This window comes from Spirillospora sp. NPDC047279 (assembly GCF_040643285.1).
In the GTDB taxonomy this organism is placed as follows: Bacteria; Actinomycetota; Actinomycetes; order Streptosporangiales; family Streptosporangiaceae; genus Spirillospora.
Genome location: NZ_JBEYUA010000020.1, coordinates 1 through 57671, shown reverse-complemented (window position 1 = coordinate 57671; position 57671 = coordinate 1). Strand labels below are relative to the sequence as shown.

Annotated in this window: 47 protein-coding genes (1 of these 47 running past the window's edge); 30 read left to right on the top strand and 17 right to left on the bottom strand. The window is 71.1% G+C overall.

Features of this window, described 5'->3' with window-relative positions; translation table 11 throughout:
- On the top strand, positions 1-340 hold the final stretch of the coding sequence (locus tag ABZ810_RS38785; protein ID WP_358411903.1) for a hypothetical protein. Its footprint begins 1010 nt before the window's first position; 340 of the gene's 1350 nt are visible here — the last part of the coding sequence; its start codon lies beyond the left edge, outside the window; the stop codon is at positions 338-340.
- A 27-nt stretch (positions 341-367) separates the two neighbouring features.
- On the opposite strand, the gene ABZ810_RS38780 is transcribed toward ABZ810_RS38785, so the two are convergent.
- The 3 genes from ABZ810_RS38780 to ABZ810_RS38770 are packed head-to-tail and all read right to left on the bottom strand — an operon-like array spanning position 368 to position 2522.
- On the bottom strand, positions 368-1351 hold the full coding sequence (locus ABZ810_RS38780) for a DUF6177 family protein (protein ID WP_358411902.1): 984 nt from the start codon (positions 1349-1351) through the stop codon (positions 368-370).
- Positions 1348-1695, bottom strand: a complete 348-nt coding sequence (locus tag ABZ810_RS38775; RefSeq protein WP_358411901.1) for a hypothetical protein — start codon at positions 1693-1695, stop codon at positions 1348-1350. Before ABZ810_RS38775 ends, ABZ810_RS38780 begins: the two co-directional genes overlap by 4 nt.
- Positions 1692-2522, bottom strand: a complete 831-nt coding sequence (locus ABZ810_RS38770) for a hypothetical protein (protein WP_358411900.1) — start codon at positions 2520-2522, stop codon at positions 1692-1694. Before ABZ810_RS38770 ends, ABZ810_RS38775 begins: the two co-directional genes overlap by 4 nt.
- 1686 nt (positions 2523-4208) lie before the next feature.
- Between ABZ810_RS38770 and ABZ810_RS38765 the strand changes: the two genes are divergently transcribed.
- The 5 genes from ABZ810_RS38765 to ABZ810_RS38745 all read left to right on the top strand — a co-directional run bounded on the left by ABZ810_RS38765 (position 4209) and on the right by ABZ810_RS38745 (position 10605).
- Positions 4209-5132, top strand: a complete 924-nt coding sequence (locus tag ABZ810_RS38765) for a GNAT family N-acetyltransferase (protein WP_358411899.1) — start codon at positions 4209-4211, stop codon at positions 5130-5132.
- Positions 5133-5411: 279 nt separating this feature from the next.
- The gene (locus tag ABZ810_RS38760) at positions 5412-6218 is read left to right on the top strand and encodes an SAM-dependent methyltransferase (protein ID WP_358411898.1); all 807 of its coding nucleotides are present in this window, start codon (positions 5412-5414) and stop codon (positions 6216-6218) included.
- 326 nt (positions 6219-6544) lie between these two features.
- On the top strand, positions 6545-8926 hold the full coding sequence (locus ABZ810_RS38755; protein WP_358411897.1) for a nitrate- and nitrite sensing domain-containing protein: 2382 nt from the start codon (positions 6545-6547) through the stop codon (positions 8924-8926).
- 34 nt (positions 8927-8960) lie between these two features.
- Positions 8961-9338: a DUF742 domain-containing protein gene (locus ABZ810_RS38750; RefSeq protein WP_358411896.1), complete on the top strand. Its 378-nt coding sequence runs from the start codon at positions 8961-8963 to the stop codon at positions 9336-9338.
- Between the two features lie 7 nt (positions 9339-9345).
- Positions 9346-10605 (top strand): ABC transporter substrate-binding protein, encoded by a 1260-nt coding sequence (locus ABZ810_RS38745; protein ID WP_358411895.1) that lies wholly within the window; start codon positions 9346-9348, stop codon positions 10603-10605.
- Positions 10606-10611: 6 nt separating this feature from the next.
- Here the strand turns inward: ABZ810_RS38745 and ABZ810_RS38740 are convergent, their stop codons facing one another.
- The 3 genes from ABZ810_RS38740 to ABZ810_RS38730 are packed head-to-tail and all read right to left on the bottom strand — an operon-like array spanning position 10612 to position 12577.
- The gene (locus ABZ810_RS38740; RefSeq protein ID WP_358411894.1) at positions 10612-10905 is read right to left on the bottom strand and encodes a hypothetical protein; all 294 of its coding nucleotides are present in this window, start codon (positions 10903-10905) and stop codon (positions 10612-10614) included.
- Positions 10902-12233 carry a caspase family protein gene (locus ABZ810_RS38735; protein WP_358411893.1) on the bottom strand — a complete coding sequence of 444 codons (1332 nt, stop codon included), beginning with the start codon at positions 12231-12233 and terminating at the stop codon, positions 10902-10904. The genes ABZ810_RS38740 and ABZ810_RS38735 overlap by 4 nt, the downstream gene beginning before the upstream one ends.
- Entirely contained in the window at positions 12194-12577 is a 384-nt protein-coding gene (locus tag ABZ810_RS38730) for a hypothetical protein (protein ID WP_358411892.1), read from the bottom strand. The genes ABZ810_RS38735 and ABZ810_RS38730 overlap by 40 nt, the downstream gene beginning before the upstream one ends.
- A 331-nt stretch (positions 12578-12908) precedes the next feature.
- Between ABZ810_RS38730 and ABZ810_RS38725 the strand changes: the two genes are divergently transcribed.
- Positions 12909-13379, top strand: coding sequence for an MmcQ/YjbR family DNA-binding protein (locus ABZ810_RS38725; protein ID WP_358411891.1), 471 nt, complete (start codon positions 12909-12911; stop codon positions 13377-13379).
- A 256-nt stretch (positions 13380-13635) separates the two neighbouring features.
- On the top strand, positions 13636-14820 hold the full coding sequence (locus ABZ810_RS38720) for a cytochrome P450 (RefSeq protein ID WP_358411890.1): 1185 nt from the start codon (positions 13636-13638) through the stop codon (positions 14818-14820).
- A 58-nt stretch (positions 14821-14878) separates the two neighbouring features.
- Here the strand turns inward: ABZ810_RS38720 and ABZ810_RS38715 are convergent, their stop codons facing one another.
- A complete protein-coding gene (locus ABZ810_RS38715) occupies positions 14879-16684 on the bottom strand; it encodes a DUF2075 domain-containing protein (protein WP_358411889.1) in 1806 nt (601 codons plus the stop codon).
- Positions 16685-16917: 233 nt separating this feature from the next.
- Here ABZ810_RS38715 and ABZ810_RS38710 point away from each other — a divergent pair, with 233 nt between their 5' ends.
- Positions 16918-18501 (top strand): ATP-binding protein, encoded by a 1584-nt coding sequence (locus ABZ810_RS38710; RefSeq protein WP_358411888.1) that lies wholly within the window; start codon positions 16918-16920, stop codon positions 18499-18501.
- A gap of 58 nt (positions 18502-18559) precedes the next feature.
- On the opposite strand, the gene ABZ810_RS38705 is transcribed toward ABZ810_RS38710, so the two are convergent.
- Together ABZ810_RS38705 and ABZ810_RS38700 are read right to left on the bottom strand one after the other, a co-directional pair.
- A complete protein-coding gene (locus ABZ810_RS38705) occupies positions 18560-18748 on the bottom strand; it encodes a DUF397 domain-containing protein (protein ID WP_358411887.1) in 189 nt (62 codons plus the stop codon).
- Entirely contained in the window at positions 18745-18990 is a 246-nt protein-coding gene (locus ABZ810_RS38700; RefSeq protein ID WP_358411985.1) for a Scr1 family TA system antitoxin-like transcriptional regulator, read from the bottom strand. Before ABZ810_RS38700 ends, ABZ810_RS38705 begins: the two co-directional genes overlap by 4 nt.
- A 561-nt stretch (positions 18991-19551) precedes the next feature.
- Here ABZ810_RS38700 and ABZ810_RS38695 point away from each other — a divergent pair.
- Genes ABZ810_RS38695 through ABZ810_RS38650 form a run of 10 tightly spaced genes read left to right on the top strand, consistent with a single transcriptional unit; the run spans position 19552 to position 32285 of the window.
- Positions 19552-20832 carry a SidA/IucD/PvdA family monooxygenase gene (locus ABZ810_RS38695; RefSeq protein WP_358411886.1) on the top strand — a complete coding sequence of 427 codons (1281 nt, stop codon included), beginning with the start codon at positions 19552-19554 and terminating at the stop codon, positions 20830-20832.
- A complete protein-coding gene (locus tag ABZ810_RS38690) occupies positions 20829-21155 on the top strand; it encodes a cupin domain-containing protein (protein ID WP_358411885.1) in 327 nt (108 codons plus the stop codon). Before ABZ810_RS38695 ends, ABZ810_RS38690 begins: the two co-directional genes overlap by 4 nt.
- On the top strand, positions 21152-22366 hold the full coding sequence (locus ABZ810_RS38685; protein WP_358411884.1) for an FAD-binding oxidoreductase: 1215 nt from the start codon (positions 21152-21154) through the stop codon (positions 22364-22366). Before ABZ810_RS38690 ends, ABZ810_RS38685 begins: the two co-directional genes overlap by 4 nt.
- Positions 22367-22400: 34 nt before the next feature.
- Entirely contained in the window at positions 22401-24410 is a 2010-nt protein-coding gene (locus tag ABZ810_RS38680; protein WP_358411883.1) for a class I tRNA ligase family protein, read from the top strand.
- Positions 24407-27820: an amino acid adenylation domain-containing protein gene (locus ABZ810_RS38675; protein WP_358411882.1), complete on the top strand. Its 3414-nt coding sequence runs from the start codon at positions 24407-24409 to the stop codon at positions 27818-27820. The genes ABZ810_RS38680 and ABZ810_RS38675 overlap by 4 nt, the downstream gene beginning before the upstream one ends.
- Entirely contained in the window at positions 27820-29337 is a 1518-nt protein-coding gene (locus ABZ810_RS38670; protein ID WP_358411881.1) for an AMP-binding protein, read from the top strand. Before ABZ810_RS38675 ends, ABZ810_RS38670 begins: the two co-directional genes overlap by 1 nt.
- On the top strand, positions 29321-29596 hold the full coding sequence (locus tag ABZ810_RS38665) for a phosphopantetheine-binding protein (RefSeq protein WP_358411880.1): 276 nt from the start codon (positions 29321-29323) through the stop codon (positions 29594-29596). Before ABZ810_RS38670 ends, ABZ810_RS38665 begins: the two co-directional genes overlap by 17 nt.
- A complete protein-coding gene (locus ABZ810_RS38660) occupies positions 29593-30222 on the top strand; it encodes a GNAT family protein (protein ID WP_358411879.1) in 630 nt (209 codons plus the stop codon). Before ABZ810_RS38665 ends, ABZ810_RS38660 begins: the two co-directional genes overlap by 4 nt.
- Complete coding sequence (locus ABZ810_RS38655) at positions 30219-31466, top strand: C45 family autoproteolytic acyltransferase/hydolase (RefSeq protein ID WP_358411878.1); 1248 nt, start codon at positions 30219-30221, stop codon at positions 31464-31466. The genes ABZ810_RS38660 and ABZ810_RS38655 overlap by 4 nt, the downstream gene beginning before the upstream one ends.
- A 15-nt stretch (positions 31467-31481) precedes the next feature.
- A complete protein-coding gene (locus ABZ810_RS38650; protein WP_358411877.1) occupies positions 31482-32285 on the top strand; it encodes a helix-turn-helix transcriptional regulator in 804 nt (267 codons plus the stop codon).
- A gap of 167 nt (positions 32286-32452) precedes the next feature.
- On the opposite strand, the gene fabG is transcribed toward ABZ810_RS38650, so the two are convergent.
- The 4 genes from fabG to ABZ810_RS38630 are packed head-to-tail and all read right to left on the bottom strand — an operon-like array spanning position 32453 to position 35626.
- Positions 32453-33190 (bottom strand): 3-oxoacyl-[acyl-carrier-protein] reductase, encoded by a 738-nt coding sequence (fabG, locus tag ABZ810_RS38645; protein WP_358411876.1) that lies wholly within the window; start codon positions 33188-33190, stop codon positions 32453-32455.
- A complete protein-coding gene (locus ABZ810_RS38640) occupies positions 33190-34161 on the bottom strand; it encodes a beta-ketoacyl synthase N-terminal-like domain-containing protein (RefSeq protein WP_358411875.1) in 972 nt (323 codons plus the stop codon). The genes fabG and ABZ810_RS38640 overlap by 1 nt, the downstream gene beginning before the upstream one ends.
- Positions 34158-35381: a beta-ketoacyl-[acyl-carrier-protein] synthase family protein gene (locus tag ABZ810_RS38635; RefSeq protein ID WP_358411874.1), complete on the bottom strand. Its 1224-nt coding sequence runs from the start codon at positions 35379-35381 to the stop codon at positions 34158-34160. The genes ABZ810_RS38640 and ABZ810_RS38635 overlap by 4 nt, the downstream gene beginning before the upstream one ends.
- Positions 35351-35626, bottom strand: coding sequence for an acyl carrier protein (locus ABZ810_RS38630; protein WP_358411873.1), 276 nt, complete (start codon positions 35624-35626; stop codon positions 35351-35353). Before ABZ810_RS38630 ends, ABZ810_RS38635 begins: the two co-directional genes overlap by 31 nt.
- Positions 35627-35791: 165 nt before the next feature.
- On the opposite strand from ABZ810_RS38630, the gene ABZ810_RS38625 reads away from it, so the two are divergent.
- The 6 genes from ABZ810_RS38625 to ABZ810_RS38600 all read left to right on the top strand — a co-directional run bounded on the left by ABZ810_RS38625 (position 35792) and on the right by ABZ810_RS38600 (position 42780).
- Positions 35792-36901, top strand: a complete 1110-nt coding sequence (locus ABZ810_RS38625; protein ID WP_358411872.1) for a DMT family transporter — start codon at positions 35792-35794, stop codon at positions 36899-36901.
- 8 nt (positions 36902-36909) lie between these two features.
- On the top strand, positions 36910-37686 hold the full coding sequence (locus ABZ810_RS38620; protein WP_358411871.1) for an alpha/beta fold hydrolase: 777 nt from the start codon (positions 36910-36912) through the stop codon (positions 37684-37686).
- A 2-nt stretch (positions 37687-37688) separates the two neighbouring features.
- Positions 37689-38654 carry a hypothetical protein gene (locus ABZ810_RS38615; protein ID WP_358411870.1) on the top strand — a complete coding sequence of 322 codons (966 nt, stop codon included), beginning with the start codon at positions 37689-37691 and terminating at the stop codon, positions 38652-38654.
- 13 nt (positions 38655-38667) lie between these two features.
- The gene (locus ABZ810_RS38610; protein ID WP_358411869.1) at positions 38668-40827 is read left to right on the top strand and encodes an iron-containing redox enzyme family protein; all 2160 of its coding nucleotides are present in this window, start codon (positions 38668-38670) and stop codon (positions 40825-40827) included.
- 1 nt (position 40828) lies between these two features.
- A complete protein-coding gene (locus tag ABZ810_RS38605; protein ID WP_358411868.1) occupies positions 40829-41968 on the top strand; it encodes an acyl-CoA dehydrogenase family protein in 1140 nt (379 codons plus the stop codon).
- A 320-nt stretch (positions 41969-42288) separates the two neighbouring features.
- On the top strand, positions 42289-42780 hold the full coding sequence (locus ABZ810_RS38600; protein ID WP_358411867.1) for a CAP family protein: 492 nt from the start codon (positions 42289-42291) through the stop codon (positions 42778-42780).
- Positions 42781-42892: 112 nt separating this feature from the next.
- Here ABZ810_RS38600 and ABZ810_RS38595 read toward each other — a convergent pair whose 3' ends face one another.
- From ABZ810_RS38595 to ABZ810_RS38580, 4 genes are all read right to left on the bottom strand, one after another.
- Positions 42893-43105 (bottom strand): VOC family protein, encoded by a 213-nt coding sequence (locus tag ABZ810_RS38595; protein ID WP_358411866.1) that lies wholly within the window; start codon positions 43103-43105, stop codon positions 42893-42895.
- A 4-nt stretch (positions 43106-43109) separates the two neighbouring features.
- Positions 43110-47486, bottom strand: a complete 4377-nt coding sequence (locus ABZ810_RS38590; RefSeq protein WP_358411865.1) for an AAA domain-containing protein — start codon at positions 47484-47486, stop codon at positions 43110-43112.
- 442 nt (positions 47487-47928) lie between these two features.
- On the bottom strand, positions 47929-48318 hold the full coding sequence (locus tag ABZ810_RS38585) for an RNA-binding S4 domain-containing protein (protein ID WP_358411864.1): 390 nt from the start codon (positions 48316-48318) through the stop codon (positions 47929-47931).
- 154 nt (positions 48319-48472) lie between these two features.
- Positions 48473-49372, bottom strand: coding sequence for a LysR family transcriptional regulator (locus ABZ810_RS38580; protein WP_358411863.1), 900 nt, complete (start codon positions 49370-49372; stop codon positions 48473-48475).
- A 106-nt stretch (positions 49373-49478) separates the two neighbouring features.
- On the opposite strand from ABZ810_RS38580, the gene ABZ810_RS38575 reads away from it, so the two are divergent.
- The 5 genes from ABZ810_RS38575 (at position 49479) to ABZ810_RS38555 (ending at position 57234) form a co-directional block, all read left to right on the top strand.
- Positions 49479-50345, top strand: a complete 867-nt coding sequence (locus ABZ810_RS38575; RefSeq protein ID WP_358411862.1) for a xanthine dehydrogenase family protein subunit M — start codon at positions 49479-49481, stop codon at positions 50343-50345.
- Positions 50342-50869 carry a (2Fe-2S)-binding protein gene (locus ABZ810_RS38570; protein WP_358411861.1) on the top strand — a complete coding sequence of 176 codons (528 nt, stop codon included), beginning with the start codon at positions 50342-50344 and terminating at the stop codon, positions 50867-50869. The genes ABZ810_RS38575 and ABZ810_RS38570 overlap by 4 nt, the downstream gene beginning before the upstream one ends.
- Positions 50866-53286, top strand: a complete 2421-nt coding sequence (locus tag ABZ810_RS38565) for an aerobic carbon-monoxide dehydrogenase large subunit (protein WP_358411860.1) — start codon at positions 50866-50868, stop codon at positions 53284-53286. Before ABZ810_RS38570 ends, ABZ810_RS38565 begins: the two co-directional genes overlap by 4 nt.
- 12 nt (positions 53287-53298) lie before the next feature.
- Positions 53299-54123: an XdhC family protein gene (locus ABZ810_RS38560; protein WP_358411858.1), complete on the top strand. Its 825-nt coding sequence runs from the start codon at positions 53299-53301 to the stop codon at positions 54121-54123.
- Between the two features lie 1824 nt (positions 54124-55947).
- Positions 55948-57234, top strand: coding sequence for a DUF222 domain-containing protein (locus ABZ810_RS38555; RefSeq protein WP_358411856.1), 1287 nt, complete (start codon positions 55948-55950; stop codon positions 57232-57234).
- Positions 57235-57671 lie beyond the last annotated feature (437 nt).

The window sequence follows — 57671 nt, the reverse complement described above, 5'->3', positions numbered from 1 at the left end:
GGACCCGAGGCTGGGGTCGCTGGCGCACAACTACCTGACGGTGGCGGAGAGGGAACAGGTGCCCGTCCCGGGTCGGGCGGCCAGTACGTGGGCGCTCGTCGACCTCGCCGCCATGAGCCTGCAGGCCGGCACGCCGCCGTTCGAGATGGTCCACACGCTCGGGTACGTCGGGCAGCCCGGCGATCAGATGGCCAGGCTCATCGGCCTCTTCGGGGACGTCGACCATCCCTGGGCCGAGCGCGTCCTGGACGCGATGATCGACCATCATCCGCAGCCCGAGGTCGTCGAGGCGGCTCGGTCGGCTCGGGCGCGTCTCGGCACGCGGGCCGCCGTGGTGTGAGCCTGGTGGCGGGGCGAGGCGGGGTGGTCAGGGGTCTGATTTGAGGTGTTCTAGGAGGCGTTGGTAGTGGTGCCAGCCATCGGGGGAACGGCCGTCGCCCAGGTTGAACCACGTCATGGGGGTGGGCGGTGAGCCGACCCGTCCGGAACGGATGCCGTCCAGGGCCGGATGGGTGCCGGTGATGGCGAGGCCGATGGGGGAGGGCGTGCCCGTCCAGCGCGGTTCGACGGTCAGGTCGGCGCGGCCGGGGCGTACCTGCGCCAGCAGCGAGGTGATCGGGTGCCGGCCGCCGAGGTCGCCGACCAGTGACGGCAGGTCCTCCAGAGGAAGGGGCTCGCCGGGGCGGTAGCCGAAGTCGATCGTCGCCTGCTCGGTGAACCCGCCGTCCTCCGTCCGGGAGAACTCCATCACGGCGATCGCCGTACGCATGCCGCCGCCGACCACCACGACCGGGGCCCCCGCGAGCGCGTCCTCGCGTACGGCCGGGTCGAGGCTCGCCGCGGCCCACGTGCGCGAGGCCGGTTCGAACGTGCCCCAGCCCGCGGGGTCCGCGGCGGTGAGGATCCGCATGAGGTCGGTGACCGGCCCGCCGGCCGACCCGTCCGCCGTGTGACGCGCCCGCAGGATCAGCGTCAGGAGGATGCCGGGCGTCTCGGCGGGCGGCAGCCTGAAGCCCGGCGCGTAGTCCTGGGCGTCGGGCGACGGCGTGAACGCCTGACCGTCCCAGTACAGCGGGCGTCCGGTGAGCCCGGCGTAGTATCCGCCGTCCGCCCGTACGACCCAGTCCGCCCGGCCGGCCGCCACCTGCTGGCACAGCGGCGCGGTCACACGGCTGCCCGACGGCGTCACGACCTGCAGTTTCCGACCGGAGGTGCCGTACTCCCGCTGCGCCTCGACCAGGCCGGGGCCGAACGCGACGATCGGGCGGTCCGTGAGCACGACGGCGGCGCGTTCGGTCAGGAGGTCCGCGCCGCCGGCCGACGCGTGCGCGGACTCGGGCGGGGCGTTCAACGGCCCGGCCCGTTCCACACCGTTCCGCCGTACCGGCCGGTCATCGCCTCGGCGAGCCGTGCCGCGACGTCCGCCGCGTCGCCGGCCCCGGCCGCCGCCTGGATCTCGACCCACCACACCGGCGAGGGGACGGCGACCCCGAGCAGCCGTTCGGCCTCGTCCGGCACCTCGACCAGCACGGGTTCCCGGATGATGACGAGCATGCGGCCGCTGCCGTCGAAGACCTGCGTCGCCCCGGCCTGCGAGCCGACCTCGAGCGGAGCGCCACCGGGGATCTCGACGTGCCGGAGCGCCGCCGCGATCTCCGGACGCTCCCTGAGCAGCGCGACGAACTCCCGGCTCACGACGTTCCCCAGCTGAGCGAGTGCGCGAACACCCGCGCCGCCACGCGCGTCGCGACCGTCCGGCTGGCCGCGCCGACCCGTTCGGCCGCGATCGTGACCCCGGCCGCCAGATGCCGGTCGTACGGCATGATCTCCACGGCGAGGCCGCCGCCGGCGAGCATCCGCCCCGCCCGTACGAGATCGGTGTCCGGGTCGGGCGTGTGGGCGGTCAGGACGATGACCGTCCGCGCCAGCAACGGCCCGAAGCCCTGCTCCACGAACCAGTGCAGCGCGGCCATCGCGCTCGCCGCGCCGTCCCCCGTCCCCGGGGCCACGAAGACCTGGGCGTGCGCCGACGCGATGATGTCCTTCTGCAGCCCGCCGACCAGCCCCGCCCCGCAGTCGATCACCGACGTCGAGAAGTAGCGGCTCACCCGCCCCGCGCCCGCCTGGAACACGTCGTAGCCGAGCTCGGCGCCGACCTCCTGGCCGACGTTGCAGGACAACACCCACAGGCCTTCGTCCGTGCGCATCAGGTAGGGGGCCGCCTCCTCCCAGGAACGAGGACGCGCGGACGCCAGGTCGCGCAACGAGCGGGACGAGGACACGCCCAGGCGCAGCGGCAACGACCCCAGCCCCGGATCCGCGTCGACCGCGAGCACCCGATCGCCGCGGTGCTGCCGGATCACGTCCGCCACCAGCGCCGCCACGCTCGACTTCCCCGCACCGCCGCGGATGCTCGACACCACGATCCGGCGGCACGACGGCACCGGCTGCCCCAGCACCGCGTCGAGCTGAGCCGAGTCGCGGACGTCCATCGCGGCCGAGGCCCCGACGACCTTCCGCATGCCGCGCCGCATACGCCGCCCGACCGGATCCCCGTGGGGGTGGCGTCGCACCAGGTCGTTGGCCAGCGCATAACCCGCAGTGTCGGTGGGTGGGGGACTCGGTGGTGGTCGAGGGGCGGAGCGCGGGGATTCGTGCGGGGGCGGCTGGGGCCACTGCTGAACGTCCGGCTGCTCGCCGTGTCCCGCTTCTGGCGGCGGCTGCTGCGGCTGGGGTGGGGCCTCGTGTCCGAAATTGGGTGGAGGCTCTTGCCCGGTCGACCAACCTCCCGCGGGTCCGATGGGCGCCTGTGGCTCGTGTACGGCCGGGGCTTGCGGCTCGTGAACAACGGGCGGCCCGTACCCGACAGGTGCCTGGGATTCGTGCCCGGTAAAAGGCGGTGCCTCGTGCGGGGCAGGGCTTTGAGCTTCGTGAACGGTGGGGGCCTGTGCCTCGTGCCCAGTGGGGCGTTGCGCCTCGTGCCCGGCAGGGCTTGGCGGCTCGTGTACGGCGGGGGCGTGCGGCTCGTACCCGGTAGGACTCTGCGGTTCGTGCACGGCAGCGGGCGGCGGTGCGTGCCCGGCGGGGCCTCGCGGCTCGTGTCCGGTCGAGGCCTGCGGTTCGTGAACGGCCGTGGTCTGCGGATCTGGAACGGCGGCGGGCGGTGGCCGTCCGTGGGCGGTGGGGGACGGTGGCCTGTGAAGGGACTCCGGTCGAGTGGGGGGCTCGTCCGCCGGTACGGACCTGGGTGCCGCGCCGCCGTTCGTCTGGACGCCCTCATCGCTCGGGACCCTGAACGCCGACTTCTGAACCGTCGCATCACCCCGCACCGGAAGACCGAATGCGGCAGTCGCCGACCTGTCACCGCGCACAACCTCGACCTGCGGCGCTTCGCTCGGAGGCGTTTCTCCCGGCGGTGCTCCGGCCGGCTGGGCTTCGTTCGTTCGCGTACCGGCAGCGGGCTGGACGGCCTGCGGGCCGAGCCGGCCGCCGCGCTGGAGTTCCGGCCTGTGCCCGGCGCCTTCGTCCCTGGCTTGCGGTGCCCCGGCCGGCTGGGCTTCACCGGGTCGCGTCCTGGCCGGACGATCTCCACCCGGTCGCGCACCGGCCGGATGGGCGTCGCCCGGCCGCGTTCCGACCTGATGGCTCTCGGGTGGCGGCGTTCGGGCTGGGTGGGCGTCGACCGGGGGCGGCGTTGTGACCTGCGATGCTCCAGGCGGCGGCTGTGTCGTGATCTGCGGAGGTGGTGCGATCTGCGGCGGTGGTGCGGCCTGCGGAGTTGCGGGCGACGGTGCGGCCGTCTTGGAGATCGGCGAGGCGGGGCTTCCGTGGAGAGGTGTGGTCGGGGGGTGTGGCGCGGGCGGGACGAGCCCGGCATCCATGACGCCGAGCTCCTGCAGCACCTCGTGCTGCCAGTCCGGATTAGCCACCGATCTCTCTCAGGCTCGCTGCGGCCAGGACAAATCACGGGAACCCTGACGAGTCTAGTCATGTCTCCCGCGACTCCTGTCATGTCTTGAAGCCCGGATGTACAACCTGCCTGCGCCGTCAGCAGGCGCCCCCGGCGCCAATCACCCGTCGGTGCCGAAGGGTGTCCGGTGCCGCACGGACAGAGGGCGACTCTGACCAAGTGTGACAATCCGATCGCGCTCGGTTCGCTGCTCGGCTAACTTCGGCCGGACAGGCAGACGGGCCGGCCCGGAGAGGCGATGCGCGGCGACGAAGAGTTGGAACGGCTACGAGACCGGCTGGACTCGACCGCGGGCCTCCGTCCGGTCCCGTCCCAGGAAGGGCGGCGCTTCTGCCGCTGGGATCTGGCCTCCCTGGTCGAAGGCGCCCTCGGCGAGATCCTCGACCCGGACACCATCACGGCCGGCGACGAGCGCGCCTGGCAGCGGCGGCTCGGCGAGGGCCAGTGCGTTCTGTACGACGAGGACCCGCTCACCCACCGGTATTGGATCACGTCCGGCCAGGAGGTGATCGGAACGCTCGGGATCCGGCGCGGCCTGTCCGGCTGGGCTTCGGCCTACGTGTCCTCGCTCTACGTTCACTCCGAATCCCGTCGCCGGGGAGTGGCCTCGCGGACGCTCGACACCGTTTATCGCGCGGCGATCGACGAGGGCCTCGAAGGGATCCGTCTCGACACCAAGTGGACGTGGCAGGACGCCGTTCGCTACTACCTGTCGCGCGGATTCTGGACGTGCTCGTGGAAGCACGACCTGGGCTTCACCCGGCAGCGCGGGCTTCCTCGGTACGAGGTCCGGCAGACCGGCCGCCACTCGCTGGCGTTCCTGCTCGCACATCGCGGTGAGATGTCCCCGCTCCTCGTCGCCGTGCGCGACGGCGAACGGCTCGTTCTCGAGGAGGCGCCCCTTCATCGCGCGCTGCGGGACGATGACGACCACTGGACGACGCTGCTCTACGGCCGCTCCACGCTCGCGCTCCAGCTGGCCGCCCGGGGCTGGCCTCTCATCCGTTCCGAGGAGGCATGGGCCGAGGCTCCCCATCACGCCGACCTGGGCGACCCCGAGGGCCTTGCCTTCAAGATCGGCCATTTCGAACGAACGGCCCGGGACAACGGATGGCGCGTGACGGTCCCCGCCGCGAACGGTCAGATCTCGAAATCCTGGTAACGGTCCCATTCGACACACCGAATCTCGCACATGTTGGATTGTGGGCGCGTGCCGGATGATGTGCCGCATCGGGTCGCACACACCCACCGGGTCGCGCGCACCGGAAGATGCGTCGCGCCGGAATGCGCGTGCGCGCCGGATCGTCCGCCCCCTGGGTGAATGTGGGGCGGTGACTTGTCGTCGATCGCGTGCGCGGGACGCGTTGCGGAGCATGCGGTCATGCCCGACTCTGGTCGCGGCGATTTCGTGCGGTACGAACACGCAAAGGGAGTTCCAACGGTGGAGAGCACTCCGAAGCAGCCCGAGATCGATGCCAGCGTTCCGCATTCGGCCCGGATCTGGAACTACTGGCTGGGCGGCAAGGACTTCTATCCCGCCGACCAGGCGATGGGCGACCAGATCATGAAGTTCTTTCCCGAGATCGTCGAGAACGCGCGGGGCAACCGCTACTTCCTCTGCCGCGTGGTGCGCCATCTGGTCGCCGACGTGGGCATTCGACAGTTCCTCGACATCGGCACGGGGCTGCCCACCGTCGACAACACCCACGAGGTCGCGCAGCGGATCGCCCCCGAATCCCGCATCGTCTACGTCGACAACGACCCGCTCGTTCTCGCTCACGCGCGTGCGCTGCTGACGAGCACGGCCGAGGGCGCGACCGACTACCTCGACGCGGACGTGCGGGACCCGGAGGCGATCCTCGACGCCGCCGCGGCGACCCTCGACTTCTCCCGGCCGGTCGCGCTGATGCTGGTGGGCGTCATGCAGTTCGTCGAGGACGACGCCGAGGCGGACTCCATCCTGCGGCGCCTGATGTCCGCGCTGCCCTCCGGCAGCCACCTCGTGCTGACCCACCCCACGAACGCCGTCCGCGGCGAACGTATGGACGAGGCCGTTCGCCAGTGGAACGAGGGCGGCGGCTCCCCGCGGCTCTCCCTCCGTACCGTCGAGAGGGTCGAGCGGTTCTTCGACGGCCTGCACGTCCTCGAGCCGGGCGTGGTCCCCACCACCCTGTGGCGGCCCGAGGTGCCAGAGCTGGAACAGCCCCAGCCGATCGACGACTTCGGCGCCCTCGCCCGCAAGCCCTGACAGGCCCGCCCGTCCGGCCCGCGCAGCGGACCCCTGACCGCCTCCGGCACGGGCCCGGCTTGCCCTTGGGTCGGGACGGGATGCGCGGACGTGGGGAGCGCCCGGGGGGAAGGTCTGTTTTCCAGGCCGTTGTCGCGGCGTTTTCGGAGATCCAGTGAACGTTCACTGGGCGGTATTGATGTCGGACAAGTAACAATTGACCGGCCTGTCGCAGGTATCCCTTCGTGGTGCAAAAGTTCAGGAGTAGCGTCCCGTTGCCGGTGTGATCCATGTCATACGGTTCACCTCGGCTTCTCGATCCTTTCGGTACGGGGCGTGGGGGCCGTGTGACCAGACGAGCGCAATCGATCCAAACCAAGATCATTGTTCTGCTGATCGCGCCGATCACCGCGCTGGTGGTGCTCTGGGCGTACGCGGCGACGGTCACGTCGCGCGACAGCCTGCGGCAGGTGCGGGCGGAGACGTTCGACGCCAAGGTGGTCAAGCCGACGTCGGAGCTGATCGCGGCGTTGCAGGACGAGCGGCGGATGTCGGTAGCGCATCTGGGGGACGACGCGACGATCGGGCGGGCGGGCCTGGACGCGCAGCGGGCGAAGACCGACCGGATCGCGGCGCTCTACCGGAAGTCCGCGACCCAGCGCGAGGTGCGCGCCGCGACCACGCCCGAGGCCTGGCGGCAGATGGCGAAGGTCGTCGACCTGCTCGGGCGGATCGGCGGCCTGCGGGGAACGATCGACGGCGAGCAGATCGAACGTTCGGCGGCGCTCGGCCGGTACACCGAGCTGATCGACGAGGCGTCGGTCGTCTTCGACGAGGTGTACCCGGACGGCCGCGAGCTGGTCGAGGCGGTCCGCGCGCTCGTCGCCCTGGAGCGCGCCAGGGAGCACCTGGCCCGCGAGGACGCGCTGGTGACCGGCGCGCTGGCGGCCGGGACCCTCACCGAGCTGGAGTACCTGCAGTTCATGCGGTCGGTCGGCGCGCAGCGGTTCCTGTTCGAGGAGGCCGCGCGGGCGCTGCCGGCCGCCGTGCGCGGCCCCTACCGGCAGATCGTCACCGGCCGGGAGTACGGGCGGTTCCGTGAGCTCGAGGACCGCCTGATGACGCAGGGCGGCAGCGGCAAGCGCCCACCGGTGGACGTGGGGGAGTGGCGCACGACGACCGAGGCCGTCAGCGGCAGGCTCGCCGACCTCACCCGCGACCTGGGCGCCCGCACGTCCGCGCGGACGACCGACCAGGCGACCGGCGTGCTGATCCGGCTGTCGCTGGCCGGCGGCCTGGGCCTGCTCGCGATCGCCATCTCGATCGGCGTCGCGTTCCGCGTCGGCCGCCGGATGATCCGGGAGAGCCGCGACGTCGCCGCGTCCATGCACACGTTCACCAGTGAACGGCTCCCGCGCATCGCCGAGCTCGCCCGCACCGGCAGGGAGGTCACCGACGACCAGCCGCCGGGCGGCTTCACCATCAGCGAGATCAACCAGATCGACCGGGCGTTCACCGAGGCGCGCCGCGCGGTGGTGCGGTCCGGGACCAGCGAGGCGAGGGCGCACCAGCGCCTCGGCGAGATCCTGATCAACCTGGCCCGCCGCAACCAGGTGCTGCTCCAGCGCCTGCTCGGCATGCTCGAGACGATGCAGCAGCACGTCGAGGACCCCGACCAGCTGGAACGCCTGTACGAGCTCGACCACATCGCGACCCGCATGCGCCGGCACGCCGAGGGCCTGGTCATCCTGTCCGGCCGTCCCGCCGGGCGCACCTGGCGGCAGCCGGTGCGCCTCATCGACGTGGCGCGCGCCGCGAGCTCCGAGGTCGAGGACTACACCCGGGTCGAGGTCATCCCCATGCCGCGGGTCGCCCTCCAGGGCCGCGCGGTCGCCGACGTCATCCACCTCCTCGCCGAACTGATCGAGAACGCGCTGGCCTTCTCGCCCTCCGAGAACAAGGTGCGGGTGACCGGCCAGGAGGCCGCGCACGGCTTCGTCGTCGAGGTCGAGGACCGCGGCCTCGGCATGACGCCCGAGATGTTCGCCGAGGTGAACGAACGGCTGCACAAGCCGTCCGAGGGCGACTTCCACGACAGCGCCCGGCTCGGGTTCTCGGTCGTGACCCGCCTGGCCGAACGGCACGACATCAAGGTGACGCTGCGCGGCTCGCCGTACGGGGGCGTCCTGGCCATCGTCCTGATCCCGTCCGCGCTGCTCGCCGACGCCACCGCGAGCGCGCTGCCCGAGGCGTCGAGGACCACGCGCCCGCAGCCGCTGCCCCTCGCCGCCGCCGACAGCCCGGCGACCGCCTCCGGCGGCACGCCGATCCTCGCCGCCCCGGCGCTCGCCCCGCCGGTCGCCTCCGTCCCCGCGACGAGGGGCTCCGGCGAGATCCCCGCCTCGCCCGCCTCACGGACGTCCGGCGAGACGAGGACGTCCGGCGAGACGCGAACGTCCGGCGAGATCAGGACGTCGCGTGAGTCGGGGGAGACCGTTCTGCCGGGGCTGCCCACCCGCCGCCGCCAGGAGAACCTCGCACCGCAACTCCGCAAGGACCGTACGACCGGATCCGAAGACCCCTCGCCATCCGTACAGCCCGCTGAACCATCGTCCCCCGAACGGGCCCGCTCCCTCATGTCGGCCATGCAACGCGGCTGGCAGCGCGGCCGCGCCGAGTCGGCACGCCCCGCGGACGGCACCGGCCCGAACGGGAGCGGCGATGACTGACCGGCGGAGCGACGGCAGGGCGGCGAGGTGAGACATGTCCGGCCCGGACGAGGAACTGTGGGTCGATGAGGCGGCCGGACCCGTCGTGCGCCCGTTCGCCGTGGCCAGGGGCAGGACCCGGCACTCCAGCAGGCAGAAGCTCGACCTCATCGCGGTCGTCGTCACCGCCGAGGTGCCGATGCCCGATCCGCGGACGTTGTCGCCCGAGGACGAGGCGATCCTCGAACTCTGCCTGCACCCCCTGACCGTCGCGGACGTCGCCGCCGCCCTCACTCTGCCGCTCGGAGTGATCCGCGTCCTCCTCGGCGATCTCGCCGACCAGGGCCTGATCGACGTACGCCAGCCCGCCGTCCAGGCCCTGCCCGACCACAGTCTGCTGAAGGAAGTGATCGATGGACTCCGCGCGCTCTAGGACCTCCGTGCTCAAGGCCCTGGCCGGCGCCGCTCTCCTACTGGGGACGCTCGCCGCCTGCGCCGGATCGGACGAGCAGGGCGCCACCGGCCCGGGAGTGACCGACGAGCCGTGCCCGAACGCGGTCAACAGGGACAACGGCTGCATCTACCTGGGGATCATCTCCGACCTCACCACCGGCCCGTTCCAGGCCCTCGGCGGCCCGATGACCCGCGCGGAGCAACGTTTCTGGCAGCGCGTCAACCAGCAGGGCGGCGTCAGCGGCTACGACGTCGACGCGGTCACCTACGTGCGCGACAACAAGTACGACATCGCCGTGCACCGGCAGGCCTACAACGAGATCAAGGGCAAGGTGCTGGCGCTGGCGCAGACGCTGGGCTCGCCCATGACCGACGCGATCCTGCCCGACCTCCGCGCGTCCAAGACGATCGCGGTGCCGGCGTCGTGGGCGTCCAAGTGGGAGGCCGAGGACGTCATCCTCGAATCGGGGGCCAGCTACTGCTTCGAGTCGATGAACGCGATCGACTACGCGGCCCAGCGGTCCCGTCTCAAGCGCGTCATGTCCGTCCACTACCCGGGCGACTACGGCGAGGACGCCGCCGCCGGGGCCAGGGTCGCCGCCGGCGCCCACAAGCTGACCTTCAGCGAGATCGAGGCCGCCCAGGGCGACCCGTCCGGGGCCGTCGACGCGATCGTCGCAGGGAAGCCCGACCTGGTCATCGTCACCACCGGCCCCGCCGACGCCGCCAAGATCGTCGGAGAGTCGGTCCGGCGCGGCTACGCGGGCCGCTTCTTCGGCACCAACCCGACCTGGGACAAGTCCCTGCTCAAGAACCCCGCCGCCGGGGCCATCAAAGCCCGCTACCTCCTGACCGCCCCCTGGAAGCCGTTCGCCACGGACTCGCCCGGCCACACCGCCATGCGGGCCGCCCTCGGTTCCGTGGAGCCCAGCGACAACTACACCTCCGGCTGGACCTCGTCCTACCCGCTCAAGGCCGTCCTGCAGAAGGCGGCCGGCAACAAGGACCTCACCCGCGAGGGGCTCCTGGAGGCACTCAAGCAGACCAAGGTCGTCGACTACGAGGGGATGTTGCCCAGCGCCGCCGGCGACTTCTCCGGCGACGCCAACGCCTCCGCTTTCCGCCAGTCGGTCATCGGCCGCCCCGACCACCGCGAGTTCACCGGCATCAAGGTCATCAGCGACTTCTTCGCCGGCCCCACCGCCCGCGGCCACCGCTTCGGCGGCTCGTGCCAGTCCGCCCCCTGACCCGGGCTACCGGCCGACCGGTAGTGACCCGTCACCGTAGACCAGACGCCGTGCCAGGCTCCCGAGACCCTTGATCCGTGCCGTCCCCCGGCGTGTGATCTGAACGAGGCACCACCCCCGCAACCCCCACGGAACGGCGAACAGCGACACGATCCAGAAGTTCATCACCACGTCCCCGGGCGGGATCTCCTCGGTCCCGTACCGGACGGCGGAGTAGACGGCCACCACGATCGCGAACGCGAGGAAGTAGACGGTCGTCAGCACGTCGATCAGCGCGCAGTGGAACGCGTGGTACTTCACGTTCCGGCTCCTGCTGACCAGGAACAGCAGGCCGGTGAACAGCGGCAGGAAGTACACCAGCACCGACGCCGCCCGCAGCCGGTCGTCCTCGACCGGTGGCCGGGGCGGCGGTACGGCGGGCGGCGGCCCCACCGGAGCCGGCCGGGGCGGCGGAACGGTCCACGGCTGCCGCATCGGACCCGTCTCCAGCCGCCCCGTCCGCATCGGCCCCGTCGCGATCGTCTCCGGCGGCGACATCGCGGCTGACCCCGTCGGATGCGGCGGCATCGGGGGAGGCGACGGCTTGGAGCCCGCCGTTCCCCATCCAGCCTGCTCTCCCACGCCCGGCCACGAGCCGGACCCCTTCCCTCGATCTCGTCCAGCGCGTCCCGCGCCTTGGCCGCCACCGACCGGCTGTCGTCGTCCAGCAGAACGCCCAGCTGCTCCTTCGCGAGCGTGCTCGTCTTACCCCGGCCCATCGCCAGCCCCTTCAGCGCCTCGATCACGGCCAGCCGCAGGCTCGGCAGCGGGTGGCCCACCGCCGACAGCACCTCCTCCGGCAGCGACGGAGGCTCCGCCGTCCGGGGGCTGTAGGCGACGACCAGCTCGCCGCTCACGTCCGAGTATTTGGTCGGGGTCTGATGAGGGTTGGCCGCCGTCACCCTGGCGTAGGTGAAGTCGTACAGCTCGTCCACCGAGATCCGCCCGTCCCGGTTGTGGTCGGCCTCCCCGCTGGTCAGCCCCTCCACCAGCGCCGCCGTGAAGACCGACGGCCGGCCGCCGCCCGCCCTCGACACGGTCAGGTGCCGCTCGTCCAGCTCGAACGCGTACTCCAGCGCGGACGACGACGAGAGGACCGCCCGCCCCGACCCCTGCAGCCGTTCGGTGATCCCCACCCCGGGCCCGCCCCGCCGCACCATGCCCTCCACGAAGGCCCCGCTGTAGCAGCAGTCCAGCAGCAGGATGATGTTGCGCGACATGCTGTGCGCCATCTGCTCGCTCACGTACGTCGACGCGACCGCCGTCGACCCCAGCCGGTTGATCCGCGTGTTCGTCGTCGCGAAGTACAGCCGCCCGCCGTCGTCCTTGACCCCGTGGCACGACACGTACAGAAGCAGCACGTCGTCGGGCCGCTTCTCACAGAAGAAATCCTCGATCGCGGCATTCACCTCGTGCGCCGGCCGGTTGAACACCTGCGTCACCGAGAACGCCCCGATCTCCGGATCCGACAACGCCGAAGCCAGCGCCTCCACGTCGTGCGCGGGCGACCGCAGCCCGCTCAGATCCGGTGCCTCATACCGATCCGACGCTACGAGAAGCGCCCGCCGCCGTTGTCCTGTTCGACCCATGCATTCAGCCATTCGATGAGTTGATCCCTTTCCGCCGTGGTGGCCGCCGACAATTCGATCGACCGGTCGCCGCAGCTGACCTTCACGCTCCCCTTGCGCGGACCGAGCCAGCCGAAGATCCCGTTCACCATCGCCCCGATCGCGGACGTGCTCGCCAGCCCGATGAGCAGGGTCGCCAGGCTCGTCGCCGCCGCCGACTTGGCCCCTTCCGGAGCCCGGACCGCCGCCCGCTCCGCGTCCAGCCCGCGGCTCCGCAGATCGGTCAGCAACCGCCTGCTCGCCTGGTCCATCCGCACCGCGTCGGCGCCCTCTTCCGAGACCTCCACCATGACCACGAGCGTCATGAACCATGCCCCCGCATAACCGTAGATCCGCTACTACTTGCCCTTTCAACCAGTAAGACGCCCCGATCAAGAACAAGGGCGACAAGCAGAAAGTCTCATTTAGAAAAACACCCGCAAGTAACCAGCCCCACGATCACCAGAATGGATCGCGCGACGTCCAATTTGAGTTGATATATTCGCAATTATGAACGCCAAGTCCCCGCTCCCGATCATCGAGATCACCGATCGCGACTCAGCGAAAGCCCCGGCCCCTCACCTGCTCCCAGGGCTCGAACCCCTCGGGCCCGCTCGGCGGTGCTCGCTCAGGCGCCGCACCGCCTACCCTCAGGACATGAGAGGCGACGAGAGCCGGCCCGCCCGGGTCGAGGACGTTCACGAGCTCGCTCTGGCCATGCCCCATGTCACCGTCGAGCACGGGACCGGCGACAACCCGATCTACCAGGTGGGCCGGAAGTCGTTCGTCTTCTTCCGCAACCCGCGGCCGGACGCGGTCGACGCCGAGACAGGGGAGCGCCTCCAGGACGTGATCGTCTTCTGGGTGGCGTCCGAGGCGGAGAAGCAGGCGCTGGTGCAGGACGAGGCGTCCCCGTTCTTCACCACCCCGCACTTCAACGGCCACCGCTCCGTCCTCCTGCGCGCAGCCCGCATCGGCGAACTCTCCCGCCGCGAACTAGCGGAGATCGTCCAAGACGCCTGGCTGTCCCAAGCCTCAACCCGCCGCGCCACCACCTACCTCGCCACCCATCCCCAAAGTGACCCCGCCGCCCTCGGGGAGCACACGATCAAACCCGCGGTCGAGTAACGACCGAAGCTCCTCAGAGAGAGCGCTGGGTGCGTTGCCCATGAGGCGGGCGCCTTACCCCGGCGATGATTGACACCGGCCGGCCGCTTCTGTTGATTTGTGGCCAAAGAGGCGGACCGAACAAGGGATCGACGTTGGCCCTGAGCGAGCAGCCCACCGTGTCCACCGGATGTCCCCACTTCCCCTTCCCCGGCGAGACCTGCCGCAGGAGGGGCAGGCACTCGCCCCGGACCATGATCCGCTCAGCTTGTCGCCCTTGTACGAGGGGCTTGGTCCCGTCGCCCGCGTCGTCCTGCCAGATGGACAGCAGGCGCACCTCGTCACCGGCTACCGCGAGTGCGTGAAGGTCCTGCGCGACGAGTCCCTCTTCGCCCGCGGCTCCACCGGGGACCTGCCCACCGCGGACGGCATCACCCCGTACCCGGTGACCGAGCCCACCCTCATGGCGATGGACGGCAAACGTCACCGGCGCGTCCGCGGCTTGGCCGGCAACACCTTCGGGCCCGCCAGCATCGATCGGTACCGCCCGATGGTGGAGACGCTCACCCACAGGCTCCTGGACGAGATGCTGAGCGAGCCGGGCCCGGTCGAGCTGAACCAGCGGCTGGGAATGCCGCTGACACTCGGCATCATCGGAGACGTCATCGGCGTTCCCGGGCGCGACCTGCCCCGGTTCGCCACGTGGGGAGACCTGTTCCTGTCGGCCGGGCCGGACGGGCGGGACGACAACCGTCGCGCCATGGAAGAGATGGTCGAGTACATGGCCCAGCACATCGGGGCGCGCATGTCCTCCCCGGACAGCGCTCCAGCGGACGAGTTGATGACGTCCATCGCCGTGCGCACCGCCGCGCAGATCGCCGAGAATCCCGATGAGGCCGAGCAGATCATGACCGACGCGGTGGTCTTCGCCGCCAGCCTGGTCATCGCCGGATGGGAGACCACGGCCGCCGCGATCGCGGCCTTCGTCTTCCGCCTCCTCACCGGCCGCGGGCAGGACGGCCAGACGCTCTACCGGCAACTGTGCGTCCGCCCCGACCGGATCGCCGACGCGGTGGAGGAGTTGCTGCGCACCACTCCCAACTCGGTGTTCGACACGGCACAGCCTCGCCGGGCGAGGGCCGGCACCGAGCTGGGAGGCGTCCGCGTGGAGGCCGGCGACCTCGTGATTCCGGCGATCGACCGGGCCAACCGCGACCCACGCCGATTCCCCGCCCAGGAGCGGCTCGACTTCGAGAACACCGCCAAGCCTCATCTGGGATTCGGCGACGGCCCGCACGTCTGCATGGGGGCTCCGCTCGCTCGGCTGGAGCTCAACGTCGTGCTCGAAGTCCTCACCCGGCGCGTCCCGAGCCTGCGGCTGCACACCGCGCCCCACGATGTGGTCTGGAACACCGCCACGACCATCCGACGACCTGCCGAGCTGTGGGTCGAGCCGGCCTGACGCCCACCGCAGACCGTGCATGGCGCGAGAGCAGAGATGCCCATCGGTGCTGTCGAGCTCAGGGGCGTTCGAGCAGGTCGGCGAGGAAGTCTTGGGTTTCCGCGTCCGCCGCGTAGATGACCGTGCCGGCCATTCCCCTGGTGAGGAGGACCTTGTAGATGTTCCGGATGTGCCGCTCGACCTGGAGGTCGGTGACGGACCGTTTGGTGAGCTCGGGGTCCTTGTTCCTGTCGCGGACGGTGACCAGGCGGCCGTGACGGGCGATCAGGTCGGGGCCGATGATGACGCCCGACCAGTCGTACTCGAAGCCCTGCGCGGTGTAGACACAGCCCACCTGGTCGAATCCGCCGTCGAACGTGGACCACAGCGCGCTCGGCGGGGCGTCGCCCACGGCTCGGTCGCCCTTGACGTTCCACGGGCGTGACCAGCCGTCGATCTGGACGTCGTGCACCAGGGTGTCGTCCTTGCGCGGGTTGCTCCACGGCCAGCAGAAGCCGGCCGAGACGCGCGCGGAGAAGCCCTGCCGCATCTTGTCTCTGAGCAGGGACTCCATCTCGGCGGGAGACTCCGCGAGGGTCACCTCGAAATGGTCGTCACCCGTCCAGGGCTCGGGTTCGCCCGAGGCGAGGCCGAGGAGCTTCAGGACCCACTCCTCGTACTTCTCGCTGCCGCCACAACGCCACTGGCCACTGAGATCCACATGGTGGACGCGGAGGCCGAGGCTCTCCGCGTGGCTCTTGACGGCCTCGACGGTGCCCGTCTCACCCGGCTTCACGACCTGGTGCTCGTCCAGCAGGAAGACGGGGACGCGGGCAGCGGCGATCAGCTCGTCCACCTGCGGGCGGCCGGTGCGATGCGTGGCGGGCGTGAAGCGGTTGACCGACGATTCGCGGATGCGGTGCGCCTCGTCGCAGATGAGGACGTCGAGCTCGTTCCGCTCGGCGTCCATGAAGCTGTTGAAGTATTTGAAGAGGTTCTGGACGCGCCGGTCGCCCTTGCCCACATGGCGCCGCATCGTCTGCGTGAACGAGCGGGAGCCCGTCGCGTGCATGACGGTGCGGCCCTGGCGGTTGAGCTCGCCGAGCAGGGAGAGGGCGATGACGCTCTTGCCGCTCCCGGGGCCGCCGGTCACGACGACGACCCGCTTCGAGTCCGACGTGGCGGACTTCCTGACCGCGTGCAGGACGAGTTCGAAGGCGCGGCGCTGCTCGTCGAGGAGGACGAACTGCTCCCTGTCCTTGATCTCCGCGGCGGCGAGCCGCATGAGCTGCTTGGACGGGCGGACGGCGCTGGTCAGGAGACGGTCCGCCGGACCCGCTCCCGGCTCGTCCGCGAACTGGGCGCGAAGGTAGTCGAGGAACGCGCCCCGCCGGGTCTTGGTGAAGAGCCGCGTGCGCTCGTTCTGCACGAGATCGAAGAGGTCCTCGACCTCGAGATCCGCCGCGTTGTGAAGGTACGCGACGCCGCGCACCGCCTCGGGGGCTCCGCCGAGGGCGCCCACGAAGTCGACGATGGTGTCGCAGTAGCCCTGGACCTGGAGGAGGGGATGCTCCACCTCGTGCCGGTAACCGGGCACGAGCACGAGGTTCTCGTTGTCCTCGAAGAGCTCGGCCCTGCTCCACTGCTTGAGCTCCACGACCAGGTAGAGGTCGTCGCCCGTACGCCGGTTCACGCCCGCGAGGACGACGTCGGCGCGCTTGCTCGTCCGCGGCAGCTGGTACTCGATGAGCATCTCCAGCTTGCCCAGCCCCGCCTCGACGAGGTCACGGGCCAGCACGGGAATGCTGCGCCGCCAGGACTTCTGCTCGGCACCACCCGCCGCGCGGCCGACGGTGGCCCTCAGATGGTCGTTCAAGATGCCCACGAGCTGACGTTCCAAGGGGGATCCGACCAGACTCTCGGCGGAAACCCGAAACGCCGTCACCGACCAACCCCCAGGCAGCACGAAGATCTCGTGCGGGTGGGGGCGTGTCCGTGATCAGCCGATCAGCGGAAGCCCGTCGGGCCGCAACTTGCAGTGGGCACATTACCGACGATCACTGACGACGTCAGCTCAACGGCGGAGCCACGCGTCCTGTGGCCGGTAGCGTACGGAACGTGAGGTCGTTCAACACCACCGGGCCGTGCCTGCCGGACAGGCACTACATGCTGCCCGCCGAGCCGCGGCTTCCCGAGGCGCGCGAGCTGATCGCCGACGGGAAGTTCTTCGTGGTGCACGCGCCCCGCCAGACGGGCAAGACCACCACGCTGCTCGCCCTGGCCGAAGGGTTGCGTGCCGAGGGCAGGTACGCCGCCGTGTGCGCTTCGTGCGAGAGCGCGTCGTCGATGGCGGCGGGGGACGCCACCGCTGAGGACCGTGTGCTCGCGTCGATCTCGCGGATGGCCAGGTATTCGGGACTGCCGGAGGATTGCCTGCCTCCAGAGCCATGGCCCGCGGCTCCAGCGGGGAGACGTCTGCTGGAGGGTTTGTCCGACTGGGCCCACCGGTCCCCGCGGCCCGTGGTGCTCCTGCTCGACGAGATCGACGCCCTGCGAGGGGAGCAGCTGTTCAGCGTCCTGCGGCAGTTGAGGGAGGGCCACAACTCGCGGCCGGCGCCCTTTCCGCACAGTGTGGCGCTGTGCGGACTGCGGGACGTGCGCGACTACAAGGCCGCGTCGGGTGGTGATCCGTCGCGGCTGGGCTCGTCGAGTCCGTTCAACATCAAGGTGGCCTCGCTGCGCCTCGGCGACTTCACGTTCGACCAGGTGGCGGAGCTGTACGACCAGCACAGCGAGGCGACCGGGCAGGTCTTCACCAAGGAGGCGTTGCAGCGGGCGTTCGAGGCCACCCAGGGCCAGCCGTGGCTCGTCAACGCGCTGGCCTGGGAGATCATCAGAGTGATGCGGATCGGCCCGGCCGAACCGATCACCGACGACCACATGGAACGCGCCGTCGAGCGCCTGATCGTCTCGCGCGCCACCCACCTGGACTCGCTGGTGGCCCGCCTGCACGAACCCCGGATCAAACGCATCCTGGAGCCGCTCATCGCGGGCTCGGAGGTGGCGGGGGACGAGACCTTCAACGAGGACCTCGCGTACGTGCGGGATCTGGGCCTGGTGTCACGCTCCCGGCCGCCGTACGTGGCCAACCCCATCTACCAGGAAGTGGTCCTGCGGGTCCTCGGGCAACGCACCGAAGAGCACGTCCAGGCCGATCCCCGCAGTTTCGTCACGGCTGACGGGCGCCTGGACTTCGCCCGGCTGCTCACCGAGTTCGTCGCGTTCTGGAAACTGCACGGCGAGATCCTCGCGAAAGGCGAGACCTACCACGAGGTGGCCTGCCAGCTCGTGTTCATGGGTTTCCTGCACCGGGTCATCAACGGCGGCGGGTACATCGATCGCGAGTACGGGGTCGGGCGAGGCCGCATCGACATCGTCGTCCGCCGGCCGTGCGCGCTGCCCGGCGGCGAGCGCGCCTGGCAATGGGAGGCCATCGAGCTGAAGGTCCGCCATCCCGGCCGGCCCGATCCGCTGCCCGACGGCCTGGTCCAGCTCGACGGCTACCTGGAGAGGCTGGGCCTTGACCAGGGAACGCTGGTCATCTTCGATCGCACCCCCGACGCCCCGCCGCTACCCGAGCGGACCACCATCACACAGGAGCGCACTCCCACCGGGAGATCGGTCACCTTGCTCCGCGCCTGATCAGGCACACGCCGTTCCGTGACCGGTCAGGCCGACTGGCACTGAAGCCGGTCCGGTGTCAGCACACGCCGCGCAGACGATTCAGGAACGAGGCCCACTCACGCGAGGTGAGTTCGAGAACCGGATTCGCGGGGGCCCTGGAGTCGCGCAGGGCGATGGTGCCATCGGAGCTGCTGGCGACCTCGACGCATTCGCCGTTCGGTTCGCTGTGGCTCGACTTCCGCCAGCCGCTGTAGTGCTCGGTCATGCTCTCGATCCTGCCCCGTCAGTCAGCGTCTCGGCCACCCGTCCGAGAAAGGCGACGCTGTTGGCCGGGGATAGGGAGACGTCGCGGAGGCGGTCGTAGAGGCCGGTGTATCGAGCGAGCTCGCGGCGCTGGGTGAGGACGAGGTCGGTGGTGACGGTGTCGACGACCGCCAGTGGAGGGTCGGCCGGTTCGGGAAACGTGTAGAGGGAGAACGATGCCTTGGGGAGGAATCCGCCGGGGATGGAGCGGTCGGGTCGCCGGGGGTTCGTGGCGGGCGCCTACGTGAGGAGGCGTTCGTCGTCATCATCTGCCAGGGGCAGGAATGGTCTGGATGGTTAATTGAACTGTCAAATTAACGGGAGGTTTCGTGATCTTGATTGATATCACTTTGGGTGGGTGGTGGGCTATGGCTGATAGTGACGCAATCGATGATCGGCATGGGCGGAATTCGATAATATCTGTTTGTGAATATTCTTCGCTTGACTTTTGGGGGTGGCGGATGACCCCCAGGTCATGCGAGGGTTTGTTAATGGTGTGACTGATGGGATATTCACCTTTGGGGCGGGGTGGGCATAGGGGATATCAAACGAGTAGTTATTGTTTGTTCCATGCTGAGACGGTGATATATGTGAGATATCACGCCTTTGTGGTGACGGGGTCTTTTCAGGGCGCGGGATGCGTGTCAGGGTTGCGCTTGTGCCCCTCCCACGGAGGTAGAAAGTCATGCACCGATCACCGCCATTCGGCGGATTGCTTCCACCTCTATTCGTTGGAGCGTTCAACAGCGGAGCGGGGGGTGGGCAGTGGAGGAGTTCGACGTCGTCGGCGCAGGGCTGGGGCCGTCGAATCTGAGCCTGGCGGCCCTTCTGGAGCCGCTGGACGTTCGCACACGGTTCTATGAGGCTTCGGACTCGTTCCGGTGGCACTGCGGGATCATGGTGCCGGGTGCTCAGCTGCAGGTCTCCTTCCTGAAGGACCTCGTGACGCTCGTGGACCCTAGCAACCCACTGTCATTTCTCGGCTACCTCGCGCAGGAAGGCCGGCTCTACCGGTTTCTGATCGCGCATGCCGACAGGTGTTCTCGGCAGGAGTTCGAGCGCTATTACCAATGGGCCGCCGATCAGTTGAAGAGCGTGCGGTGGGGGAGCCGGGTCGAGCGAGTCGATCTGCGTGGTCACCTGCTCGAAGTCGTGTCCCAGGGTGCTGATCCCGTGGGGACGAGAAATGTGGTTCTCGGGTCGGGGCGTAAGCCTTTCATGCCCTCTTTCGCGCAGAGGTTTCGGGGGCCGGACGTGCTGCACAGCAGTGAGCTCATCCGGGTGGCTCCTGAGGTCGGCGGGCGGGATGTGATGGTGGTCGGCGCGGGGCAGAGCGGCGCGGAGGTCGTCAATCATCTGCTGTCGGGGGACGCCATGCCCGCGTCGTTGACGTGGGTGTCGAGCCGGGTGGGGTTCCTGCCGCTGGACGATTCGCCGTTCACGAACGAGTGGTTCCACCCGGCGTACGTGGATCACTTCCACGGGTTGCCGGCGGCGCGCCGCGGGGAGTTGCTCGCGCGGCAGCGGCTGGCGAGCGACGGGGTCACCGAGTCGCTGCTACGCGACATCTACCGGCGGCTGTACGAGCTCGACGTGCTGCTGCCGTCGCGTTTCCGGCACCGGCTGCTCGCGTGCCGGCGGATGGTCGGGCTGGAGCGGGGCGAGGGCGGGCGGCTGGCGGCCGCGCTGCGGGACGACGACACCGGGACGGTCGAGGCGCACGGGGCGGATGTGGTCATCTGCTGCACGGGCTACCGGTCCGAGTTCCCGGAGTACCTGGAGCCGTTGCGCGGGCGGTTGCTGAACGGGGACGGCCGGCTCAAGGTCCGGCGGGACTACTCGCTGGAGTGGGACGGGCCCGAGGGGCTGCGGCTGTTCGTGCAGAACGCGGCCGAGGGCAGTCACGGGATCGCCGACCCGAATCTGAGCCTCTCCTCGTGGCGCAGCGCTCGGATCATCAACTCCATTCACGGACGGATCGTGTACCGGATCGAGGACGAGCAGGCGACCATCGCCTGGCGCGGCCGGGAGGTGCAGGCGCTATGACGGGTGTGCCGGAACGCATCGGCTACCGGACGCCGGAACGCTACGAGAGCGGAATGGTGATCGAGGAGGCCGCGGTGGGGGAGTGGCCGTTCAAGGCCTCGCGGTTCGAGGTGCCGCCCGGACGGACCTCGGAGCTCGACGTTCATGATGTCGCCGAGCTCTGGATGGTGCGGACCGGGACCGGGACCGTGGTCTCGGGGGAGACCCGGATCGCGGTGGGGGCCGGGGAGATGGTCTACCTCGCCGGGCGGGTGCCGCATCAGATCACGAATACGGGCGAGGAGCAGCTGCGGCTGTTCAGCGTCTGGTGGGCCGTCTCATGACCGCGGATCTGGCCGTGGTGGGCGGCGGGGTGATCGGGGCGTTCGCGGTGCGTGAGGCGTTGTCGCGGCATCCGGATTGGCGGGTGCTGCTGCTGGAGCGCGGCGGGATCGGGGCGGGGGCCACGGCCTGGTCGGCGGGGGTGAGTTTCCCGCTGGCGGCGACGGCCCGGCATCGCGAGCTCGTGGTGGCGAGCGGGGAACGGTACGCGGCGCTGCGGGATCAGGCGGCGGGGGCCTTCCTGCGGCCGGTGCGGATGATCTACGTGATGAGGGAGCGCGGGCTGGCGGCGTTCGCGGAACGGGTGGTCGGGGCCCCGCTGCGGCCGGTGACCGGTCGTGAGCGGGAGCGGGTCCATGGGGTGATGCCCGATCTGCGGGTGGAAGCCGATGAGGCGATGGTGACCCATGACGGGGAGGGTTTCGTGGTCGCGGCCCGGCCGCTGGCGGAGGCGCTCGTCGCGGAGGCCGCGTCGCGGACGGAGGTCCAGCTCGGGCAGCGCGTCGAGGAGATCCGGGGCGATGGGGGCGGGGGCTCCTACCGGCTGCGGACCGCGCAGGGGGAGTGGGGAGCGCGGCGGGTCGTGCTGGCGTGCGGGGCTTGGGCGCCGCCGGTGGACGGGCTGGCGGAGCCCTCGGGGGCGCGGCGGAAGAGGATCGCGGCGCTGCACGCCCGCCTGCCGGTCGAGCTGGACGATGCGCTGGTCTACTTCGTCGACGACGATCTCTTCCTGCTGCCGCTGGCCGCGGGGGTCGCCCTGGTGAGCTTCTACCGGGAGGAGTGGGACACCGAGCCGGACACCTGCGACGGCCGGCCCAACGCGGATGACCTGCGACAGGGGCGGGCCGCGTTGGGCCGGCGCAGTGCGACGGCCGCGGCGGCGGTCGTCGGCGGCCGGGCCTTCTGCGACCTCTACACCGACCACCGGCTGCCGGTGGTCACCACGACGCCGGCGCTGCCGGGGCTGGCCGCGGTCCGCGGCGGATCCGGGTCGGGCGTACGGCTCGCACCGGGACTGGCGGCGGCGGCGCTCGACGCGGTCACCGCGACGGCGACTGACGCGGGCGCCGCGACGGTGTCCGACGCGGTCGCTTCGGCGGCGTCCGAGGTAGTCACCCCGGCGGCGGCGTCCGGCGCAGGAACTCCGGCGTCCGATGCGGTCGGCCCGACGGTGCCCGGCGGGGCCGCCGCTCGGGCGCAGGTCCATCCCTAGTCACGAAATCCGCGGGGCGGAGGCACGCACACCGATGAGCACCAGCAAGCCGATCTTCGTCTTCTCCACTCCACCGACACCCAACGGCGACCTGCATCTCGGGCATCTGTCGGGCCCGTACCTGGGCGCGGACGCGTTCGTCCGGTTCCAGCGGATGAACGGCGCGGACGCCTGGCATCTGACCGGCAGCGACGACTACCAGAGCTACGTGGTCGACCGGGCTCGCCGAGACGGGCGCACCCCGGCCGAGACCGCCGCCAACTACAGCGCGGAGATCGCCGAGACGCTCGCGCTGATGGACATCCGGCCCGATCAGTACACGGTGACGGACGCGGCGGACGGATATCGGGAGGGGCTTCAGGCGTTCTTCTCGCGGCTGGTCGCGTCCGGGCGGGTGACGCCCACCCGGAACGAGGCGTTGTTCGACGCCGAGACCGGCGGTTACCTCTACGAGGTCGACGTCTCCGGCGGCTGCCCGACGTGCCACGCGCCCGCGGGCGGCAACATCTGCGAGGAGTGCGGCGAGCCCAACTTCTGTGTCGATCTGCTGGAGGCCCGGTCAGGCCGGTCTGAGAGCACGCCCCGGGCCGGCGGCTGCGTCCGTCACTCGGTCGCGCTGCACGAGTTCGCGGACGAGGTCGCCGAGCACCACGCGAGCGGGCGCGTTCCGGCACGGTTGAAGGACCTGGCCGAACGGCTGTTCCGCAGGGAACGCCTTGATGTGCCGATCACCCATCCGGCCGCCTGGGGCGTGCCGCCCGTCGAGACCGACGTGGACGGGCAGGTCATCTGGGTGTGGCCGGAGATGTCGTACGGCTTCCTGCACGGCATCCAGGAGCTCGGCCGGAAGCTGCGGCGGCGCGGCGACGGCTGGCGGGCGGACGCGCCGTCACCGGACTGGAAGATCGTCCACTTCTTCGGCTACGACAACAGCTTCTACCACTCGATCCTCTACCCGGTGCTCTACCGGCTGGCCCATCCGGGCTGGACGCCGGACATCGACTACCACGTCAACGAGTTCTACCTGCTGGACGGCGAGAAGTTCTCGACGAGCAGGCGGCACGCGGTCTGGGGCAAGGACGTGCTCGGCCCCGACTCCGTGGACGCCGTGCGGTTCTTCCTGTCGCGGTCGCGCCCCGAGGGGCGCCGCACCAACTTCTCGCGCCCCGCGTACGAGGCCGCCCTGCGCGACGACCTGATCGGCACCTGGCAGCACTGGCTGAACGACCTGGGCGCGCGCGTCGACAAGCTCTACGGCGGCATCCTGCCTGACCCCGGCGACGGCGACGGCGACTGGACGCCCGAGCACCACGCCTTCCAGGCCCGCCTGGGCCACCGGCTCAGCGCGATCACGGACGCGCTCGGCCCGGACGGCTTCTCCCTCAACCGGGCGGCGGCGGAGCTGCACGGCCTGGTCGAGGACGCACGCCGCTTCGCCCACGAGCAGAGCCCGATCGCCGAGAACGACCGCTGGGCCCGGCAGACGCGCACGGCGATCGTCCTGGAAGCCGCCGCGGCCAACCTGCTCGCGCACTGCTCGTCGCCCGTCATGCCCAGCTTCTCCGAACGGCTCGCGGCGGCTCTCGGCGTTCCGAAGCCGACCGGATGGCCGCAGGGACCGCCGTTCGTCCCACCGGGAACGCGGATCGAGCTCGCTCGCCAGACCTTCTTCGGCCCCCCGACCGCCGACCGGCCGCCGACCGTGGACCGGCCGCCGACCGCCGACCAGCGACCGACCATGGACCGGCCGCCGCCGACCACGGACCAGCGGCCGGGCACGGTGGGTCAGGAGTCCGGGCAGCCGCTCCTTCCCTGGCTCCGCACGCTGCTCCGCACCACCCTGCAACTCCCCGACCAGGTCCCGGTCGACGACCGGCCGCTGAACGAACTCGGCCTGGAATCGCTGCAGACCGTGGCCCTGCAGTACCAGATCCTCGACGAGCTGGGCGTCGACATCTCCGGCGAGGAACTCCTGTCCGCCGCCGACCTGAACGCACTGGCGACCCTCCTGGACGGCAAGGGAGCGGAGGCGATCCGGATATGACGACGAGCCTCGACCAGGCCACCGCGGCCGCACTCCTGGAGGAGATCGAGTCGCGGGGCCTGCGCATCACCGCCACCGGTTCGGACCTGCGCCTCCAGGGGCCGCGCGACCGCATGGACCCCGAGCTGATCGCACGCATCAAGGAAGGCAAGACCGACCTCATCGCGCACCTCGCCGCGATCGCCGAGGCCGCGGACAGGCGTTTCCCGTTGACGCAGCTCCAGCGCGTCTACCTGCTCGGCCGCGACGACATCTTCGAGATGGGGAACGTCGCCAACCACGTCTACCAGGAGATCGAGGGCCACTGGGACCTCGACCGCCTCGAAGCCGCGCTCGCCGCGGTCGTCCGGCGCCACGGCATACTGCGCACCACGTTCACCGTCGACGGCCAGATCGAGGACGACGAGACCCCGGCCGTCCGCATCCCTCGCCTCGACCTCCGGCGCCTCACCGGAACAGACCAGGAGAGCCGCCGGATCCGGCGCCGCGAGGAGCTCTCACACCGCAAGCTGCCGCTCGACCGGGCACCCCTCATCGCCGCCGACGTGACGATCCTGGCCGACGACCGGATGCTGCTGCACATCAGCAACGACGGACTCGTGATGGACGGCATCAGCGCGATGTTGTTCATGCGCGAGTGGTGGGACACCTACGACGGCCGCCCGACCACCCACGAGGCGGCTCCGTTCGAGGCGTACGTCAAGGCCGTCGAGGCCGCGCGCACCCGCCCGCCCGCCGAACGTTCGCGCGCCTACTGGTACGAACGTCTGGACGACCTGCCCGCGCATCCCGACCTGCCGCTCCGGACCGGTCCGGCCGAGATCACCGAGCCCGCGTTCGTCCCGAGGACGATCCGCCTGAACGAGGACTCCTGGCGCCGTCTCACCGAGGCCGCGGCACGGCACACGCTGACCCCCTCGGGGCTCCTCCTCGCCGCGTACGCCGAGACCCTCGCGGCCTGGGGCGCCGGATCGCACTTCACGATCACCACGACGGTCGCCGACCGGCCGCCGATCCACCCGCACATCGCCGACACGATCGGGGCCTTCTCCGACACGATGCTCGTCGAGATCGCGCTCGACGGCCACGCGACGTTCGCCGAACGGGCCGGCGCGATCCAGGCCAGGCTGCGCCGGGACCTCGACCACCGGCACTTCTCCGGCATCGAGGTGATGCGGGAGATCGGGCGGCGCTACGGTCCCGTCCAGGCGCGGATGCCGTTCACGTTCAACAGCGCGATCGGCTATCCGGGGGTGGACGGCTCGGCGTTCGAGCTGTTCGGGCCCCGCGTTCACACGGTCAGCCAGACGCCGCAGGTGTGGGTGAACGTGTTCGCGTTCGAGCAGCACGGCGGCCTGGTCGTCCAGGTGGACGGGGTGGACGAGCTCTTCCCCGAGGGCCTGCTCGACGATCTCGTCGAGGGTTACGAGACCCTGCTCCGGAGCCTCCTCGACAACGACGGCTGGACGGCGGCCCGCACGTTCGACCTGCTGCCCGCCGCCCAGCGTGCGCGCCGCGCGCAGGCGAACGACACGGCCGTCGAACCCACCGGCGAGATGTTGCCCGACGCGTTCCTCGCCCAGGCCGAACGCGCGCCGGACGCACCCGCGATCATCACCGCCGACCGGACGCTCACCTACGGCGAACTCCTCGCCCACGCGCGCCACGCCGCCGCCTGGCTCCGTGCCCACGGCGTCGAACGCGACGAACTCGTCGGCCTCGTCATGACGCGAGGCCCGGAACAGATCATCGGCATCCTGGCCACGGTCATGGCCGGAGCCGCCTACCTGCCCATCGACGCCGGACTGCCCGCGCGGCGCCAGGCGTACATGCGGGAGAACGGCCGCGTACGCCTCGTCCTCACCAACACCAACAGCGCGAACGGCTCCGGCTCCGGCGCCGAGACCCTTACCCTCGACGCCGCCGCTGCCAAGGCCGAGTCGTTCACCCTCGACGCCGCCGGATCGCCCCCGCCTGCGGCCGAGACGGCACGCCCGCACGACGCGAACCCCGACGACCTGGCGTACGTCCTCTACACGTCCGGAACGACCGGCGATCCCAAGGGCGTCATGGTCAGCCACCGGAGCGTCGTGAACGTCGTCAACGACTGCAACGCGCGGTTCGGGATCGGTCCTGGCGACCGGTTCTTCGGCATCAGCGCGTTCAACTTCGATCTCTCGGTCTACGACGTGTTCGGGGCCCTCGGCGCCGGCGCCGCGATCGTGCTGCCCGACCATGACCGCGCCATCGACGCCGCCCACTGGCTGGAGCTCTGCGCCTCCGCCCGCGTCACCGTCTGGAACTCGGTCCCGGCGATCGTCTCGCTCCTGCACGACCAGGCACGGGCCGAGCCCGCCGCGCTCGCGACGTTGCGCCTGGTGATGATGAGCGGCGACCGCATCCCGCCGACCCTGCCCGCGGCCCTCCGAGCACTCAGCTCAGGCCTGACCCTGGTCTCCCTGGGCGGGCCGACCGAGACCACGATCTGGAACATCCTGCACCCCATCGGCCCGGACGACGATGGATCGAGCAGCGTCCCGTACGGCAGGCCCAACGCGGGCAACCGCGCCTACGTCCTCGACCCCGCCACCCACCAGGACCGGCCAGACTGGATCACCGGCGAGATCTACGCCGCCGGGGTCGGCCTGGCCCGCGGCTACTGGGCCGACGACGAACGTACGGCCGAGCGCTTCACGTTCGACGAACGCCTCGGCGAGCGGCTCTACCGGACCGGCGACCTCGGCCGTTACCTCCCCACCGGCGAGATCGAGATCGTCGGGCGCGCCGACCATCAGATCAAGGTGAACGGGCACCGCATCGAGGCCGGCGAGGTCGAGACCCGGCTCACCTCGATCGACGAGGTCGGCCAGGCCGTCGTCGTCCGCCAGGAGGCGACCCGCGGCGACCGCCTCGTGGCCCACCTGACCACGGCCACCACAGCGACGGCCACCGCCGCCGCGACCACCACGATCGCGACGAGCACCGCCGAACGGCCGTCCGACGCGCACCTGACCCAGGCCCTGCGGGCGCACCTGCCCGACTACATGATCCCGTCCGCCTACGTGTGGCATGAGAGCCTGCCGCTCACCCGCAACGGCAAGGTCGACCGGGCCCGCCTGATCACGACCACCACCGCGGCTCCCACCACCGCGGCTCCCACCGCCGCCGCCACCGTCGCCCCGGCATCGGACCTGGAGAAACAGGTCACCGAGCTGTGGGCCGGAGTCCTGGAACGCCCGGACGTTCCTCCCGACCTCCCGTTCGGCGAGCTCGGCGGCGACTCGATCGCCGCGGCCACCATCGCCACCGGCGTGCGGAAGCGCTACGGGATCACCATCCCGCTGCACCGCCTCCCGGAGGTCGCCACGGTTCGCGCGATGGCCGCCTACATCGAACGGGAGGGCCACTGATGGAGTCGATCATCAACACGATCGTGTCCAGACCGCCCGGTCCCGGTCACCATCTCCGCGTCATCGGCCTGGACGGCACGGAGACGATCTCACTCCCGGACCTCTACGAGGAGGCGGGACGCCTGGCCGCCCACCTCCACGACCAAGGCGTCAGGCGTGGCGACCGCATCGGCATCCTCGCCCCCAACTGCCTGGAGTGGGTGCTCCTCGACCTCGCAGCCCTCCGCCTCGGCGCGGTCACCGCCGGATTCGAGCCCGGCAAGTTCGAGGCGACCGACGACCTGCGCACCCGCTACGACCTCAAGCTCCTCTTCACCGACCGGACGGCCAAAGAGGCCCGCCAAGAAGCGGCGGCCGCAACCGCGGCCGCCTTCCCACGCCGGCAGCCGCGACCACCAGTACCGCACTATGCGCCCGACGACGTGACGACCCTGAAGTTCACCTCCGGCAGCACCGGGCAGCCCAAAGGCCTCGCCGCGAGCGTCGGCAGCATCGACTCGTCCCTGCACGCCGTCCAGGGGATGTTCGAGCACGGCGAGGGCGACGACCTGTTCGTCTTCCTGCCGCTCTCGCTCCTCCAGCAGCGCTACTGGATCTACTCGGCGCTCCGCTTCGGCCACGACGTCACGGTCAGCACCTACGAGGCGGCCTTCCTGGCCATGCGCCAGACCCGCCCGACCGTCGTCATGGGCGTCCCCGGGTTCTACGAGAGCGCCATGAAGCACATCGGGGCACGATCCGCGACCACCGGCCGCACCCCGCACGACGAGGCACGACGGCTCTTCGGCGATCGCATCCGCTACCTCTGGACCGGCTCGGCGCCCGCCTCGGCCACCATGCTCCGCTTCTTCACGTCCCTCGGCCTCCCGATCTTTGAGGGCTACGGCCTGAACGAGACGTGCATCGTCAGCAAGAACCATCCCGGCGCCCACCGCGAAGGCAGCGTCGGCCGCGTCCTGCCCGGCAAGCACGTCCTCATCGACCCGGCGTCCGGCGCGGTCAGCGTGCGCGGCGACCACCCCGTCAACACCCGCTACGCCTACGCGCGACCTGGCGATTCCGAGCGCATGTTCGCGCCCGACGGCACCGTGCGCACCGGCGACGTCGGCCACATCGACGAGGACGGCTTCCTCTACATCCACGGCCGCGCCGACGACACGATCGTCCTCGACAACGGGCGAAAGGTGGTCGTCCGGCCGATCGAGGAGGCCATGAAGGCCAGCCCGGCCATCGCCGAATGTGTGATCTTCTGCCCCGGCCAGACCGCCCTCGTCGCCGTCGTCTCGCCCACCCAGGCGCCCCCCGACGGCGACGCCATCGCCGCGCACCTCGACCACACCAACGCCACGCTCGAACGCGACGAACGCATCACCAAGATCGTCATCGCCGATCCGCCGTTCAGCATCGACGGCGACACCCTCACCTCCCAGTACAAGCCCAAGCGCAGCCGGATCCTCGAGCTCTACCGCGCCGAGATCCACGACAGCGACAGGGGGATCCATGCCCGTACCCGCTGAGGTCGACGAGGCGGCCCGCCGCAACCTCGCGCCGCTGCTCGACCGGGACATCGCGCCCGGCGAGCTCGACCCCGACCGCGATCTCGCCGACGACTACGGGCTGACCTCCCTCAACAAGGTCCTGTTCCTGACCTCGGTGTGCGAGGACACCGGCGTCGCCCTCTCCCGCTTCACCGAACGCGACGTGGCCCGCATGCGTACGCTCCGCGATGTCACCGATCTCCTCGCAAGCCACGCCGAAAGCGAGCCCGCCCGATGACCGACACCCCCAAGGCCGCCGCCGCCCAGAGCTGGCGCGAACTCGCGCCCGCCACGCTGGAGAACGAGCACGTCCTGCTCCGCCCGGTCGAGCCGTCCGACCGCGCCGCGATCCACAAGATCGCGATGGACTCGCACATCTGGCGCTACTTCGTCAGCCGCGTCGAGACCGACGCCGACTTCGAGGCGTTCTTCGACGCGACCCTCGCCGACCACGCCGCGGGCCGCCGCGCGGTCTTCGTCATCACCGACAAACGTTCCGGCCGCGTCGCCGGGAGCATGAGCTTCGGCAACCTGGCCGAGGCGGACCGGCGCATCGAGATCGGCTGGTCCTGGCTGGGCGGTGAGTTCCGTGGCCAGGGCGTCAACCGGTGGGCCAAGTACCTCCTCATGCGGCACGCCTTCGAGACGCTCGGCGCCGAACGGGTCGAGTTCAAGACCGATGTGCTCAACGAGCAGGCACGTCGCGGCCTGCGCAACATCGGCGCCACCGAGGAGGGCGTGCTCCGCAGCTTCAACCCGATGCCCGGCGGGCGCCGCCGCGACGCCATCTTCTACAGCGTCCTCCGCGCGGAATGGCCGCACGTGAAGGAGCAGCTGGAGAACCACCCGAAGGTGCGCCAGTGACCCGAGCCCCCACCGGCCGCCCGACCGTCCCGGGAAGCCCGAACGTCCCGGACATGCCGGAAGGCTCCGACGTGCCGGGAAGCCCGAACGTCGCGGGCGCGCCGGGCGTCCAGCGCGCGCCAGACAGGCCGAGCGTTCCAGGCATCCCGGGCATCCCGGGTGACTCGAGTGTTCCGGGGCGCCCGGACGTCGCGGACGGCCTGGACGTTCCGCACGTCCGTCTGGCCGGGGACCCCGCCGAGATCGGCCGCCGGCACGGCGCCGCTCGCGCGCCCCAGCTTCGCGCGTTCCTGGACGACGGGCTCGCCAGGCTCAACCACCTCCGTCCCGCCAACGCCGCCCCGTTCACGCTCGACGACCTCGGCCCCACGATCACCGCCCACCGCGAGGCCGTCGAGGGCCAGACCCCCGACCTCGCCGCCGAGATCCGCGGTCTCGCCGAGGGCGCCGGGCTCACCGCAGACGAGGCGATGCTCCTCCAGATCCGCCGCGAGGTCATGGGCTACAGCCGCATTCCCACCCGCGGCGACTGCACGACGTACGCCCGCGCCGGGGAGGTCGTCGCCCAGACCGTCGACCTGAACGGCGACCTGGACGACCAGATCGCGGTCCTGGAGATCACGCCGGCCGGGTCCGCCCGCCGCTCGCTGATCCTCAGCTTCGCGGGCCTCCTCGGCTATCTCGGCATGAACTCCGCCGGCCTGGCCATCGGCCTCAACCTTCTCCTCGGCGGGACCTGGCGCCCCGGGCTCCCGCCCTACCTGGCGATCCGCCACCTCCTCGACAACGCCGCGAGCGTCGACGAGGCGCTCACGATCCTCGCCGGGCTCGAGCTGTCCAGCTCCCGCAGCCTCACCCTCTGCTCGCCCGGCAAGGCCGCGTACGTCGAGATCCTCGACGACCGGACGCGCGTCACCGAGGCGCCGTGGACCGTCCACACCAACCACTACCTGCATCCCGATCTCGCCCCGGACGACGAGATCAACGTCTTCGCCCGCAACTCCTCGCAACGCCGCCTGGACGCCTGCGCCGAACGCCTCACGGCCCTCCCGCCGTCCGCCGCCCCCGAGGAGCACTTCGCCCTCCTCTCCGCGCCGCCCATCTGCGTTCCGGACGACGGCGACATCCGCCTGGAACGCACCGTCGCCGCCGTCGTCATGCGTCCTGACCAGGGACGGATGTACGTCCGGCCAGGCGATCCGTCCCACCCCGGAACGCGGACCCACACGTTCGCGCTCGACTAGGAGGGAGAGCGAGCCGTGAGTGCCGAATCGGCCCTTGAGCCGCCGCTGCCGGCGCCGACGCCCCTCGACGAGGTGGAACGGGATCTGCTCAAGGCCCGGACGCTGGTCGAGTCGGCCATGTCCGAACACCGCCGCAGGCTCGCGGCGGCCACCGTGGCCTCGACGGCCGTCACCGAGACCTCGGTCGCCGTCACCGAGGCCGCGGACGGTGACGACCCCGCGGCCGGAGCGCCGCGCACCCTGGCGGAGTCGGCCCGCGAGGAACTCGTCCTGGTCATGGCGGGCGGTGACTGGGCCGCCGAGGTGATGCCCGCGCTGCCCGACCTGATCAGAGCGGGTGTCGCGGTACGGATGTTGTGCGCCAGGGAGGCGCTCCGAGTTCCCTGGGGGATACGCCTCCTCGGCAAGGCGCAGGCCGCGGGTGTTCAGGTCCGGGTGGCCGAGACGGCCCTCCAGGAGCTCATGCTCGTGGACGAGCGCGCGGCGGCCGTCCGCACCGGCCCGCACGCCCTCGTCATCCGTTCACCTGCCATGCTGCGCGCGCTGCGCGGGCTCTTCTCCGGCGCCTGGGAGTCGGCCGTCCCCGTCGCCGACCGGCCGCGACCGCCTGAAGACGAGGACGGCTGGGACGGCCTCCAGCAGCGCATCCTCACCCTCCTCGGCGCCGGCTACAAGGACGACGCGGCGGCCCGCCAGCTCGGCCTCTCGGTGCGCACCTACCGCCGCCACGTCGCGGAGATCATGCGCGACGTCGGCGCCGCCTCCCGCTTCCAGGCGGGCGCGCGAGCCGCCGAACTCGGCCTGCTCCCACGCGCCTAGACCCCGCCGGACCGGAGCTCACCCGTCTCCACCACGTCCGTCTCCACCACGTCCGTCTCCACCACGTCCGTCTCCACCACGTTCGTCTACGCCACGTCCGTCTCCACCAGGACGCCTCGCCCTCGATCGTCCGCGGTATCAGCGGTCCAGGGGGCAGCGACTCGCCGTTATCCGAGTATGCCGCCGTCGATCTGGAAGACCGCGCCGGTGACGTAGGCGGCGCGGTCGGAGGCCAGGAAGGCCACCAGATCGGCGACCTCCTCGGGCTGTCCCATCCGGCCGAGCGGGATGCGGGCCAGCGCCTGCTCGCGCACCGGGCCCGGCAGCTCCGCCGTCATTCCGGTCTCGATGAAGCCCGGCGCGACGGCGTTCGCACGGATCCCGTACCGGCCGACCTCCTTGGCCAGCGAGCGGGTGAAGCCGATGATCCCCGCCTTGGACGCGGCGTAGTTGGTCTGCATCGCGTTGCCCTGAACGCCCGCCGCCGACGACAGCGTGATGACGGTGCCGACCCTGCGTTTGATCATGTCGAAGACCGCCGCCCGGCACACGTTGTAGGTGCCGTGCAGGTTGACGTCGAGCACCTGCCGCCAGTCGTCCCCGCCCATCATCGCCAGCGGCTTGTCCCGGACGATCCCGGCCGAGGTGACCACGGTGCCGATGGGGCCCAGTTCCTCGCGCACGGCCTTGAGCAGTTCCGCGACGGCGTCCGGGTCGGTGACGTCGGCCTGCCGCGACATCACCCGGACGCCCGACTCCAGGGCCCTCTTCTCGACCTCGCGCGCGGCCTCCGGGCTGGAACGGTGGCAGAACGCCACGTCGAAGCCGTCCTCCGCGAGCCGTTGCACGATCGCCGCCCCGATGCCCCGGGAACCGCCGCTGACCAGCGCCACTCGTTCGTTCATCACGTTCCCTCTCCCGCTCCCGCAAGCCTCAGCAGGACGCACCCGGCCACGCCGTCCCGGTCCGTCGCCGTCACCAGCGCCGTCCGCCCGGCTCCGGCGTCGCCGAAAGCCAGCACCGCGGCGATCCCGAACGCCGACGACGCGGCGAAGGTGTCGCCCACGAGGTCGGTGACGTTCAGCCGCCGCTCGCCGAGGCCGCCGACCACCTCGTCCTCGCCGTCGCCGCCCGACCCGACCGCCAGCCAGAGGTCCTCGACCGTCTCGCCGGAGGTGGTGAACGCCCGGTGGACGCACCGTTCGAGCGCGTCCGCGGCCTGGTCGTCATCAGGGGACACGGTGAACTCCAGCGCCAGGACCTCCGCGACGCCGCCGCCCCCGGCTCGTTCGAGGCGGAACATCGCACAGCCTTCGCCCAGTGGCGAGCCGTTCTCCAGCCACGACCGTTCGGCCGAGTACTCCTCGACGGCCCCGCACAGCACGGCCCCGGAGGCGCGTCCGGAGCGCAGCAGCCGGCGCGCGTAGTTGAGTGCGAGCAATCCTGTCGCGCGCCCGCCCGAGATCGTCGCGTTCGGGCCCTTCAACGTGTGCCAGATGCCGCACTGGGCGGCCGCGCAGTTCAGCACCGCGTTGGGGAAGCGGCCCGCGTCCACGTAGAACGGCTTGTCCTCGGTCAGGGTGGCGCGGGCGAAGTCCATGCTGCTCTTCACGCTGCCGACGTTCGTGCCGAGGACGAGCGCGGTCTCCTCGCCCAGGCCGGGGACCAGCGACCGCGTGGTGGCGACGGCGAGCGCGGTCACCCGGTCCATCGTGCGCGTGCCCTTCCGGCCCAGGACCTCGCGCGCGTCGAAGTCCGGCACGGCCCAGGTCGCGGGCCTCCGCCCGGCCCGTACGCCCGCAGCGAAGTCCGCCCCGCCGAGGCCGAACGGGGAGATCGCCGACCAGCCGGAGATCGTGGTCGCGGTGGTGGTCATGACGACGCGGCCTCCTCGTACCGGCCGAGGATCAGGACCGCGTTGTTGCCGCCGAACGCCAGCGCGTTGTTCTGCACGACCCGCAGGTCGGCGGTGACGGCGTGGTTGGGCACGCAGTCCAGGCCACATTCGGGGTCGGTCTCGACATGGTTGACGGTCGGCGGGATGAACCCCTCGGTCAGCGCGACCACGCAGCCGATCGCGGCCAGGGCGCTCGCCGCGCCGAGGGTGTGGCCGAGCATCGACTTCATCGAGACCGTGCGCGGCGGGCTCTCGGCGCCGAAGACCTGCTTGACGGCCCGGGCCTCGGCGACGTCGTTCGCCTTGGTCGCCGTGCCGTGCGCGGAGATGAAGTCGACCTCCTCCGGCTTGACGGCCGCGTCCTTCAAGGCCAGCCGCATGCAGCGGGCGACGCTGTCGGAGTCGGGCGCGACGGGATGGGCGGCATCGCAGTTCAGCCCGTACCCGAGCACCTCGGCGAGGATCCGTGCGCCCCGGGCCCGCGCCGCGTCCAGACCCTCCAGGAGCAGCACGCCGGAACCCTCGCCGGTCAGCATCCCCCGGCGCCCGCGGTCGAACGGGCGGCACGCGTCCGGCGCCATCGCGCCGAGCCGGTAGAAGCCCGCGAACGTCTTGCGGCACAGCGCGTCGGCGCCCCCGCACAACGCGAAGTCGGCCTCGCCCGCCCGGACGACGTCGTAGCCGTACCCGATCGCGTAGTTGCCCGCCGCGCACGCCGTCGGGACGGTGACCGCCTCGACGTCGGTGAGCCCGAGGTCGCGGGCGATCGAGGCCGAAAGCCTTCCCGCGTTGATCCGCCGGACGACCGCCGGGTCCATCGCGCCCGGCCCGTTCGCCAGCTCCTGCCGGACGAGCACGTCGATGTCGCGTGACTCGCCCATCGTGGAGCCGATGGCGACGAGCCCGCGCCGTTCGCGCAGCTCAGGGCGCCCCGCGTGCTCGACGGCCAGCCGCGCCGCCGCCACGGCGAACGCGCTCGCGCGGCCCGCCTCCGGCGGCTCCTCGAAGTCGCGCACCTCGCAGGCGATGTCGTGCTCGAACCCCGTCGTGTCGAACCCCTGGACGGGCGCTGCGCCGTTCCGGCCGGACCGCAGCCCGCCGGTGAACGCCTCCACGCCGATGCCGATGGGCGACACCGCGCCCATGCCCGTGACGACGACGCGGCCGGTCATGACGCCGGCTCGGTCGCCCGCTCCCATCCCGCGACCTCGGCCACCACGGCGTACACACCGTTCAGGTTGACCATGCGGATCAGTTCGCTCTCGTCGATGACGACGCCGTACTCCTTCTCGAGCAGCGCCAGGATCTCGATGGAGCCCATCGAGTCGGCGTCGTGGTCCTCCTTGAACAGGCTCTCGTCGGTGAGCTCGTCCGGGTCGATCTCGAGGATCTCGCACACGATGTCCCGCATCTTCGCCATGCGGTCGTCAGCGGCAGTGGTCATGGCTGAAACGTAGGCATGGTCGTGGCGCCCGCCAACGGGTGCTTGCCACTACCTGCCACCTTCTTCAGCTTCCTGCCACGGCCCCGAACAGGCCTGTCACCCGGAGTTAGCCTGCAGCGACCCTCGAACGCAGAGCACGACCCGCAGAGGCTGGTGAACTGCCCAATGACTCAGAACTCCCCGTCCGAGGCATGGGCCGCGCGGGCGGCCATCGCCGCCGCGGCCGTCACGATGGTGCTCTGGGCTTCGGCCTTCGTGTCGATCCGCAGCGCGGCGCCGCACTTCTCACCGGGCGCGCTCGCGCTCGGCCGGCTGCTCGTCGGGGCGGCCGTCCTCGGCGCGCTGCTGGCGTACCGCCGCGAAGGCCTGCCGCCGCGTGCCGCGTGGCCGGGCATCATCCTGTCGGGGCTGCTGTGGTTCGGCCTCTACATGGTCGCCCTGAACTGGGGTGAGGAAGAGGTCGACGCCGGTACGGCCGCGCTGCTGATCGGGATCGGCCCGATCCTGATCGCGCTGGTCAGTGGCTGGCTGCTCAAGGAGGGCTTCCCCGCCCGGCTGCTGGCCGGGATGGCGGTGTCGTTCGCCGGCGCCGCCGTGGTCGGCTTCGCGACCGCCGACTCCGGCGACGAGTCCTCGGTGATGGGCGTGCTGTTCTGCCTGGTCGCCGCGCTCGGCTTCGCCGGGGGAGTGGTCAGCCAGAAGTCCGCGCTCAAGCACGCGACGCCGTTGCAGGCCACGACCTTCGGCTGCGCCATCGCCGCCGTCGTGACCCTGCCGTTCTGCTACCAGCTCGTGACCCAGGTCGCGGACGCGCCGGCACAGGCGACGCTCAACATGATCTACCTGGGCGCGTTCCCGACCGCGCTCGCGTTCACCACCTGGGCGTACGCGCTGTCCAAGCTCAGCGCGGGCAGCCTGAGCGCCACCACCTACGCGGTGCCCGCCCTCGCGATCCTCATCTCGTGGATCTTCCTGGGCGAGGTGCCCACGCTGCTGGCCTTCATCGGCGGCGTCCTGTGCCTGGCCGGAGTCGCCGTTTCGCGCAGCAGGCCGCGCTCCCGCCCGGCCGCCGTCGCCGAGCCGACCGAGCCCGCCCAGGCCGTGCCCACCGAGCCCGCCAAGGCCGTGCCCACCGAGCCCGCCCAGGCCGAGCCTGCTGCAACCGCCAAGGCCGCGCCGACCGCAACCGTCGAGGCGGACGGGGGCGCGCCACCGCCCGCCGGAGCCGACACCGGGACCGGGACCACGGCCGCCCCGGCGACGGGGCAGAGGTGACGCCGGAGATGGCGGACGACCGCTGGTTGTCGTCACCGGAGGCGGAGGGCGCGCCGCCGCCTCCGGTACGGCTGGTCTGCTTCCCGCCCGCGGGCGCCGACCCTCGGAGCTTCCTGGCGTGGCAGCCGCTGCTCGGCGAGGCCGCCCAGGTCACCGCGGTCTGCCTGCCGGGGCGTGCACACCGGGCCGAGGAACCGCCGCCCGCGTCCCTCGCCGACGTGGCCGACACCGTGGCCGCACTGATGACGGCCGGCGACGACGACCGCCCGTACCTGCTCTTCGGCCACAGCATGGGCGCGATCACGGCGTTCGAGGTGGCGCGGCGCCTCGACGCCGCCGGTGCCCGCGGGCTGCGCCACCTGGTCGTCTCCGGCTGCACCGCGCCACGCCACAACCCTTCCGCGTACATCACCTGGTCGGACGGCAGGCACGGGCGCCCGTTCGCCGAGGCGGCGGCCGAGTTCCTCGGACTGCCCGAGGAGTTCGTCAGCGCCGAGGGCGAGGTCCAGGACATGCTGCTCGCCGACCTCCGCGACGACGTCCGGCTGTTCGCCGCGTACCGCTACCGTCCCGCGCCGCCGCTCACGATCCCGCTCACGGTGATCTGCGGCGGGGACGACCCGCACGCGGACCGTCCGGCCGTCGAGGACTGGCGGCACGAGAGCGAGTCCGGAGCGCGCGTGCACTGGCCCGAGGGCGACCACTTCTACCTCGACCGGGACCCGGGCAAGGTGCTCGACGTCCTGCGCCCCCTCACCGTCGCCGAGCACATCGAAATGATCTAGCCATGACCACGACGGGCACCGACACGGGCACGGCCGTACGGCTCAGGGCGCCGCGCTACGTCCTCGGCGAGCATGCCGACGACCACGCCACCATCCCCAACCTGGAAGAACGCATCGCCGAGTACAAGATCCTTCCCAAGGCGGACTTCTGGGGCTGGGGCACGATCCGCCGCACCGAACGCGGCGTCGCCGCGATGGCGGTCGAGACCGGCACCGCGACCCTGCGCGCGGCCGGCCTCGACGCCGCCGCGGTCGACGCGCTCGTGCTCTGCTCGACGCGGATCCCCGCCGACACCCGCGACCACGGCCGGTTCGTCCAGGACATCATGACCGGCATCGGGCTGGAGAACGCCGATTTCGTGGGCGTGACGCTGGGCCGGTGCGTCAACCTGCTGTCCGCGCTCCAGACGACCGAGGCGATGGTCGCCGGTGGCCGCTACCGCCGGGTGCTCGTGATCACCACCGACCGCGCCGAGGCGACCGACCGGGTCGAGAAGTTCGCCCTCTTCAGCGACGGCGCCGCCAGCTGCCTGGTGATGGCCGCGCCCGACAGCGACGCGTGCCCGGGCACCTCCGGCGATTCCGTCTTCGAGATCGTCGGCTGCGCCGCCGCGCACGACGTCCACCGGCTCGACTGGTCGAACGAGATCGACTCCGACCTCTCGCGCGAGGTGAACGACCGGGTGCTCAAACCGCGCGGCCTCACGGTGGAGGACGTCGCGGGGCTCTGCCACTCCAACATCTTCCGGCCCATCGTCACGCTCAAGGAGATGCAGGCGGGCTTCGTGCCCGCCCAGCTGTTCACCGGCAACATCGCGCGGATCGGACACTGCTTCGCCGCCGACCCGATCATCAACCTGGTGGACCGGGCCGCGGCGGAGCCCCTCCGTCCCGGCGGGCACTACCTCCTGGCCGCGAGCGTCCCCGGCTCGCGCATCGGCGTCCTGCTGCGCACCCTCACTCCCTGAACGGAGGACCACGATGTCGCTGCCCATCTTCCGGCTGCCGGACCTCATCGCCTCCCTGCCCCTGACCCCGTTCGAGTTCAGCCCGGGCGTCGACGGGGAGGCGGACGCGCTGCTGGCGGAAGGGCCCGCGGCGACGTTCCACCGGCTCCTCCGCGACCAGGAGTCGGAGGCGATGTTGCTGGCGTCCCGCCGCATCGTCCACGCCTTCCTCCCGCTGCCGTCCTCACAGCCGGACACCGGCGTGTCCGCCGGCGCGATCGCGGCCGAGGTGGAATCCGTCCGGGCCGAGCTGGCGGCCACCCTCCGCGCGCTCACCGAGGACGGCGACGTCCTGCGCGAACGCGCGACGCTCGGGCTCGTCGGGGGCTGCTGGCTGGACACGGTCTCCCAGCCCGTCACCCAGCCTTCGGTCATCGTCAACCGCCTCTTCCAGCACCACTTCGAGCTGCGAGGCAAGGGCAGGCCCGGCCGGTCGGTCCACCGCGCGCGCCGCCGAGCCCTGGAGAACGCGGGCGTCCACCTGCCCTGGATCACCGCCGCCGACTTCCTCGACAAGGCGCAGGCCCGCCCGCTCACGACCCTGCACGCGAGCTTCTACGTCGCGCTGGGACGGCTGCCCGCGAGCTTCCTGCCCGAGGTCGTCGGCGTGCATTACGCCTTCCACGCCTTGGCCGCCGACGACACCCTCCTCGGCCTGCCCTCCCCCCTCCCCGAATCCGAGCTGCGCGCCGTCCTCGCCGAGTACCTCGACCTGAGCGGCCCTGCCGAACGGGCCCGCCTCCTGAACGCCGTCCGCCGCGTCCTCGACCTGGAACGCGAGCACGTCACGATGCTCGCCGAGCTCTCGGCCTGGCGCGCCGGCCTGTCCCTGGACGCCCGAGCCGCCGAGATCGTCGCACGCCACGCCCCGTACGCCGGACGCCTCCACCGCGACCTCCGCGTGGCCGGGCGGCCCCTCACCGAGACCTTCGCCGCCCCCGACTTCGACGCGGCGGCGTTCCTGACCACGTTCCGCCGGACGCCCTACCTCAAGCGGCGGCCGGACGGCGGGTGCCGCTTCCTGGACGCCATCAGGTTCGGCGGCCCGATGTTCGCGATCTTCGACGAGAACGAGTCCGCCGTCCTCACCGCCTGGGCCGCCGAGGTCCACGCGTCCGACGGCGACCCGCCGCCCGTCGAACTCCCCGTCAACCGGGCCGGAGACACCCAGGCGGAACGATGGCGCACAGCCGTCGAGACGAGCGCCCCGCCCGACGTCGTCCACGCCAAGGCGCACATCGCCGACGACCGCGAGTTCCTCTACCGGCTGGTCAACATCGAGCACTTCCCCAACACCCTCGCCCTCGCCAGGGAACGCGCCCTGGCGGGCCTGGTCGACGGCGAAGTCCTCTTCACCCATGGCGCCGCGGGCCGCTACACCGACGCGAGCTACTTCGACTACACGCCCGACGCCCTCCGTCACCGTGTCGAGGCCATCTACTGGGACAAGCTGGTCAACCCGTACAGGCCACTGGCCGAGATCCCGGACCGCGAGCAGGTCATCTTCCACCAGAAGACCATGGCCCTCGGCAACCTGATCGAGGCCGCCTGGGCGCACCGCACCGGCAACCTGGGCCACGACCGCCGCCGCAGCGACGAGCTGATGTTCGCCATCTACGCCGACGAGATGGGCCGAGGCGAGGTCCGCAAGAACCACATCACCCTGATCCACCAGGTCATGGAGAGCATGGAGATCGACCTCCCGCACGTCCGCGACGCCGCGTTCAAAGAACAGGAAGAGATCCCCGACAGCCACTACTACTTCGCGATCGACCAGCTCTGCCTGGGCCTGTTCCCCGACTCCCTCTACTGCGAGATCCTCGGCTACAACCTCGGCATCGAGATGTACGGGCTCGGCGAGATCCGCATGCACGAGATCGAGAAGCTCCGCGCCCACGGCTTCGACATCGCCTACGAGGAAGCACACCTCTCCATCGACAACGTCTCCACCGGCCACACCCGCCAGGCCATCGACGTGATCACCACTTATCTGGACGAGGTGGAACGCGACCACGGCGCCGAAGCGGCCCGCGACGACTGGCGCCGCATCTGGCGCGGCTACGCCTCGTTCGCCTTCTTCACCGAACACCAGCTGGTCGGCTCGCTCCCGAAGGACGCGGAGCTGGTGATCTGAAGTGCTGGACGAGGCCATCGTCGCCCTCCCGTTCTACGAGGACCACCACCGGGCGCTCGCCGCCCAGATCACCACCTGGTGCGAAGACAACTCATCCCTCTGGACGGACACGTCCACCCCGGAGAAGACCGAGCTGAACATCATCCGGGCCCTGGGCAGGGACGGCTGGTTCACCAACCTCCACCCACCCGACTTCCGCTCCATCTGCCTGATCCGCGAGGCCCTCGCGTACGCCGACGACCTGGCCGACTACGCCTTCTCCATCCAGGCCCTGGCCACGACCCCCGTCCTCCGCCACGCCTCACCCGCCCAACGCGACCGTCACCTCCCCGCCCTCGCCTCCGGCGAGCAGGTCGCCGCGTTCGCCCTCTCCGAGGAGAAGGCAGGCTCAGACGCCGCCGCCGTCCAACTCCGCGCCGACCGCACCACCACCGGCTACGTCCTGAACGGCGACAAGGCCTGGGTCGCGAACGGCGGCATGGCCGACCTCTACATCGTCATCGCCCGCACCGGAGAAGGCCCCGGCGCCCTAGGCCTCACCGCCTTCCTGGTCCCCGCCGGGACTCCCGGCCTGCACATCCGCGAACGCGTCACCACCATCGCCCCCCGAGCCCTGGCCCACCTGACCTTCGAAGACTGCTCCCTGCCCCCCGACAGCGTGCTCGGCCGCCCAGGCCACGGCTTCGTCGTCGCCATGGAAGTCCTGGAACGTTTCCGCATGACCGTAGGCGCCGCCGCCGTGGGCTTCGCCCGCCGGGCCATGCACACCGCCCTCATCCACACCGCCGCCCGTCCCATCTACGACGACCGCCTCATCAACCTCCCCACCGTCCGCGCGACGCTCGCCGACATGGAGGTCAAACTCAACGCGTCCGCCCTCCTGGTGGCCCGTGCCGCCTGGGAGCTGGACCAGGGCAACCGCCGCTTCGCCAAGCACTCCAGCATCGCCAAACTCCACGCCACCGAGGCCGCCCAAGAGATCATCGACGCCGCCCTCCAACTCCACGGCGCCGCCGGCCTGGTAGCGGACACCCCCACCGAACGCCTCTACCGCCAGATCCGCTCGCTCCGCATCTACGAAGGCACCTCAGAAATCCAGAAGACCCTCATAGCCCGATCCCTGACCATCCCCCGCACCTGACCAGGTCACCTGTGACCTTGGGACATGGTTTTGGCCCTGACTCTCCGCGCTTGGCCGACTCCGGCCCGCGGACGGTCACATCCGCTCGTTGCGGCCAGGGAACAGTCCTCGGTCACACCTGTTCCACAGGAGACGAGAACCGGTTCCGTCCTCACTCCCTTTGCCGCTGCCCGAATCCATTTCAGCCCCGCGTGCGGGACGTGGTCACCTTCCCTGTGCTTGCGGCCCGGCGGGCTGGGGCGAAGGTTGGGCGCAGAGGGCGCGGCTGGAGGAGATCGCGCCCCTGGCCGGCACTCCCGAGTGCCGTGAAGAGGTGCTTCATGACCACGACCCGCCCCGCGCTGCCCGACAGCACGACCAAGGAGTTCCAGGACGAGGCGCTCGCCGCGGCCAACGCCGACCGGGCCAGGCACCACGCGCCGCCGCTGGTGATGGACTCCGACCTCAGCAAGTACGCGATGGAGCGGGCGGCCTCCCGTTCCCAGTCCGAAATGCTCAACGCCGGCCACGCCGACCTGCGTGACGGTACGGGCGAGAACATCTACTGGGGCGGCTCCTCCGGCTCCCCGCTGCCGGGGGCGGACGCGGTGAAGTCCTGGTACAGCGAGATCAGCGACTACGACTTCAGCGACCCGAAGTTCACCCCGGACGCCGGTCACTTCACCCAGCTGGTCTGGAAAGGCAGCACCAAGGTCGGCATCGGGCGCGTCTCGGGTCAGGGACCGAAGTACTACGAGACGTACATCGTCTTCGTCTTCGAGGCGCCGGGGAACATGGAAGGCGCCTTCGCCGACAACGTGCTGCGGACCTGACGTCGGGCGGGGGATGTCAGGCGTCCGTGTCGGCTTCGACTTCTGGAGGGCCACCCTCCGCAAGATCGCGTAGGTGGGCGCGGCCCATGGTCGCCATGGGCCGCGCCGCCGTCTATTGAGCGCTGGCGACCTTCCAGAGGTAGCCGTCGGGGTCGCTGAAGTAGCCGTCGCAGCCGCCCCGTTCGGCCTTCTCGGCCGCCTTCACCACGGTCGCGCCGGCCTTCGCGGCCTTGTCGATGGCCTCTTCCACGGCGTCGGCCGACGGGACGATCTGGTGGAAGGAGACGCCGCGGAACCCCGAGCCCTCCCTCTGACCTGCGGTCAAGGCGTTATTGGTCGTTCGCTGGGGTCGGGGATGGCTCGGCCGAGGACGCGGGGTGGATGGTCATGGTTTCCAGGAGGGGCCAGAGGGGGGTCAGGGCGGCTTCGGGGTCTCGGAAGAAGGCGCTGCCCCGAACTCGCCAGAAGCGCCAGCCGAGGCGTTCGAGGACGGACTGGCGGCGGAGGTCGTCCTCCCACTGGTCGGGGCCGTGGTACTTCTCGCCGTCGCATTCGATGGCGAGCTTGCGGCCGTTGGCGCCGCGGACGACGAGGTCGATGCGGAGGCTGCCCACGGGATATTGGGGGGTCACCAGGTAGTCGCGGGCCAGGAGCATGCGCAGGACGCGGCGTTCGAACTCGGAGTCGCAGCGGGACTCCAGATCGGTGGCGAGGTCGGCGGAACGCTGGCCGTCGCGGGCGTAGCGGATGAGGGCGGCGCGCTGGTCGGCCGGGTTGAGGATGTCGGGCCGGACGCTGTGGAAGACCCAGAGCTGGTCGCGGGCGCGGCTGGCGGCGACGTTGACGCGCTGCTCGTACACCTTGGAGGTGAACGCGCCACGGTTGTCGTCGGCGACGATGCTGAGGTACATGACGTCGCGTTCGTCGCCCTGGAAGCTGTAGGCGTCGCCGCAGCGCAGGTCGCGGCGTTCGTACTCCTCGGGGCCCAGCTTGTCGAGGAGGAGCTCGTCGATGTACTGGGCCTGGCGGGTGCTGCTGAGGAGGGAGATGACGCCCATGGTGCGGTCGTCGTAGGCGGGGTCGGAGCAGGACTGGACGACGCGGTCGACGAGGGCGTGCGCCTCGGCCTCGTTGATGTCGCCCAGGTGGGTGTCGCGGCGGACGCCGTCGGGGACGTGGACGGCCTGGACGGCGGCCCCGGGGAGGCGGTCGGGGGACTCCTCGCGCAGCGGCTGGATCTCGCCGCCGTAGTAGAGCTGCGACGAGAACTCGATGATGCGGGGCAGGCAGCGGAAGTGCTCGCGCAGCCGTACGACGCCGGGGAAGAGGCGGGCGGACGCGTCGTACAGGCTGGATTCGAGGTCGAGCAGGAGCGGGTTGGGGAAGTCGCGCAGGTAGGTGCGGATCAGGTCGTCCACGCGGTCGCGGTTGACGCCGATCGCGGACGGGCTGATCTGCTTGTCGTCGCCGACCACGACGACCTTGTGGCCCAGGCCCAGGAGGCCCAGGGCGAAGACGTCGCACTGGCTGCTCTCGTCGACGATGACGACGTCGAACGGGGGCGCGGCGGCGGGATCGAAGGACTCGGCCACCCGGTAGTACGGCATGATCCAGACGGGGACGGCGCTCATGGCCTGGGGCATCAGGCGCTGGGCCTCGGCGCGCCACTTGCCGGCGCTGACGCCGGTGCCGCGGCCGATCTTGCGGAGGGTCTGCAGCCAGCCGACCAGGGCCTGGCGTTCGGCGTGGCCGAGGTTGCGCTTCACCGCGAGCCAGGCGGAACGGTGGGTCAGCTCGAGGGTGAGGCGGCGGCGTTCCTCGTGGACCTGGTCGAGGCGGCGCTGGACGTCCGCGAGGTCGTCGGTGTCGGTGAGGGCGCGCAGCCAGGTCTCGGCCTGGCGCCACTGCCACAGGTCGGCGAGCTTGCCGGGGTGGCCGCAGGCGTCGATGTCGCCGCGGGACTTCAGGACGCGCTCGGCCCACAGCGGCGCGTCGGCGGAGAGCCGGGCGTGCAGGGACGAGAGGCGTTCCAGCTGGGGGCGCAGGGCGTGCAGGCGGGCGGCCATGACGCGGGTGTTGTCCCAGCCCCGCCAGTCCTGGTGGGCCAGGGCGCGGGAGAGCTCGGCCCACAGCCCGCTGGCGTTGGGGCGGCTCTGCTCGGCGTTCAGGATCTGGGTGAGCTGGTGGTGGTGGGTTTCGAGCTCGCGCAGGCGGAGGCGCGCCCGCAGGCCGCCGACGGTGGCGGCGAGCGTGTGCAGGTCGGCCGGGCCGGGGCGGGGCGGGAGGGCCTCCGGCGGGAGGACGACGGCCAGCTGGGAACGCAGGGCCGGCCAGTGCGTGCCCTCCCAGGCGAGGACCTGCGAGATCTCCTGGACGCGCGCGTCGATCCAGGTCTCCACGGCGGGGAGGTCGGGCGGGAGGACGGGGGCGGCGAGCATGCCGGCGACCTCGGCGATCCACAGTTGCGCGAGGGACGTGCGGGCGCGGCGGAGCTCGACGAACGCGATGAGCTTCTCGACGTCCTCGACGGTCGTGGGGGTCTCGCCGTCGACGCGGGTCGACCTGGTGAGGCCGGCGAGATGGCGCTGGGTGAGGCCGCCGACCTTCTTGCCCTCGCGGTAGCGGTGGTGGAGCTGGGCGAGGAGCGAGAGCAGCTCGCGGTCGCCGATGCCGGCGGGCAGCTCGACGCGGGCCCCGGCGCAGGTCGTGCGGAACGAGGCGCAGCGGGCGACCTCCGCCTGGAGACGGTCGCGGTGGCCCGCCCAGAGGTGCTCCCACTGCTGGGACTGGGTGACCTGGTCGCGCAGGCGCAGCAGCCACGGGGCTTCGAGGGCCGCGAGGAAGGCGGCGGCCTGGCCGGTCGTCTCGCTCAGCTCGGCGAGCCGCTGGCCGCCGATGGCGTCGATCGCGGCCCAGTCGGCGCCCTGGTAGGTGCTGAGCGTCTCGCGCAGGCGCTGCACCTCGTGCCGGCGGCGCGCCAGGTCTTCGCCGCCGGGCAGGCCCTGGACGTCCGGCAGGCTGAGCATCCCGGCGGCGGCGTCCTCGGGGGCGATGCGCTGGGCGAGGGTGAACAGCTCGGACAGCTCGTGCTCGGTCAGGGGACAGGGCGTGCCGGGCCGGACGGAGTCGGGGACCAGGCCCAGGCCGGCCTCGTGCTGGGCCAGCCACTCGGCGGTCTCGGGGGCCCGGCGCCGGACGCGGCCGAAGTCGAACTCGTCCCGTTCGTGTTCGAGGGACTCGCGGAGCCGCTTGCCGAGCAGGAGCGCCTCGGCCTCGACGGCGTCGAGCTGCTCGCGCAGGACGGCGACGGCCTGGGCCTCGCGCGTCTCGTCGACCTGGTCGGCCGCGGCCGTGATGGCGTTCACCGAACGCTGGAGCGCGGTGATGTCGGCCGACGACGAGCCCAGCACGGCCAGGGACAGATCGCGCAGCTCGACCGGGATCTTGTCGCGGAGGACGGCGAGGGCCTGGTCCTTGTGCGCGGTGACCAGGACGCGCTTGCCGTGCGCGACGAGGTGCGACACCAGGTTGGCGATCGTGTGGCTCTTGCCCGTGCCGGGCGGGCCCTGCACGGTGACGCCGCTGTGCTGGGCGAGCTTGCGGGCGATCTGCTCCTGCTCGGCGTTGGACGGCAGCGGCATGAGGAGCTGCTCGGCGACCGGCGCCCAGTCGGCGTGGCCCGCGCCGGGAAGCAGCCGGGCGGCCTCCTCGTCGCCGGCGAGCGCCGCCATCGGCGCGGGCAGATGGTCGCCGTCGGTGATCGAGACCTTGAGCCGGTCGAAGAACTTCAGGAACATGACGCGGCGTTTGCGCACGAACAGCCGCCAGGTCGTGGTGATCACAGGGGCCGTGCCGGTCTCGGGGAGGTCCGGCCCGTCGTCGATCCGGTCGTCGAGCCCGAGCGGCGCGAGGACGCGCTGGTAGGTGGTGCGGGTCTCGGCGGGGGACCAGACGTCGACCGGGTCGTCCCGGAGATCCTCGGCGATCTCGTTCAGGCGGCTGAAGTCCGGGACGCCCAGGCCCTGCAGGCAGTCCAGCTCCAGGGCGGGCAGGCCGTCGGGCACGATCGAGAGGTCGCCGGAGTCCTCGTCGAACTCGACCCGCACCGGCGTGATCAGCAGCGGATGGCAGATCGGCTGACCGGCGTACTGCCAGCCCAGGACACCGTGGCCCCACACCAGCTCGTGCGTCGCCTCGTCCGCGCGCAGCCGCTGGCGCAGCCGGAAGAGGCTCTCGTAGAGGGCGCGGGCCGAGGCCGCCGGGCGCGCGCCCTCCGCCCAGGGGACCCAGACGCGCTCGACCCAGGCGCCGAACGCCTCGCGCGTCGCCCGGTCGCGGTCCCACGTCGTGATCAGGGTCGGGGCCGCGTCCGGGTCGTCCGGGTCGAGGGCGTCGCCGGCCGCCAGGCCCAGATCTTCGGGGAGTGCCGGCTCGGTGAACGGGTCGTCCCGCGTGATCCGGTCGGCGTACGGCGCCAGGGCGCGGGGGAGCGCCGGAGGCAGGGGTTTGGCGGTCTTGGCGACCCGCAGCCACGCCCCGCCCGCGGCGGCGCCGGACGACACGGCCGGATGGACCGGAATGTCCTCCGGGGCGGCGGCGAGATCGTGCCCGCTCAGCCTGCGGATCGGCTTCGCGTGCACCTCTTGCGCCAGCGCCCCGAGATAGTCGTACAAACGGCCGACCCGCTCGCGGATGTCCGCAGTCAAATGATCTCCCCGTGCTGCCCCGTGCCGTGTGCCACGTCAGTCCGGAGCCGCTCCGGGCACCCCTGCCCCTGCCGGCGTGCCCCTGCTCACGCCGCCCGCCGCTCGCCGCTTGGTGCCGGCCGCTGGCGATGATCGCTCCGCGTCCTGAAACCGGTGGCCTTGGAGAAAAGACGCACCGCGAGGGCGTTCCGTTCATTTCCTGGGGGATAGATCTATGTGACCACTGTGCTGCGAGTTATGCGGTTACGTGCGCGTGCAACGGAACGCCGCTATTCGCCACAAAACGCGAAATCAATTCGCACACGAACGATCACGCGAACGCGGCTCCCCGGGCGCACGAGACCGGGGTGCACGAGACCCAGAGTGGACGGGTGCCCGCCTTGAGACGACGGGCCTGGTCGGGCAGGTGCTGTCCCGGCGGGGCCGGTCTACCGGGGCGCGGTCAGTCGTCGTTGAGCGGGGTGGGGGCGCCTCGGGACATGAGGCGTTCGATCTCGCGGCGTTCGCGCTTGGTGGGGCGGCCGGCGCCGCGGTCGCGGGTGCCCCAGGCGGTGGTGAGCTCGCGCGGCGGAGGGGGCGGGCTCTTGTCCTCGTAGGCTTCGGCGGCCAGCGGCGCCGACACCCGCTTGACGATGATCTTGGACACGATCACGATGCGTTCGCGGCCGTTGTGGCGGAGGCGGATCTCGTCGCCGACGCGGACGGCCTGGGCGGGCTTGGCGCGCACGTCGTTGATCCGGACATGGCCGCCGCGGCAGGCGTTCGACGCGATCGACCGGGTCTTGGTCAGCCGCGCCGACCAGAGCCAGATGTCCACGCGCGCCTGATCCACACGTTCACCTTAACTCCAGATCACCTGAACTCCAGCTCGCCTCAGAACCAGCTCGCCCCAGAACCAGCTCGGCTCCAGATCAGCTCGGCTTCGGATCGCCTCAGGTCCAATCCAGCTCGGGTCCAGCTCAGGTCCAGCTCAGGTCCAGATCAGGTCAGCTCCAGATGGTGACGTGGACGGGTGGGCGGAAGCGCGAGGGCGGGACGCCCGAGGTGGGGTTGCGCATGATGTGGAGGGCGTCCGGCGTGGTCAGGTAGCGGCGGAACGCGCCGGCCAGGCGGTGGCCGTGGTCGGCGAGCGTGGTGGCGTGCCAGGTGATCGGGAGGGGCGTCGCGGGGGTGGTGATCGCGGTGGCCAGGCCGCCGCGGTGCAGGTGGGAGACGGCGATGGCGACGCCGTTGCCCTCGGCGGCGGCCGAGCAGGCGGAGGTCTGCGTCGGGTGGACCCGGATGTGCTCCTCGCTGATCTTCAGGCGCCGCAGCAGGGCGGCGGTCTCGCTGCGCGGGTCGGTCCCCGAGGGGTCCACGAGCCAGGTCGTGTGCGGGGCGTGCGGCCCGACGCCCAGCGCGACCAGGGTCGTTCTGAAGATCGGCGTGGAGCGCAGCGTCGGATCGTCGTTCAGGCACGGGCCCAGGGCGATGTCGGCCAGCCGGTTGTGCAGGAGCCCGGGGATCTCGCGGGTGGTGACGGTGCTGGCGTTGGCGTCGAGCTTGGCGGCGGAACGGCCGACGAACGCGTCCAGCAGCGGGGTCGCCACGTACTCCGCCAGCGCCGGGGTGGCGATCACGCGGAGGGTCTGCGGGGCGTGGATGGAGCTCTGGGCCTCCGCCTCCAGGGTCAGGATCTGGGCGGCGATCGGGAGGAGCCGGGCCCCGGCCTCGGTGAGCGTCATGCCGTCCTGGCCGCGGACGAGCAGCGGGTCGCCCAGGTGGCGGCGCAACGCGGCGAGGGCCTGGGAGACGGCGGGCTCGCTGACGGCGAGGGCATGGGCGGCCTCCTGGACGGACCCCAGGCGCGCCACGAGGACGAACGCTCTCAGCTGTGTGAGCGTCATGGCTCCATTGTGGGATTAAGGCTTCCGTTAATCAGCTGTTGTGACCGGGGGTGGACGCGATCAGAATCCGGGCACTTCACCTGATTCAGGCAGCAGGGAGCGCGCCATGCAGGTTCCCGCCAGTTTCGAGTACGCGAAGGCGACGAGCGTCGAGGCGGCGCTCGTGCTGCTGGAACGGTACGGCCCCGAGGCCCGGGTCGTCGCGGGCGGGCACAGCCTCCTGCCGATGATGAAGCTCCGGCTGGCCGAGCCCGAGGCGCTGATCGACATCAACGACGTCCACGAGCTGTCGTTCATCAGGGTCGACGGCGACCACCTGCGCGTGGGAACGCTCGTCCGGCACGCGGAGCTGCTCGGCTCGGCCGTGGCGGGCGAGCACTTCCCGATCCTGCACGACGCCGAACGTGTGATCGCCGACCCGGTGGTCCGCAACCGCGGCACGGTCGGGGGCTCGTTGTGCCAGGCCGACCCGTCCGAGGACCTGTCGGCGGCGTTCGCGGCGCTGCGGGCGAGCGCGGTGATCCGGAGCCGGGACGGCGAGCGCACGGTGCCGATCAGGGAGTTCCACACGGGGCCGTACGAGACGGTCGTGGGGGAGGGGGAGCTGCTCACCGAGCTGCGGGTGCCGATCCGCGGCGGCGGGAGCAGCGCGTACGAGAAGGTCGAGCGGCGTGTGGGCGACTGGCCGCTGGCGGCGGCCGGCGCCGCGTTGTGGCTCGACGGCGACCGGGTCGCCGAGGTCGGCATCGGCCTGACGGCGGTGCGCGCCGAGCACTTCGTCGCCGCCGAGGCCGAGGACGTCGTCCGTGGCGCCGTCCCGTCCGAGGAGGTCTTCCGGGAGGCGGGACGGGTGGCCGCCGAGCACTGCGACCCGGGATCCGACCAGCGCGGGCCCGCCGACTACAAGCGGCACCTGGCCGGCGAACTGACCACGCGCGCGCTGCGCCGCGCCTACGAGAGGTGCCGGATATGAAGATCACGGTGACGGTGAACGGCGAGGCGTACGCGCGCGACGTCGAACCCCGGCTGCTGCTCGTGCACTTCCTGCGCGACGACATCGGGCTGACCGGGACGCACTGGGGCTGCGACACCTCCAACTGCGGCGCCTGCGTGGTGTGGCTGGACGAGGTGCCGGTGAAGTCCTGCACCGTCCTGGCCGTGATGGCGGACGGGAAGGCCGTGCGGACCGTCGAGGGCCTGGAACGGGACGGCGTGCTCGACCCCGTTCAGGAGGGCTTCTCCACCTGCCACGGCCTGCAGTGCGGCTTCTGCACGCCCGGGATGCTGATGACGTCGCGGTGGCTGCTCGACCACCACCCCGACCCGTCAGAGGCCGAGATCCGCGAGGCGGTGTCGGGGCAGATCTGCCGGTGCACCGGCTACGAGAACATCGTCAAGTCCGTGCGGTGGGCGGCCGAGAACCCCGGCCCGGCGAACGGCGGAGCGTCGGCGGGCAGCGGTGACCCGGCGAGCAGCGAGGAGAGCGTGGCGCCATGACCGAGACACAGGAACGGCCGCACCACGGGTTCGGGCGGGTGCCGCGCAAGGAGGACGCCCGGTTCATCCGCGGCAAGGGCCACTACGTCGACGACGTCCGGCTCCCCGGGATGTTGTTCGGGGCCATACTGCGCAGCCCGCACGCGCACGCGCGGCTCACGTCCATCGACACCTCGGCGGCCGAGGCGCATCCGCAGGTGCGGGCCGTCATCACCGGCGAGACCCTCGCCGGCCTCGGCCTGGCGTGGATGCCGACGCTGTCCGGCGACGTGCAGGCCGTGCTGGCGACCGACAAGGTGCGCTTCCAGGGGCAGGAGGTCGCGTTCGTCATCGCCGACAGCCACTACGCGGCCCGCGACGCCCTGGAGCTGATCGACGTCGACTACGAGGCGCTGCCGCCGGTGATCGACGCCCGGCGCGCGCTGGACGAGGACGCCGCCGTCATCCGCGACGACCTCGAAGGACGCACCGACAACCACATCTTCGACTGGGAGGCGGGCGACGCCGCCCGGACCGAGCGCGTCTTCACCGAGTCCGGGTCCGATCCCGAGTCCGTCGTCGTCGCGCAGGACGTGCTCTACCCGCGCGTGCACCCGGCGCCGCTGGAGACCTGCGGGATCGTCGCCGACCTCGACAAGGTGAGCGGCAAGCTCACGGTGTGGTCCACCACGCAGGCACCGCACGCGCACCGCACGGTGTACGCCCTGGTCGCAGGGCTGCCCGAGCACAAGATCCGGGTGATCTCGCCCGACATCGGCGGCGGCTTCGGCAACAAGGTCGGCATCTACCCCGGCTACGTCTGCGCGATCGTCGGCTCCATCGTCACCGGACGCCCGGTCAAGTGGATGGAGGACCGCTCCGAGAACCTCATGACCACCTCGTTCGCCCGCGACTACCACATGCGCGGCGAGATCGCGGCGACCCGCGACGGCCGCATCCGCGGGCTGCGCGTCACGGTCCTCGCCGACCACGGCGCGTTCAACGGGACGGCGCAGCCGACGAAGTTCCCGGCGGGCTTCTTCCACGTCTTCACCGGGTCGTACGACATCGAGGCGGCGCACTGCGCGGTCACCGGCGTCTACACCAACAAGGCCCCCGGCGGCGTCGCGTACGCCTGCTCGTTCCGCATCACCGAGGCCGCCTACCTCGTCGAGCGCATGATCGACGTGCTGGCCGCCGAGCTCGACCTGGACCCGGCCGAGCTCCGGCTGCGCAACCTGCTGCGGCCCGAGCAGTTCCCGTACTCCTCCGCGACCGGCTGGGAGTACGACTCGGGCGACTACCCGCGGGCCCTGCGCCAGGCGATGGACATCGCCGGGTACGACAAGCTCCGCGCCGAACAGGCCGACCGCCGCGCCGCCGCCGCGCAGGCCGACGGCTCGGCGGGCGACGCGCCGCTCATGGGCATCGGCATCAGCTTCTTCACCGAGGCCGTCGGTGCCGGGCCACGGAAGCACATGGACATCCTCGGCCTCGGCATGGCCGACGGCGCCGAACTCCGCGTCCACCCGACCGGCAAGGCCGTCCTGCGCATCTCCGTCCAGACCCAGGGACAGGGTCACGAGACGACGTTCGCCCAGATCGTCGCCCAGGAGCTCGGCATCCCGGTGGACGACGTCGACGTCGTGCACGGCGACACCGACCAGACGCCGTTCGGCCTCGGCACCTACGGCTCCCGCTCGACGCCCGTGTCCGGCGCCGCGGCGGCCGTCGTCGCCCGCAAGGTCCGCGACCGCGCCCGCATCGTCGCCGGCGCGATGCTCGAGGTCTCCCCGGACGACCTGGAGTGGACGCCGGGACGGTTCTCCGTGCGCGGCGAGGCCGAGACCGGCGCCACGATCCAGGAGATCGCGATGGCCTCCCACGGCAGCGTCGAACTGCCGGACGGCGTCGAAGGCCACCTCGACGCCACCACCGTCTACAACCCGCCCAACCTCACCTACCCGTTCGGCGCGTACATCGCCGTCGTGGACGTCGACCCCGGCACCGGCAAGGTCACCGTGCGGCGCTTCATCGCCGTCGACGACTGCGGCGTGCGCATCAACCCGATGATCGTCGAAGGCCAGGTGCACGGCGGCCTCGCCGACGGCGTCGGGATGGCGCTCATGCAGGTCATGGCGTTCGACGAGGACGGCAACCACCTCGGCGCCTCGTTCATGGACTACCTGCTGCCCACCTCGATGGAATGCCCGTCCTGGGAGCTCGGCGAGACCGTCACGCCCTCGCCCCACCACCCGCTGGGCGCCAAGGGCGTCGGCGAGTCCGCCACCGTCGGCTCGCCCGCCGCGATCGTCAACGCCGTCGTCGACGCGCTCAGCCCGTACGGCGTCCGGCACGCCGACATGCCCCTCACGCCCGCGAACGTGTGGCGCGTCATGCAGGGCCGCCCGTTCCGCACCGACCTCGCGATCCCCTGAGGTGCCCATGACATGTTCGTGGCCGCGCCGTCCGCGCGGCGGGTCATCGGGCGGTGCCCCATGACCGACCTGCTGACCCGCGCCGACGACCTGCGCAGCGCCCGCACCCCGTTCGTCCTGGCCACGGTGGTCCGTACCGAACGCCCCACCAGCGCCAGGACGGGCGACCGCGCGCTCGTCCTCCCCGACGGCACGCTCGAAGGCTTCGTCGGCGGGTCCTGCGCGGCGTCGACCGTCCGCACCCAGGCGCTCCGCCAGCTCGAATCCGGCGAGTCGACCCTCCTGCGCATCACCCCCGGCGAACCCGCCCACCCGCAGGACGGCCTGGTCACCGTCACCAACCCCTGCCTGTCCGGCGGCACCCTCGACGTCTTCCTCGAGGCGGTCATCCCGCCGGCCCTCCTCCAGGTCTACGGAGACGGCCCGGTCGCGACCGCCCTGATCTCCGTCGGCACCGCCGCCGGCCACGCCCTCCACCCGTCCGGCCTGACGGCCCCCGTCCTGCCCGAAGCCGCCGCCCTCGTCGTCGCCACCCACGGCCACAACGAGGAGGCCATCCTCACCGCCGCCCTCGACGCGGACATCCCGTACATCGGCCTGATCGCCAGCCGCGCCCGCGGCACCGCCGTCACCGCCGCCCTGCCCCACGGCGACCGCGTCCACACACCCGCCGGCCTCGACATCGGCGCCCGCACCGCCCCCGAGATCGCCCTCTCGATCCTCGCCGAGATCCTCTCCCTCCGCCCCCACCCCGCCCAGCCCCCCAACACCCCCCACCCATCGTCCACACCCGAAACGCTCGCCCCTGTCCACCCCACCGACCACCCCTGCCACTAACCGCCCCCGTCGCCCCTCTGCCGTTGACCAGGCGTTCCGCCTTCGGCCGACCGTTTCTGCCGTTGACTGGGCATTCCCGCCTCTGCTGCTGACTGGGCGCTCCGCCTTCGGCCGGCCGCCGCTGCCTCTGCCACTGACCGACCGCTCCGCCCCGGCTGACCGCGCCTGCACAGGCTGAACGTTCAGCCACCGCGCGGCCGTCCTTGCCGCTGGATGAGCGCCGTGCACCGGCAGACCGCCCCTGCCACTGACCGACCGCTCCGCCACCGGCAGAATCCCTCCTGCCACTGACCGAGCGCTTCGCCCTCGGTTGGCCATGCTCTGGACGAGTGCTGCGTCATCGGCCGAACGCTCCTGCACTGGCCGAGCGCACCGCCATGCCCAGACCGCGCTTGCACCGGCTGAACGCTCAGTCATCGGCCAGCCGTCCTTGCCACTGAACCAGTGCTGCGTCACCCGTGGACCGTCCTGCCACTGACCGCCGTGCCGTCACCCGCAGACCGCCCGGCCACTGACCGACCGCTTCGTCCTCGGCTGGCCATGCCTGGAGGAGCGCTGCGCCATCGGCCGGCCGCCTCTGCACTGGCGGACCGCGCCTGCACTGGCTGAACGTTCAGCCACCGGGCCGCCGTCCTTGCCGCTGGATGAGCGCTGCGCACCGGTGGACCGCCCCTGCCCTGGACGAGCGGCTCTGTTGTCTGGAAGGCCAAGGCCTGGCCGCCCGCGACGAGGGACCATGCGCGCTAGCGAGGTGCCGCCCCCTCGGTGAGTGCCGGCGTTGTTCCGTCGCTCGTTCTCCCGAACTGTCCTCCATTCCACTCCCACATCGCCGCAGGCTGCCAGGTCTCCTGTCCCGCTATCGTTCGCGGCTCCCTGCCTATTCGCGGTCAGTCGCATCTTCACCCCACTGGGCAGAGGGCGGCGAAGGCAGAGCAGGCGCCGGCAGGCCGGGGCGCTGTACCTGCTGCCGGGCCAGCACGCCTCACCTCCTGGTAGGCGCTTGCGTTTTGCGGCATCGGTCGCCCCTTTGGCTGTTCCGTAGTGCCCGGGTGCGGGTGGGGCGCGGTCTGATGCTCAAACTCGGCAGCGACAAGAAGGCGGGCGGGGCCTGGGGGCTTGGTGCCTCGCTGCGGGTCACCACATCTCTTGGTTAGAGCATTTTCCCTTCGGGATTAACGGGATCGGTCACCCCTCTGGCCCAGTTGTCCGCCCGTGTGCGGAGTCAGTGGGCCTTCTGCTCAAGCTCGGCGGCGACAAGAAGGTAGGCGGGCGGTTTGTGCCTTGATGACTCACTGCGGGTCAACGTTTCTTCGGCTAGATCACTAGCCCCTTCGGGGATGGCGGCCTCGGTCACCCCTTTGGCCAGCGCCTATCTCCCGAGTGCGGGGTGGGTGCGGTCTGCTGTTCAAGCTCGGCATCGACAAGAAAGTAGGCGGCCGGTCAGGGTTTTCCTGTCATTGTGAGGGTGCTGCTGGTGGTTGACGTTCGAACTTTAGGGCCGCGCGAAGCGCGGGTTTCGCCGCGACCTCAGGCGGCAGCGCCGCCTCCCCTTAATCGCACCCTTGGGTTTCTGGGACCTCAGCCAACGTGACAGTAACGCTCGAACGGGCGGGAGGTGTGTGCGTGGTGGGTCAGTCCGGCTCCGCTCAGCCATCCACCAGCAGCAACCGACTGAGACTGCGACTCACCCGTGCCGGGCCACGCACCCACCGTGGGACGAACCACCCACCCGCTCACCTGCCAGGGAATTGTTGGCCACCTGCGGCCAATCGAAATGTCCGTAATCAGATAATCGCAATCCGTCACCATCGATATAATCAAGACATGCATTCGATCGCGACGGATCTAGAGACCGCTTCCACCGCAGAATTGGTGGAAGCGGTAGCCGCGATCGCCACCCAACTCGCACACCGGCCCGCACCCGACTCCGGCGCCGCTTGCATGGAGCTGACCGAGACCCTCGCGAGGGCCGCAGATCAAATCGAATTCGCGCTCGCGGGCACGATCGCAGTAGTGGACCGCACCGGCGAAATGAAGCACTGGGGCCTCCCCTCAACGCAGGCGTGGCTGCGGTGCCGTCTGGGGATGCGGGAAGGCCGCGCCAAGGAACGCATCACCCTGGCCCGGCAACTCCCACGCTTGGAGCGGGTGAGCAAGGACCTGGCCACCGGTGACCTGTCCCTCGGCTACGCCGCCACCGTCGCCGACGCCGTCCAACGGCTCAACGACGAAGACTGCGCCGCCGCCGAAGACATCCTGTTGAACGCCGCCAACGACGGACTCTCGGCGGGCAAGGTCGCCCGGCTCGGCCGCAAGATCCACGATCTGGTGGCCGAGCAGAACGGCACCGAGAAAGCCCCCGAGGACGTCAAACGCGGTTATGAGCGGTCCTGGTTGACGTTGAGCCGGTCGTTGGATGGTGGGTCGTATGTGAACGGGTGGCTCAATCCCGAAGACACCGCGATCCTGGACGGCGTCCTCGGCCCGCTGACCAAACCAGCCGGGACCGACGACCGGCGCGACCTGGGCGAACGGACGGCAGCGGCCCTGACCACCGTGCTGTCGCACGGGCACAAGGACACCCGCGTCACCGTCATCGCCAACCTGGAGACGCTGATGGGCGAGGATGCGCCCGGCTGGCTGCGGGACGGCACCCCCATCCCTGCCGAGCAGGTACGGCGGCTGGCGCTCACCGCCGGAGTCTCACCGCTGCTTCTGGGGCCGGGGAACGTGCCGCTCTACCTGGGCCACACCACCCGCATCGCCAGCTCGGGCCAACGCCGCGTCCTGGAAACCCAATACGACACCTGCGCCGTACGCGGCTGTGAGGTGCCGGGCTTCCTGTGCGAAGTCGACCACATCAACGGATGGGCGCTGGGAAACAGCCCCACCGACATCAACAAACTCGCATTGTGCTGCGGCTGGCACAACCGGTGGAAACACACCCACCCCGACCAGATACAGATCACCAAAGACCAGCACGCACGCTACGTCTACCGGACACTGCCACCCGACGGGACCGCAAGATCGAGACGCGGCAGATGGCCCACCGGACGATCACCCGACCCCGGCGGCGATAACCCGTGGAGCGATCACCATCTCGCAGCCTGATCGCCCACAAGCAGCCACAACCCCGCGCCAGCCTCATGGCCCGGCGGACACCCGTCCACCGGGCCCACAGGCACGCCCACAACCAACCCCCAACCCCAACCACCCGCCGGAAGGGGCCACGCTGACGCCAACAGCCACCACCCCACATTCAACAGACACAACCCACCACACCCACTCACACGCACCCCGGCGAACAGCAGCCAGCCTCCCGGCCTAACCCCCAGCTACCACCCCACCCACAACCCCAAGCCCCGCACCCTTCGCCCACCGCCACCAAGCCCGACCCCCCACACCAGCCCCAGCCCACAAACCGACAACCTGAGGTGCCCCGAACCTTCCGGACAGGTCCCCAACTAGGGTTGGGGAGAACCGGAAAGGAAGGTCGTTGGCGCGACAAAGGCGGCACTTCACCCAGGAGCACAAGGACGAGATTGTCC

Coding starts and splice junctions, on each gene's coding strand:
- ABZ810_RS38730 (WP_358411892.1), bottom strand. CDS start 12,577: ATGACGCTCGTGGTCATGGTGGAGGTCTCGGAAGAGGGCGCCGACGCG.
- ABZ810_RS38735 (WP_358411893.1), bottom strand. CDS start 12,233: ATGGGTCGAACAGGACAACGGCGGCGGGCGCTTCTCGTAGCGTCGGAT.
- ABZ810_RS38635 (WP_358411874.1), bottom strand. CDS start 35,381: ATGGGAGCGGGCGACCGAGCCGGCGTCATGACCGGCCGCGTCGTCGTC.
- ABZ810_RS38750 (WP_358411896.1), top strand. CDS start 8,961: ATGTCCGGCCCGGACGAGGAACTGTGGGTCGATGAGGCGGCCGGACCC.
- ABZ810_RS38675 (WP_358411882.1), top strand. CDS start 24,407: ATGACGACGAGCCTCGACCAGGCCACCGCGGCCGCACTCCTGGAGGAG.
- ABZ810_RS38665 (WP_358411880.1), top strand. CDS start 29,321: ATGCCCGTACCCGCTGAGGTCGACGAGGCGGCCCGCCGCAACCTCGCG.
- ABZ810_RS38660 (WP_358411879.1), top strand. CDS start 29,593: ATGACCGACACCCCCAAGGCCGCCGCCGCCCAGAGCTGGCGCGAACTC.
- ABZ810_RS38575 (WP_358411862.1), top strand. CDS start 49,479: ATGCAGGTTCCCGCCAGTTTCGAGTACGCGAAGGCGACGAGCGTCGAG.
- ABZ810_RS38725 (WP_358411891.1), top strand. CDS start 12,909: ATGAGAGGCGACGAGAGCCGGCCCGCCCGGGTCGAGGACGTTCACGAG.
- ABZ810_RS38625 (WP_358411872.1), top strand. CDS start 35,792: ATGACTCAGAACTCCCCGTCCGAGGCATGGGCCGCGCGGGCGGCCATC.
- ABZ810_RS38685 (WP_358411884.1), top strand. CDS start 21,152: ATGACCGCGGATCTGGCCGTGGTGGGCGGCGGGGTGATCGGGGCGTTC.
- ABZ810_RS38615 (WP_358411870.1), top strand. CDS start 37,689: ATGACCACGACGGGCACCGACACGGGCACGGCCGTACGGCTCAGGGCG.
- ABZ810_RS38690 (WP_358411885.1), top strand. CDS start 20,829: ATGACGGGTGTGCCGGAACGCATCGGCTACCGGACGCCGGAACGCTAC.
- fabG (WP_358411876.1), bottom strand. CDS start 33,190: ATGAACGAACGAGTGGCGCTGGTCAGCGGCGGTTCCCGGGGCATCGGG.
- ABZ810_RS38610 (WP_358411869.1), top strand. CDS start 38,668: ATGTCGCTGCCCATCTTCCGGCTGCCGGACCTCATCGCCTCCCTGCCC.
- ABZ810_RS38565 (WP_358411860.1), top strand. CDS start 50,866: ATGACCGAGACACAGGAACGGCCGCACCACGGGTTCGGGCGGGTGCCG.
- ABZ810_RS38705 (WP_358411887.1), bottom strand. CDS start 18,748: ATGACCGAGCACTACAGCGGCTGGCGGAAGTCGAGCCACAGCGAACCG.
- ABZ810_RS38630 (WP_358411873.1), bottom strand. CDS start 35,626: ATGACCACTGCCGCTGACGACCGCATGGCGAAGATGCGGGACATCGTG.
- ABZ810_RS38765 (WP_358411899.1), top strand. CDS start 4,209: ATGCGCGGCGACGAAGAGTTGGAACGGCTACGAGACCGGCTGGACTCG.
- ABZ810_RS38620 (WP_358411871.1), top strand. CDS start 36,910: ATGGCGGACGACCGCTGGTTGTCGTCACCGGAGGCGGAGGGCGCGCCG.
- ABZ810_RS38555 (WP_358411856.1), top strand. CDS start 55,948: ATGCATTCGATCGCGACGGATCTAGAGACCGCTTCCACCGCAGAATTG.
- ABZ810_RS38640 (WP_358411875.1), bottom strand. CDS start 34,161: ATGACCACCACCGCGACCACGATCTCCGGCTGGTCGGCGATCTCCCCG.
- ABZ810_RS38570 (WP_358411861.1), top strand. CDS start 50,342: ATGAAGATCACGGTGACGGTGAACGGCGAGGCGTACGCGCGCGACGTC.
- ABZ810_RS38560 (WP_358411858.1), top strand. CDS start 53,299: ATGTTCGTGGCCGCGCCGTCCGCGCGGCGGGTCATCGGGCGGTGCCCC.
- ABZ810_RS38600 (WP_358411867.1), top strand. CDS start 42,289: ATGACCACGACCCGCCCCGCGCTGCCCGACAGCACGACCAAGGAGTTC.
- ABZ810_RS38580 (WP_358411863.1), bottom strand. CDS start 49,372: ATGACGCTCACACAGCTGAGAGCGTTCGTCCTCGTGGCGCGCCTGGGG.
- ABZ810_RS38670 (WP_358411881.1), top strand. CDS start 27,820: ATGGAGTCGATCATCAACACGATCGTGTCCAGACCGCCCGGTCCCGGT.
- ABZ810_RS38770 (WP_358411900.1), bottom strand. CDS start 2,522: ATGCGGAAGGTCGTCGGGGCCTCGGCCGCGATGGACGTCCGCGACTCG.
- ABZ810_RS38680 (WP_358411883.1), top strand. CDS start 22,401: ATGAGCACCAGCAAGCCGATCTTCGTCTTCTCCACTCCACCGACACCC.